Source organism: Streptomyces sp. NPDC002838, assembly GCF_040295365.1.
In the GTDB taxonomy this organism is placed as follows: domain Bacteria; phylum Actinomycetota; class Actinomycetes; order Streptomycetales; family Streptomycetaceae; genus Streptomyces.
On sequence record NZ_JBEOVF010000006.1, the window covers coordinates 111,845 to 168,280 of the forward strand.

Annotated in this window: 67 protein-coding genes (2 of these 67 only partly in view); 38 read left to right on the top strand and 29 right to left on the bottom strand. The window is 71.2% G+C overall.

The features are described 5' to 3' along the window. On the top strand, nt 1–478 hold the 3' portion of the coding sequence (locus ABT063_RS10560) for a hypothetical protein (RefSeq protein ID WP_351056841.1). 221 nt of this gene lie to the left of the window's left edge; only the last 478 of its 699 coding nucleotides appear in the window; the start codon falls outside the window, past its left edge; it ends in the stop codon at nt 476–478. A gap of 539 nt (nt 479–1,017) precedes the next feature. On the opposite strand, the gene ABT063_RS10565 is transcribed toward ABT063_RS10560, so the two are convergent. The 29 genes from ABT063_RS10565 to ABT063_RS10705 all read right to left on the bottom strand — a co-directional run bounded on the left by ABT063_RS10565 (nt 1,018) and on the right by ABT063_RS10705 (nt 25,960). Further along, nucleotides 1,018–1,836: an SPDY domain-containing protein gene (locus ABT063_RS10565; RefSeq protein WP_351056842.1), complete on the bottom strand. Its 819-nt coding sequence runs from the start codon at nt 1,834–1,836 to the stop codon at nt 1,018–1,020. A gap of 15 nt (nt 1,837–1,851) precedes the next feature. After that, a complete protein-coding gene (locus tag ABT063_RS10570) occupies nt 1,852–2,142 on the bottom strand; it encodes a hypothetical protein (RefSeq protein ID WP_351056843.1) in 291 nt (96 codons plus the stop codon). 85 nt (nt 2,143–2,227) lie between these two features. Continuing rightward, entirely contained in the window at nt 2,228–2,602 is a 375-nt protein-coding gene (locus tag ABT063_RS10575; RefSeq protein ID WP_351056844.1) for an SPDY domain-containing protein, read from the bottom strand. A 423-nt stretch (nt 2,603–3,025) separates the two neighbouring features. Beyond that, on the bottom strand, nt 3,026–3,562 hold the full coding sequence (locus ABT063_RS10580) for a hypothetical protein (protein ID WP_351056846.1): 537 nt from the start codon (nt 3,560–3,562) through the stop codon (nt 3,026–3,028). A gap of 353 nt (nt 3,563–3,915) precedes the next feature. Further along, entirely contained in the window at nt 3,916–6,306 is a 2,391-nt protein-coding gene (locus tag ABT063_RS10585) for a hypothetical protein (RefSeq protein WP_351056847.1), read from the bottom strand. 139 nt (nt 6,307–6,445) lie between these two features. Next, nucleotides 6,446–7,177, bottom strand: coding sequence for a hypothetical protein (locus ABT063_RS10590; protein WP_351056849.1), 732 nt, complete (start codon nt 7,175–7,177; stop codon nt 6,446–6,448). A gap of 9 nt (nt 7,178–7,186) precedes the next feature. Continuing rightward, the gene (locus ABT063_RS10595; RefSeq protein ID WP_351056850.1) at nt 7,187–7,717 is read right to left on the bottom strand and encodes a hypothetical protein; all 531 of its coding nucleotides are present in this window, start codon (nt 7,715–7,717) and stop codon (nt 7,187–7,189) included. A 319-nt stretch (nt 7,718–8,036) separates the two neighbouring features. Continuing rightward, nucleotides 8,037–9,062, bottom strand: a complete 1,026-nt coding sequence (locus ABT063_RS10600) for a SpaA isopeptide-forming pilin-related protein (protein ID WP_351056851.1) — start codon at nt 9,060–9,062, stop codon at nt 8,037–8,039. Between the two features lie 130 nt (nt 9,063–9,192). Beyond that, nucleotides 9,193–9,681 carry a hypothetical protein gene (locus ABT063_RS10605; protein ID WP_351056853.1) on the bottom strand — a complete coding sequence of 163 codons (489 nt, stop codon included), beginning with the start codon at nt 9,679–9,681 and terminating at the stop codon, nt 9,193–9,195. 33 nt (nt 9,682–9,714) lie between these two features. Then, the gene (locus ABT063_RS10610; RefSeq protein ID WP_351056854.1) at nt 9,715–10,575 is read right to left on the bottom strand and encodes an SPDY domain-containing protein; all 861 of its coding nucleotides are present in this window, start codon (nt 10,573–10,575) and stop codon (nt 9,715–9,717) included. 46 nt (nt 10,576–10,621) lie between these two features. Continuing rightward, nucleotides 10,622–11,275: an HAD family hydrolase gene (locus ABT063_RS10615; protein ID WP_351056855.1), complete on the bottom strand. Its 654-nt coding sequence runs from the start codon at nt 11,273–11,275 to the stop codon at nt 10,622–10,624. Further along, complete coding sequence (locus tag ABT063_RS10620) at nt 11,272–12,435, bottom strand: MFS transporter (protein ID WP_351056856.1); 1,164 nt, start codon at nt 12,433–12,435, stop codon at nt 11,272–11,274. The genes ABT063_RS10615 and ABT063_RS10620 overlap by 4 nt, the downstream gene beginning before the upstream one ends. Then, nucleotides 12,432–13,697 carry an ATP-grasp domain-containing protein gene (locus ABT063_RS10625; RefSeq protein ID WP_351057042.1) on the bottom strand — a complete coding sequence of 422 codons (1,266 nt, stop codon included), beginning with the start codon at nt 13,695–13,697 and terminating at the stop codon, nt 12,432–12,434. The genes ABT063_RS10620 and ABT063_RS10625 overlap by 4 nt, the downstream gene beginning before the upstream one ends. A gap of 187 nt (nt 13,698–13,884) precedes the next feature. Beyond that, nucleotides 13,885–15,684, bottom strand: coding sequence for a vWA domain-containing protein (locus ABT063_RS10630; protein WP_351056857.1), 1,800 nt, complete (start codon nt 15,682–15,684; stop codon nt 13,885–13,887). Further along, on the bottom strand, nt 15,681–16,823 hold the full coding sequence (locus ABT063_RS10635; protein ID WP_351057043.1) for an AAA family ATPase: 1,143 nt from the start codon (nt 16,821–16,823) through the stop codon (nt 15,681–15,683). The genes ABT063_RS10630 and ABT063_RS10635 overlap by 4 nt, the downstream gene beginning before the upstream one ends. Before the next feature lie 194 nt (nt 16,824–17,017). Then, nucleotides 17,018–17,239, bottom strand: coding sequence for a hypothetical protein (locus ABT063_RS10640; protein ID WP_016572176.1), 222 nt, complete (start codon nt 17,237–17,239; stop codon nt 17,018–17,020). A 300-nt stretch (nt 17,240–17,539) separates the two neighbouring features. Then, nucleotides 17,540–17,842 carry a hypothetical protein gene (locus ABT063_RS10645; protein WP_351056858.1) on the bottom strand — a complete coding sequence of 101 codons (303 nt, stop codon included), beginning with the start codon at nt 17,840–17,842 and terminating at the stop codon, nt 17,540–17,542. Nucleotides 17,843–17,875: 33 nt separating this feature from the next. Next, complete coding sequence (locus ABT063_RS10650) at nt 17,876–19,096, bottom strand: MFS transporter (RefSeq protein ID WP_502990794.1); 1,221 nt, start codon at nt 19,094–19,096, stop codon at nt 17,876–17,878. Nucleotides 19,097–19,107: 11 nt separating this feature from the next. Next, entirely contained in the window at nt 19,108–19,626 is a 519-nt protein-coding gene (locus ABT063_RS10655) for a regulator (protein WP_351056860.1), read from the bottom strand. Continuing rightward, complete coding sequence (locus tag ABT063_RS10660) at nt 19,623–20,465, bottom strand: winged helix-turn-helix transcriptional regulator (RefSeq protein WP_351056861.1); 843 nt, start codon at nt 20,463–20,465, stop codon at nt 19,623–19,625. Before ABT063_RS10660 ends, ABT063_RS10655 begins: the two co-directional genes overlap by 4 nt. Before the next feature lie 41 nt (nt 20,466–20,506). After that, nucleotides 20,507–20,920: a hypothetical protein gene (locus tag ABT063_RS10665; protein ID WP_351056862.1), complete on the bottom strand. Its 414-nt coding sequence runs from the start codon at nt 20,918–20,920 to the stop codon at nt 20,507–20,509. Nucleotides 20,921–20,930: 10 nt separating this feature from the next. Continuing rightward, the gene (locus tag ABT063_RS10670) at nt 20,931–21,374 is read right to left on the bottom strand and encodes a hypothetical protein (RefSeq protein WP_351056863.1); all 444 of its coding nucleotides are present in this window, start codon (nt 21,372–21,374) and stop codon (nt 20,931–20,933) included. Continuing rightward, nucleotides 21,371–21,853, bottom strand: a complete 483-nt coding sequence (locus ABT063_RS10675; protein WP_351056864.1) for a hypothetical protein — start codon at nt 21,851–21,853, stop codon at nt 21,371–21,373. The genes ABT063_RS10670 and ABT063_RS10675 overlap by 4 nt, the downstream gene beginning before the upstream one ends. Before the next feature lie 97 nt (nt 21,854–21,950). Beyond that, nucleotides 21,951–22,274 (bottom strand): SH3 domain-containing protein, encoded by a 324-nt coding sequence (locus ABT063_RS10680; protein ID WP_351056866.1) that lies wholly within the window; start codon nt 22,272–22,274, stop codon nt 21,951–21,953. Between the two features lie 181 nt (nt 22,275–22,455). Next, the gene (locus tag ABT063_RS10685; RefSeq protein ID WP_351056867.1) at nt 22,456–23,205 is read right to left on the bottom strand and encodes a hypothetical protein; all 750 of its coding nucleotides are present in this window, start codon (nt 23,203–23,205) and stop codon (nt 22,456–22,458) included. A gap of 17 nt (nt 23,206–23,222) precedes the next feature. Then, nucleotides 23,223–23,921 carry a helix-turn-helix domain-containing protein gene (locus ABT063_RS10690; RefSeq protein WP_351056868.1) on the bottom strand — a complete coding sequence of 233 codons (699 nt, stop codon included), beginning with the start codon at nt 23,919–23,921 and terminating at the stop codon, nt 23,223–23,225. A gap of 18 nt (nt 23,922–23,939) precedes the next feature. Further along, a complete protein-coding gene (locus ABT063_RS10695; RefSeq protein ID WP_351056869.1) occupies nt 23,940–24,425 on the bottom strand; it encodes a hypothetical protein in 486 nt (161 codons plus the stop codon). Beyond that, the gene (locus tag ABT063_RS10700) at nt 24,422–24,964 is read right to left on the bottom strand and encodes a DUF4913 domain-containing protein (RefSeq protein ID WP_351056870.1); all 543 of its coding nucleotides are present in this window, start codon (nt 24,962–24,964) and stop codon (nt 24,422–24,424) included. The genes ABT063_RS10695 and ABT063_RS10700 overlap by 4 nt, the downstream gene beginning before the upstream one ends. A 240-nt stretch (nt 24,965–25,204) precedes the next feature. Then, complete coding sequence (locus ABT063_RS10705; protein ID WP_351056871.1) at nt 25,205–25,960, bottom strand: DNA-methyltransferase; 756 nt, start codon at nt 25,958–25,960, stop codon at nt 25,205–25,207. A 514-nt stretch (nt 25,961–26,474) separates the two neighbouring features. On the opposite strand from ABT063_RS10705, the gene ABT063_RS10710 reads away from it, so the two are divergent. The 37 genes from ABT063_RS10710 to ABT063_RS10890 form a co-directional block, all read left to right on the top strand. Further along, nucleotides 26,475–27,605: a C40 family peptidase gene (locus ABT063_RS10710; RefSeq protein ID WP_351056872.1), complete on the top strand. Its 1,131-nt coding sequence runs from the start codon at nt 26,475–26,477 to the stop codon at nt 27,603–27,605. Between the two features lie 134 nt (nt 27,606–27,739). Further along, nucleotides 27,740–28,054, top strand: a complete 315-nt coding sequence (locus ABT063_RS10715; protein WP_351056873.1) for a DUF6112 family protein — start codon at nt 27,740–27,742, stop codon at nt 28,052–28,054. Next, the gene (locus ABT063_RS10720) at nt 28,054–28,746 is read left to right on the top strand and encodes a hypothetical protein (RefSeq protein ID WP_351056874.1); all 693 of its coding nucleotides are present in this window, start codon (nt 28,054–28,056) and stop codon (nt 28,744–28,746) included. The genes ABT063_RS10715 and ABT063_RS10720 overlap by 1 nt, the downstream gene beginning before the upstream one ends. 36 nt (nt 28,747–28,782) lie before the next feature. Further along, nucleotides 28,783–30,159, top strand: coding sequence for an SCO6881 family protein (locus ABT063_RS10725; RefSeq protein ID WP_351056875.1), 1,377 nt, complete (start codon nt 28,783–28,785; stop codon nt 30,157–30,159). 81 nt (nt 30,160–30,240) lie between these two features. Next, nucleotides 30,241–31,713 carry an SCO6880 family protein gene (locus ABT063_RS10730; RefSeq protein ID WP_351056876.1) on the top strand — a complete coding sequence of 491 codons (1,473 nt, stop codon included), beginning with the start codon at nt 30,241–30,243 and terminating at the stop codon, nt 31,711–31,713. A gap of 224 nt (nt 31,714–31,937) precedes the next feature. Beyond that, nucleotides 31,938–32,363, top strand: coding sequence for a hypothetical protein (locus ABT063_RS10735; protein ID WP_351056878.1), 426 nt, complete (start codon nt 31,938–31,940; stop codon nt 32,361–32,363). Then, nucleotides 32,341–32,814: a DUF6238 family protein gene (locus ABT063_RS10740; protein WP_351056880.1), complete on the top strand. Its 474-nt coding sequence runs from the start codon at nt 32,341–32,343 to the stop codon at nt 32,812–32,814. The genes ABT063_RS10735 and ABT063_RS10740 overlap by 23 nt, the downstream gene beginning before the upstream one ends. A 23-nt stretch (nt 32,815–32,837) precedes the next feature. Continuing rightward, complete coding sequence (locus ABT063_RS10745) at nt 32,838–33,071, top strand: hypothetical protein (protein WP_351056881.1); 234 nt, start codon at nt 32,838–32,840, stop codon at nt 33,069–33,071. Between the two features lie 100 nt (nt 33,072–33,171). Continuing rightward, complete coding sequence (locus ABT063_RS10750; protein WP_351056882.1) at nt 33,172–33,375, top strand: hypothetical protein; 204 nt, start codon at nt 33,172–33,174, stop codon at nt 33,373–33,375. A gap of 46 nt (nt 33,376–33,421) precedes the next feature. Next, on the top strand, nt 33,422–34,936 hold the full coding sequence (locus tag ABT063_RS10755) for a putative type IV secretion/conjugal transfer ATPase (RefSeq protein WP_351056883.1): 1,515 nt from the start codon (nt 33,422–33,424) through the stop codon (nt 34,934–34,936). A gap of 14 nt (nt 34,937–34,950) precedes the next feature. Next, entirely contained in the window at nt 34,951–35,520 is a 570-nt protein-coding gene (locus tag ABT063_RS10760; protein ID WP_351056885.1) for a hypothetical protein, read from the top strand. Nucleotides 35,521–35,798: 278 nt separating this feature from the next. Continuing rightward, complete coding sequence (locus tag ABT063_RS10765; protein WP_351056886.1) at nt 35,799–36,749, top strand: hypothetical protein; 951 nt, start codon at nt 35,799–35,801, stop codon at nt 36,747–36,749. A 213-nt stretch (nt 36,750–36,962) separates the two neighbouring features. Further along, complete coding sequence (locus tag ABT063_RS10770; protein WP_351056887.1) at nt 36,963–37,730, top strand: hypothetical protein; 768 nt, start codon at nt 36,963–36,965, stop codon at nt 37,728–37,730. Nucleotides 37,731–37,955: 225 nt separating this feature from the next. Further along, nucleotides 37,956–38,828: a hypothetical protein gene (locus ABT063_RS10775; RefSeq protein WP_351056888.1), complete on the top strand. Its 873-nt coding sequence runs from the start codon at nt 37,956–37,958 to the stop codon at nt 38,826–38,828. Then, the gene (locus ABT063_RS10780) at nt 38,825–39,502 is read left to right on the top strand and encodes a hypothetical protein (protein ID WP_351056889.1); all 678 of its coding nucleotides are present in this window, start codon (nt 38,825–38,827) and stop codon (nt 39,500–39,502) included. Before ABT063_RS10775 ends, ABT063_RS10780 begins: the two co-directional genes overlap by 4 nt. A gap of 48 nt (nt 39,503–39,550) precedes the next feature. Beyond that, nucleotides 39,551–40,060, top strand: coding sequence for a hypothetical protein (locus ABT063_RS10785; protein ID WP_351056891.1), 510 nt, complete (start codon nt 39,551–39,553; stop codon nt 40,058–40,060). A gap of 184 nt (nt 40,061–40,244) precedes the next feature. Next, nucleotides 40,245–41,156 (top strand): DUF8094 domain-containing protein, encoded by a 912-nt coding sequence (locus tag ABT063_RS10790; protein WP_502990796.1) that lies wholly within the window; start codon nt 40,245–40,247, stop codon nt 41,154–41,156. Between the two features lie 99 nt (nt 41,157–41,255). Beyond that, entirely contained in the window at nt 41,256–41,828 is a 573-nt protein-coding gene (locus ABT063_RS10795) for a hypothetical protein (protein WP_502990797.1), read from the top strand. A gap of 49 nt (nt 41,829–41,877) precedes the next feature. After that, on the top strand, nt 41,878–42,621 hold the full coding sequence (locus ABT063_RS10800; RefSeq protein ID WP_351057045.1) for a glycosyltransferase family 2 protein: 744 nt from the start codon (nt 41,878–41,880) through the stop codon (nt 42,619–42,621). 521 nt (nt 42,622–43,142) lie between these two features. After that, nucleotides 43,143–43,712, top strand: coding sequence for a hypothetical protein (locus ABT063_RS10805; RefSeq protein ID WP_351056894.1), 570 nt, complete (start codon nt 43,143–43,145; stop codon nt 43,710–43,712). Between the two features lie 38 nt (nt 43,713–43,750). Then, the gene (locus tag ABT063_RS10810; RefSeq protein WP_351056895.1) at nt 43,751–44,209 is read left to right on the top strand and encodes a hypothetical protein; all 459 of its coding nucleotides are present in this window, start codon (nt 43,751–43,753) and stop codon (nt 44,207–44,209) included. Next, nucleotides 44,206–45,396: a hypothetical protein gene (locus ABT063_RS10815; protein WP_351056896.1), complete on the top strand. Its 1,191-nt coding sequence runs from the start codon at nt 44,206–44,208 to the stop codon at nt 45,394–45,396. Before ABT063_RS10810 ends, ABT063_RS10815 begins: the two co-directional genes overlap by 4 nt. A gap of 18 nt (nt 45,397–45,414) precedes the next feature. Further along, a complete protein-coding gene (locus ABT063_RS10820; RefSeq protein WP_351056897.1) occupies nt 45,415–46,683 on the top strand; it encodes an MFS transporter in 1,269 nt (422 codons plus the stop codon). Between the two features lie 48 nt (nt 46,684–46,731). Continuing rightward, nucleotides 46,732–47,229, top strand: a complete 498-nt coding sequence (locus tag ABT063_RS10825; RefSeq protein WP_351056898.1) for a hypothetical protein — start codon at nt 46,732–46,734, stop codon at nt 47,227–47,229. Between the two features lie 99 nt (nt 47,230–47,328). Next, nucleotides 47,329–47,754 carry a hypothetical protein gene (locus tag ABT063_RS10830; RefSeq protein WP_351056899.1) on the top strand — a complete coding sequence of 142 codons (426 nt, stop codon included), beginning with the start codon at nt 47,329–47,331 and terminating at the stop codon, nt 47,752–47,754. Further along, nucleotides 47,751–48,596, top strand: a complete 846-nt coding sequence (locus ABT063_RS10835; RefSeq protein WP_351056900.1) for a relaxase/mobilization nuclease — start codon at nt 47,751–47,753, stop codon at nt 48,594–48,596. The genes ABT063_RS10830 and ABT063_RS10835 overlap by 4 nt, the downstream gene beginning before the upstream one ends. A gap of 131 nt (nt 48,597–48,727) precedes the next feature. Further along, nucleotides 48,728–49,285, top strand: a complete 558-nt coding sequence (locus tag ABT063_RS10840) for a hypothetical protein (protein ID WP_351056901.1) — start codon at nt 48,728–48,730, stop codon at nt 49,283–49,285. A 23-nt stretch (nt 49,286–49,308) separates the two neighbouring features. Then, complete coding sequence (locus tag ABT063_RS10845; RefSeq protein WP_351056902.1) at nt 49,309–50,067, top strand: hypothetical protein; 759 nt, start codon at nt 49,309–49,311, stop codon at nt 50,065–50,067. After that, nucleotides 50,064–50,711, top strand: a complete 648-nt coding sequence (locus ABT063_RS10850; protein WP_351056903.1) for a hypothetical protein — start codon at nt 50,064–50,066, stop codon at nt 50,709–50,711. The genes ABT063_RS10845 and ABT063_RS10850 overlap by 4 nt, the downstream gene beginning before the upstream one ends. Before the next feature lie 16 nt (nt 50,712–50,727). Further along, a complete protein-coding gene (locus ABT063_RS10855; protein ID WP_351056904.1) occupies nt 50,728–51,135 on the top strand; it encodes a hypothetical protein in 408 nt (135 codons plus the stop codon). A 276-nt stretch (nt 51,136–51,411) separates the two neighbouring features. Next, on the top strand, nt 51,412–51,795 hold the full coding sequence (locus ABT063_RS10860) for a hypothetical protein (RefSeq protein WP_351056905.1): 384 nt from the start codon (nt 51,412–51,414) through the stop codon (nt 51,793–51,795). Continuing rightward, nucleotides 51,792–52,595 (top strand): SPDY domain-containing protein, encoded by an 804-nt coding sequence (locus tag ABT063_RS10865; protein ID WP_351056906.1) that lies wholly within the window; start codon nt 51,792–51,794, stop codon nt 52,593–52,595. The genes ABT063_RS10860 and ABT063_RS10865 overlap by 4 nt, the downstream gene beginning before the upstream one ends. A gap of 27 nt (nt 52,596–52,622) precedes the next feature. Continuing rightward, nucleotides 52,623–52,979 carry a hypothetical protein gene (locus ABT063_RS10870; RefSeq protein WP_351056907.1) on the top strand — a complete coding sequence of 119 codons (357 nt, stop codon included), beginning with the start codon at nt 52,623–52,625 and terminating at the stop codon, nt 52,977–52,979. Then, the gene (locus tag ABT063_RS10875; RefSeq protein WP_351056908.1) at nt 52,970–53,791 is read left to right on the top strand and encodes an SPDY domain-containing protein; all 822 of its coding nucleotides are present in this window, start codon (nt 52,970–52,972) and stop codon (nt 53,789–53,791) included. The genes ABT063_RS10870 and ABT063_RS10875 overlap by 10 nt, the downstream gene beginning before the upstream one ends. Before the next feature lie 169 nt (nt 53,792–53,960). Then, a complete protein-coding gene (locus ABT063_RS10880; RefSeq protein WP_351056909.1) occupies nt 53,961–54,377 on the top strand; it encodes a hypothetical protein in 417 nt (138 codons plus the stop codon). Between the two features lie 2 nt (nt 54,378–54,379). Next, nucleotides 54,380–55,156: an SPDY domain-containing protein gene (locus tag ABT063_RS10885; protein WP_351056910.1), complete on the top strand. Its 777-nt coding sequence runs from the start codon at nt 54,380–54,382 to the stop codon at nt 55,154–55,156. Between the two features lie 32 nt (nt 55,157–55,188). Further along, nucleotides 55,189–56,436, top strand: the 5' portion of a protein-coding gene (locus ABT063_RS10890; RefSeq protein ID WP_351056911.1) for a type IV secretory system conjugative DNA transfer family protein. 549 nt of this gene lie beyond the right edge of the window; the window shows 1,248 of its 1,797 coding nt (coding positions 1–1,248); its start codon is at nt 55,189–55,191; its stop codon lies off the right edge, out of view.

Here is a 56,436-nt window from a genome sequence, read left to right on the forward strand (position 1 = left end):
CAAGCCGGAGCACCCCACCCAGCACGACGACATCACCGTCATCGGCTGCCCCGCCCTGAGCGAGCTGGGCGGCGACGCGGCGACCGGCGGCACGCTCACCTTCCCGCACAAGGCAAAGGCCACCTTCACCTACGGCGGCAGCTCCTCAGAGCTCTCGGAGGAGCTGTACAGCGACAGCGCGACCAAGCTGTCCGACGGCATCGGCCGGATCTTCGACGCCATGACCGGATGCCCGACCTACCAGGTCGTCGCGGGCGGCACCCCGATCGACATGGCCTCGCAGAAGCTGCCGACACCCCACGGCCTCGGTGACGAGCAATGGAGCCAGCTCCTGACGTTCTCCACCGCAGGACGGAGCACCGTGGTCAAGCAGACCGCGATCCGCGACGGCAGCCTGCTGCTGATCGTCTCCGGCTCCCCGGCCCTCGTCGACCGCCACCTCGACAAGGCCCTCACCAAGGCCACGGCAGCCAGCTGACCGACCCCGACACACTGCTGCCCCCGACCAAGATGGTCGGGGGCAGCAGTGCTGTGCGACTCGCCCCGCTGCACAGTCCGGAAGGTTCTTAACAGGACATGAACCATGCTGCGAGTCCACTCCCACCGTTGTGACAAAGGCCGCCACCAGCCAGGGCGAGATGCGTTGAACGATGACGTGCACCCCACCGCACCGGAGTTCAAGGGCTGGCTGCTGCTTCTCTTCGGTTCGAGGCATATCGCTATTCAGCCGCACAGGAACGTGGCACCACTACGCCAAAACGTGGCCACTCTGCCCCGCTTGAGACGCTGGCGCTACCACGTGAGAAATCCCCACTGCTACACCGAGCAGACCCCACTTCGCCGCCTTGAGGCCGGCAGCGATCACCGATGCCGGGCAGGCCCGACACCTTGTACTCGTCGCCCGGGTCGCCCTCCTCCAACTCGCTGGCTCACCCGAGCCCGGAGGGAAATGCCAGAAGCCCGGCCTCCATTCGGCGGAGGACCGGGCTTCTTCCGTCTGGCTGAGGGGCGCCGTCGCTAGGCCGGCGCCCGCAGCAATCGATCCCGGGTGGCCTCGGGCAGCATCCGGCGAAGGACCGGTGCGGTCGAGCTGAGGGAGGCGGCGAAGGCTGCCACGAGGTCGTGCGGGACGCTGGAACCGAAGGAGGCCGCCCACAGGCAGGGTGCGCCGAGCGCGGGCTCGGCCCATGCCTGCCATCCGACCGGTCCCGCCTCGTCGGCCTCGGTCGTCAGGGCGCGCGGGTCGGCGTCCTGGATGAGGGGCGGTACCTCGCCGAGGCTGATGTGCGAGGTGAACGTCGGGTCCGTCGCTGCCACGTGGGGCTGGTCGATGTCGCGGAGCCAGCCGTGTGCGGCGACGGCGTCGAGGACCAGCTCGGGGCCAGCGAGCAGCACGGCGGGCTGGTCTCGGGCGTCGAGCGCAACGAGGAAGTCGGCCACGGCCTCGCCGGGGACATCGGGGGTGAAGTAGGCCGACCATTGAGCGAGCGGGGTACTCGTCTCGGCGCGGGCGGAGATCTGCCAGGCGATCGGCAAATCTCCCAGGTGGAACGGCTCGTCCGCCAGGCTCCACTGGGCCCATCGGAGGGTGTCGGGGCTGATGTGCAGGACGGTACTGCGCAGGACCTGGCGGTCCTCCGGCGCCTCGTCGAGCTCGTGCCGTCCGCGGACGATCGTCAGGCTCGTCCAGCCCAGGCCGGCGAGCGTGTCGGCGACGGTGTCGTAGAGGCGCCCATCGTCACCGGCCAGATGCCTGGGACCGACCCAGAACGCGGGCTGGCCTCCCGGCGGAGTGGACGGGGCGAGCGAGAAGTCGGGGTACAGGGGCGCCTCCAAGGGCTCGGTGCGGGTCTAGCTGCCGCCGGCACGGCGGCGGGGGCGGCGCGGGGGTGCCTGGACGGGGCCCTGCCAGGTCAGGGCGACGGCGACCTCGGGCGGCAGATGGCCGAGCTGTGCGTCCTCGTCCCGCCCCTCGGCGAGGTAGACGACGGTGCGGCCGGTCTCGTCCACGGACTGCACGACCTGCGTCAGGCGGTGCGCCATCGGAAAGAAGGGGTTCATGGCCTGGCGGACCGGAGCATCCCGGTCGCAGGCGGACAGCAGGTCGATGAGATCACCGACGGTCATCTCCGAGGACGTCACGAACAGCCTCCTGGGGTGAGGGGAAACGGTGAGCGATGAAGGGGCGGAAGCCCGACAGCCGACCGGCCGCCCGCCAGAGCGAGGGCTACTCGTGGGCGCCTGGCTGTCGTACGCGACGTGAGGTCTCCAGCACGCGCGCCACGGCGGCGGCGACGATGTCGGCCGGCGTCTCGGTGTCGAACGACAGGTGGTAGCCACGCACCTTGGCCGTGCCGGTGACGGCGATCTTCCATCCCTCGCCGTCTGTGCCGGGGCGGCCGAGCGGGAACCAGCCGAGGTAGAAGCGACCGTCCTTCGAGCTGACGTGCACGTCCGCGCGGTCGTCCACAATCAGGTGGAAGTCCTCTGCGGAGAACTGGTCCATGACGAGCGTGGGCTGGCCGGGGCCGAGTTGCCACTCGCGCAGCCGCAGGGCTTCGACGGTGGTAGAGAAACCGGGGCCCACGGGCGCTACGGTCACGGGCAATCACCTCTCTGACCTGGGGTTTCTTGCAAGGTCGTCTACGTTGACATGCCTCCGCCCGCGTTGGCCAGTCTTTCCGCGATCTTTCCTGTCTGCCCCCGGCGAACTTTTGTCCTTCGACATTGTGGGATCTCATTTCCCGTGTCATTTTCTCCGCCGCAGTCTCACGCCGATGTCATGTCGCAGGTCAGCGGCTTGCATCGAACAGGAGAGCTGAGGAAATGACACGAAAGCTGAGACGGATGGCGGATGACACGGCGTGAGACACCGAGCAAGGCCGCAGGTCACAGCGTCGGCACATGACACGCGGCCTGAGAACCTACACCATCCAGTCGAGGCGTTTTGACAGCGAACTCAGCCGTGTGAGGTGACCACGCTGAAGCCACCGCTCGTTACGGACCGAGACGTTTCCCGTCGCCTTCACCCCATGAGGGAGCCTACGAGGGCCAGCACGACTCCGGCGCCCACGCACCACAGGCCGATGGCTTCCTGAGCCAAGCCTTCCGCCTTGGATTCCTTGACCCTCCGGCGGGTCTTGGCCGCTTCCTCGCTGACCGCTGCGCCCAGCGTGGCGAAAGCTTCATGCCACTCACGGCTCTCTGTCGCCAGGCTCTCGTCGAGACGGCCGACTTCCGTCTGCAAAGCCATCACTTGTGTCATGAGGAAGTCCACACGTTGCTCTGTCGTCGCTTCCGGGCCGAGCCCGACTACTCCTCGGGCGTCGAAGGCGCGTGCGGAAGCGTCCGCTGACATGGCGCCCACCGTGGATTCCGCGACTGGCGCTTGGCGACGAAAGCCCCTGCCCAGGGAGCCAACCCACTTCTTGATCTGCCGCCAAGCCCCCAGCCGTTCCGGGGCGTACTGGACTCTGGTTCTGCGCACGCCATCGCCCGCGATGATCACTCCCAGCAGCTGCAAACCCCCACCAACGACAAGGAAGCTGGTGCCCACAGACATGGCTGCACGGTAGCGAGTCCTAGCCGATCGGCGAGAGCGCCACCGGGGATCGCTCCGCTGTCTCCACCCTTTTGGTCTCGTCGCAGTTGACGTTCCCCGAAACTCGGCTTCGAGATTGAGCGAGCTGACGCAGAAGCAAAGACGACTCGGTTCGGCGAGAACACGACTCGATTGCGCGAGACAGGACAGAACTGCTGTCCGCTGACATCGAACTCAGCCCGATCCAGTCGCTGCAGGCCACGGCGTGGGGGGGGTGCGCGAAACCGTGTCCGCGATTCCCCGTCGTACGGCCTCTGGACTTACGAGAGTGGAGGGGCTCTGCGTAGGCGTCCGATGCGCCTATCCGCACTTGGTCACTCGGGGCGGCCCTGCTGGTCCGGCGGCGGAACAGGCAGCGGCCAGTACGCCGTGTCTCGCTTGCCCTCCAGCGCGGCGAGCAGGACGTCCTCGGACAGTTGCAGGGCCGGGGCGCAGCGCAGGAGCTGGGAGGGTATGACGGGGGCACCGTCGAGCCAGGCGGTGACCAGGGGTTCGGGGAGGATGGCTTCCTCGGCGAGCTGGGCGCTGCTCATGCCAAGGTGGCGGGCGCGGTGGCGCAGCAGGCCGGCTGTGGTGAGGTCCCGTGCGAGTTCGCGCAGGCGAGCGGGCAGCACGTCGTAGAGGTGGTGGTCCAGGGGCGCGGTGGGCGTGCCGCCTCGAAGGAAGCCCATGGCGCTCTGCCCGTAGTTGGCCAGGATGTACTTGGCGCAGTCTTCAAGGAGGTCGACGGCCCACTGGCGTGCCTCGCGGTCCGTGCGGTCGGCGCTCAGGCGCCAGGTGCGGGTGTATCCCTGAAGGCAGAAGTCGTGGTCGACGAGCAGCAGCCCGGTCTTGACGGCGCTGGCGCGGGGGTTGAGCGGCCAGATGTGGAAGGGCACCACGGTGTCGGTGTCGAAGAGGCGAGTAAGTAGACGGTCCAGGCTTGCGGCCATCGCGATGGCGCAGGGCTCGTCGAAGAATCGGCGCTGGGCCAGGCCGGTGAAGTGCTCGAATTCGTCGCGGAGCCCGTCGGGCAGCACGGTGGCCGCGTCCGCCTCGGCGGACGGGATGGTGAGCTTGGCCAGGGCCGGGGTGCTGGCGAAGAAGACGTCGGGATCCGCTTCGGCGAGGCGAGCACGGTGCTGGTCGGTCAGGGGGCGAGGGGTGCGGGGGCGGATGTTGCCGAAGGGGTCGAACCATGCGCGGGGGCGCAGGTCTCCGGTGCCGGCTTGCTGGCTTACCGGGTGGTCGGGGTCGGCGGCGATGCCGGCGAGGGCCTGGTCGTAGTGGAGCAGGACGTCTTCGTCCTGCAGGAAGGCTTCCCGCCAATGGTCGAAGGTGCGGTGGCGGACGGTGAACCGGTCGCCGGTCGGCAGGCCCACGGCGTGGGCGTATTCATCGTCCTCGTCGAGGTAGTCCAGGATGGTCCGGGCCTCGGAAAGGATCAGGTGGAACGCGAGTTCCTCGGCGGTGCAGGTGGGCAGCGGGGCACGTCCGCAGCGCAGGTCGTCGGCCAGGTTCTCCACTGCGCGCACCATGGCCAGGCGCCAGGCGGCGGACTGGCCGTCGCACAGCGGCGGCAGCTGGAGGAGGAAGGACTCCTCCAGCTCCCAGGCGTCCTCCTCGTCGTCGGGGCGTGCGAAGACCCGGTCGCCGTGGGCGAGCAGGTCATGCCAGCCACGCTCGCCCACCTTCTCGGCGGCCACCGTCAGCAGCATGGCCGCCAGCGGAGTCAGCGTGTCCGCCATCGTCCGCACCCGAGGGCGCAGGACATCGCTCTCTGCCGCCTCCCATGGGTCGAAGTCATCGCCCAGGCCCAGCAGGTGCGCTGCCCGCTCGGTGCTGGCCAGTCCCGATGGTGCAGGGCTTTGCTCCGGAGTGTCGGACCAGCCCGGGTGGCCTCGCTCGGCGTTTCGGGAGCGGGTGATGCCGTAAGGGGAGAACCAGTAGGCGGGGGCGTCCCAGCCGCCCTCGGGCTCCGGAACCGCGTCGGCCTCCTCGGCACCGTCCGCTGTCTCCTCGGCGGGGGCAGGCGGTTGGGCCTCGGGGATGGTGTACTTCGCGTCCTCGATGACGAACGCCCAGGCTTCTTCTTCGAAGTACGGTGCCCGGTAGGAGGATTCGTCCGTGTCCGAGGGGATGGGCACGCCGAGCGCGGTCAGTTCCTCGTCGTCGGCGGCACACATTCGGGGCGCTGTGTCCAGCATGGTCTTCAGGGCCCAGGTCTCAGCCTGGCAGCGCGGTAGCGGGGCGCGCCCCGCCACGAGGTCGTCGGCCAGGTCCCAGAAGGCGCGCGCCACATCCCGGCGGAAGGCGTGTCCCTGGCCGTCGCACGTCTCGGGCAGCAGGTTCAGCACCGTGGCAGCGGCGTCTTTCTCGCCGCGGTCGAAGGGGCGGTCGGCGTAGTCGCCAGCGTCGCGGTAGGCGCAGACGGCCAGCATGCGGCCGGCCGCCATCAGCAGCCCGGCCTCGAACGGCCGGAGATACTCGTCAAGCTCGCCGTCGGGCAGCTCGTCGAAGAACTCGGCCTCTTCGGTGTAAGCGCCGAAGGGGCCAGCTGCCGTGATGCCCATCTGTCGTCCGTCCTGCCGTTCGCCCTGAGGTGGTGCGGACAAGTCTCGCAGGGCAGCAGCATGGACCGCGCTGGTACGGCAGGACTCCACCCGTACGGGACGGCGCCTGGGAACTTCCTCGGAGATGGCCACCAGCACAGGAGCTTCACGCATTCCCGTCAGGATGAAGCGGCGTTCCACAGCAACACGCTGCCCATTACCGAAGGCGCAGCCAGACCAGGATGAGGCGCCGGGCCGCTGCCATGGTTCGCGGTTTCCCTGGAGTGCCCGTCGCTCGCGGCGGCGAGGCCGGTCATGATGCGCCGATCCGCCAGGACGCACCGAGTTCCGCAAGGCGCCTCCGCAGTGCGCCGCGCTGCTCCTCCAAGTCCTGCGAGGCGGGCGACAGGAGATAGACGTTGTCGCGGTAGAGGCGGAACCCCAGACTCTCCCACCCCTGGGCGATCTTGGCGTTCACGCGGTCCCACTCGGACCTGTCCGTCAGACGTTGGCTGCTGAGGTCGGTGATGCCGGGCGAGCAGGCGACGGCCCGGCAGCCGGCCATGAGCCGGTGGATCGCCTCGCAGCCGAGTACGGCCGCCAGGCCGTGCCCGCGCCACAGGGGATCCAGGGTCACTCGGTCCATGACGAGCAGCGCGGAGCCGACGTACTCCAGCAGTTCGCTGACTTCGCTGGTGAAGGAGCCCGTTTCTGGATCGAGGAGGACCTGGGCGGTCTCGTACAGCTCCTCGGATACCTCTTCCATAGCCCAGTACGCATTCCGTCCGCGGTCGAGGTGCACCCGGTAGAACGTCATCGACCCCACGGTGGCGTCCTCGACCGTGCACGCGGGGCACTCCACGGTGACGCAGCTGCTCGTGGCCGCCGCCCCCTGGCCTCCGTCGTGCACAGGCCGACGGTGGAGGACGGACACGCTCCATCGCTCCAGCGTGTCGGCCTGCGGGGTGTCACAGAGTTCGTCGTCGTAGTAGATGCGCAGGTACAGGTCGGAGGGATCACCTGGAAGCTGAGGCCGCTTGCTCACCCGGTAAACCTAGACGTTCAGGTCCTGCACGATGGCCTCAAGGACCGCGTCCGAACCCTCGATCGACGTGGGCATCACGACACCGACCACCGTTCGGTGAACAGCACCGCCCGACAGCAGCGAGGGCTCGGGCTTCTTGGTCACGATCCGCAGGATCCCGTGTCCGGGAGCCCCCTCGATCCGGTAGCCGGGTGGGAGGCGAGAGAGCCACCCGTGGCCCACGGCCACCGCTGCGCCCCGTAGCGCGCCGATACGTAGGCCCCGGGTCACCCAGGCCGACCAGACAACCTCGCTCCAGTCCGAGCCGTCGGCCGGGTCCGGAATGACGTCTGAGAGGTCGGGGTGCTGCTCAGCCACCCAGCGCGAAGGCTGCGCTTTACGGAGGACCCACTGTCCGTCCCTGCCGACCTCGCCAGGGTCGAGCCCCGGGGTGAGGCGCATGTCGAGAGCGACGTGGCCGTCGGTGATCCGGTCACCGTGGACCCACACCTTGTCCTTATTGACGACCCAGTCGCAGAGCCGCTCCATTGACGCTGTCACTCGTTGTGCTCCCAGGAGAGATCGTTGCCCTTCCACAGTAGGGCGGGGAGCACGGAAAGCCTCTCTCAGACGACCTTTCCGCCTGCGGCCGACGCCATAGCCACGCTCCGGGCGAACAGCCCCGCGTGACCATCGCACGCGTAGAAGCGGCGGCCGTCATCGGGGCCGGCGCAGGGCTCGAACCACATCACGGCGGCATGTCGGCATGAGTGGTGGTCACAGTCGTGGGGGTCAGCTGGCCCCACGTAAGCGCCCACGACGAAGCCCCCGGAATCGAACGATCCGATTCCGGGGGCTTCGCGGAGTGAAGCGGGTGAGGTCAGCTCGTGGTGGAGCCGTCGTCGGTGGAGTTGTCCGGGCGTCGGCGACGGGCCGCGAAGAGGGCGCCTCCGCCAGCAGCGATCAGGACTCCAGCGCCGCCGATCAGCCACGGGGTGGCGTCGGAGCCGGTGTGGGCCAGGGAGCCCGTCGGTGCCTTCGGCGTGGAGTCGCCAGCCGGGGTCACGGCGGCGGTGGACGGAGAGTCGGCATCCGGTGTGCCGGTGCCCGGCGCGGAGGGCGTGGCCCGGCCGGTACCACTGCTCGGCTTGCCCGGGGCGGACGGGGTGTTGGTGGGCTTGTCCGTGGGCTTATCCGAGGAGTCGGGCTTCGGGTCGGTCGCGGTCTTGGCGTTGGTGACGGTCACGGTCACCGGGGCGCCGGGGCCCGCGGTGAACGTCTTGGACGGCTTGTAGAGGTCGTACCCGGCGGGGGCCTTGATCTCCTTGACCCAGAACTGCGTCTTCCGGCTCGTCACCGGCAGTTCTCCGGAGGCCGTGCCCTTGGCTCCGGTGGTCAGGGTGAGCAGCGTCGAGGTGCCGGTGCCGATGTTCACCGTGGCCCCGGGAAGGAGCTTGCCGGTCTTGTCGTCCTTGGCCTGCAGGAGAACCTTGGCGGCCTTGAACGGGTCGGTGACCGTCAGCCGTGTGGTCGCGCCCGGGGTGACGATGACGTCCTGGTCGGCGACGACCTCATGGAGCGGACTGCCGGACGCCGTCTCCTTGAGCCGGTAGACGCCCGGCGCGAGGTCGGCGAAGGTCAGCTTCCCCTGTGCGTCGGTCGTCCCGCGTCCGGCTTCTTCGCCGACGGAGTCGAGCAGCAGGAACGCGGCGCCGGAGAGCGCGTCGCCGGCCGTGTCCTTGGTGGTGATCTCGACGCTGCCCGCGTCCGGAGCCGGTGTCGCGGCGGGGGCGGCGGAGGGCGAGTGGGTCGGTTCGGAGGGCTGGGCGCTCGCGGCCGGCGCCCAGGTGAGGGTGCCGGTCACCGCGATGGCGACGGCGGCGGATCGGACGAAACGTGCGTGCACGAGGTGGAGGACTCCTTGGATCAGGTTGCGGGAAAGGTCATCGGGTTCGGCCTGAAACCGGGGCGGGAGGCGGCGGGGCAACAGATGTGGAAAAGTGCGGAACACGCAAAGTTGGCGGTGTAGGCGCGGCTCATCGGGCGCGGGTGCCGCTGCGGGCGACCGGCATGGCGGGAGCCGTGCGCGCGGTCCGGCCTGCGGCGCGGCTCGGCTCGGACGCGGTCCAGGCGCCGGGGAACCAGACGGCGGTGTACTGCTCGATGGCGTCGCGCAGCCCGGTGGTGACGGCCCCGTCCCACGGGGGTCGGCCGGGGCGGTGGTACGTGTCGAAGGTGCCGTACTGCTTGGTGTTCGGCTGGGTGTTGGTGGCTTCGTCGCGGCGGTGGAAAGTTCCGTGATCCACGAAGCTGAGCGCTACCGCGTCGATCTCGCCGCGTTCCGGGTGGACGATCGCCGCACGCAACCCGCCGTAGGTGTCCGCGTGGATGGTGCGGGTGAAATCGATGCGCAGCCGCAGCGGTACGCCGGGGACGGGGGCGGCGAAGTAGGTGTTGCCCACGACGGCGTGGTCGTGGAAGGGGAGGCACAGCTCCGCGAAGAACTCAGGGGCCTGCAGGGACAAGAGGGGTCTCCGGTAGGGGGGGGCGGGCTGGTCCTACCGGCGTGGGCCGGGCAGGGCCGGTCGGCTGGTGGTGCTCCAGCGCGGGACGCTGGCCGCGGGGAGCGCGGCCGGGCGGCGGGACGCGACGGCCCGCTGCACGTCGAGCGGGGTGGGGGCCGGCGGTCCGGGCGGAAGGATCGGGGTGAGCTGGGCCATGCCCTTGATGTAGCTGAAGGTCTCCTCGCGCCACCGGGGCAGCGGCGCCGGATCGGCAACGCTCCGGGTGACGGCGGTGAGCAGGGCGACGGGCGTGTCGGTGCTGGCCGTGGCGTACCAGACGGGCCGGTCGATGGACTTGCCCGCCCACAGCTGCCAGCGGGCGTCCCGCGTTGTCAGTTCGGCTTCCGGATCGAGGTCGCCGGTGGTGAACTCCATGCCGGCGTGTCCGTCCGGGGCCTGGACCGCGAAGACGCCCCAGCGCGGACGGTCGATCTCCCAGCCCTGTTTCAGGAGCGGGACCACGGCGAGGAAGGGGTCGTGCTCGTCGCTCCCGGAGACGGGCCGGGCGAGGTAGGTGTCCGGACCCTGCTCGTACGCCGTGGCGAGGACGGTGGTGAACGCCTGGACGAACTCGGTGGGGACGCGGTCGTTGAAACAGACGCCCCACGCCGGCGGGCCGAACGAGTCCTTGTAGGCGTTAATACGCCACAGCCCGTCGTCCTCACCCTCGGGCAGGTAGCCCAGGCGAACGCGCCGGTCGGGAGCGCTCAGGTACACGTTGGAGTCCTCGTCGTACCGAAGGTCCCAGCCGAGGCCGAGCAGCGGGGCGAGGGCGGGGTCGCCGGTCCCGGTGGTGGAGGCGAGGTGGCGCGGGGAGATGTAGACGTCGCCGTCGATCTCTTTGGTGTCGGGCACGAAAGTCCAGGGGGTCGGGGCGGTGGTGGGTGGCGCGGTATGAGTGTCAGGCGCAGAGGTTGTTGACCGGGGCGGGCAGCAACTGCTGTTCCAGATCCGTGGGTTGGCCGGTGTAGTGCAGGGTGCGCAGGCCCAGTTCGGCGGCGGCCCGGCAGTTGTCTTCGCGGTCGTCGACGAACAGCACACGGGCCGGGTCGGCGATGCCGGTAGCGACCAGGGCGTGTTCGTACGCGGCCGGATCGGGTTTGCACAGGCCCAGGCGGGCGGAGTACAGGGCGTCGTCCATCAGCTCGCGTCGCCAGTCGGTGGCGTCCAGGACGTTGCTGAGGTGGGCCGGGGCGTTGGAGAGCAGCACCATGGGCAGCCCCGCGGCCCGGGCGCGGTGCAGGATGTCGAGGACGCGCGGGTCGGTGCGGGTCCACATGGCGGTGTCGGCGGCGATCAGGGTGCGCAGCCAGCGCGGGCTGGGGTGGTGTCCGAGCATCTTGGCCCAGTAGGCCAGGTCGCTCAGTTCCCCTGCGTCGTACGCGTTGCGGGGAGCCCAGAAGGCGTCCTGGAAGGAGGGGAGATGCCGGTCGGGCCACTCGGCGAGGTCGGCGAGACGGGTCCACATGGCGGTGCTGGGTTGCATGCCGAGGACTCCGTTGTAGTCGAGGATCAGGGCGTCCACGCCGGTCGGGGAGGAGGAGGTGCGGGTCAAGGGGTGGTTCTCTCCAGGGCTTTGGGGGCGAGGGTGGCGACGGCTGCGGCGAGGAGGGCGGGCAGCAGCAGTGCAATCGGTAGAGCAGTGATGGTGGCGAGGGCGCCGATGAGGGCGGGGCCGGCGAGCAGGCCGACGTAGCCGGTGACCGCGACGGTGGCGACCGCGCGGGGTCCGCCGATGCCGGCGGCGGTGATCAGGCTGGGGATCGTGACGGACAGCCCCAGGCCGAAGGCCGTCCAGCCGAGCAGGGCGAAGGAGATGGTGGAGCCGGCCAAGCCGGTGGCGAAGCCGAGCGCGGCCAGCGCGGCACCAGTGCGGACGACGGCGAGAGCGCCGAAGCGGGCGGTGAGCCGGTCTCCGGCGAGACGGCCGGCGGCCATGGCGGCGCTGTAGAAGCCGTACGCCGCGGCGCTGGTCGCGGCCGTCGCGCCGAGGTCATGCAGGTGGACAGCCGCCCAGTCGGCAGCAGCTCCTTCACCCAGCAGCGTGGCAGCAGCAAGCGCACCCAGCAGCCACAATCGGCGCCGGGACAACCCCCTCTGCCCGTCCGAGCCCAGTGCAGCACCGTGGTGGACGGGCTCGAGTGCAGGGCTGGCGACGGTGCGGGTGAGCCGCGTGGTCGCGCCTGCCGCCGCAGCGGCGCAAGCTGCCACCGCGGCAAACAGAACGGCGTGTGAGGTGTGGGCGGTGGCCGCGGCCAGCGCGGCACCGAGGAGGGCGCCGAGGCTGTAACTCGCGTGCAGCCGGCCCATGATGGGGTGGCCGTGGGCGTCCTGGCAGCGGACCGCCGCGGCATTGGCCGCGACGTCAAGGACTCCGTGCGCGACGCCGAAGACGAACGCCGCCGCCAGGAGGCTCTCCAGACTGCGGCAGAACCCGAGGACGGCAAGACAGGCGGCCAGGGCAATGGCACCGCCGGTCAGCAGCACGGGCAGACGGGCCGGGCGGGCGAGGCGTCCGCCCGCCTGGAGTCCGCCGACCATGCCGAGGGCGGCGGCCAGCAGGACCAGGGCAAGCCCGGCGGTACTCACCTCGGCGGCGTTCTGAACTGCGGGCATGCGCGCGCCCCAGACGGCCATCACCACACCCAGGCCGGCGAAGTACCCGGTCAGCAGGCGGCGGCTGCGCACCAGCTCGGGCGCTGCGGTCTGCCTCACGCGGCGTGCTCCCCGGTAATCAGGGCCGCCGGCGGGACCGGGGCAACCTGGACGTCGAGGTTGCGGTACACCTCCTGGGCGCGGGCTTCGGCGACGGCGGTGGTCAGCCCGGTGGTGATCAGGAAGCCGATACGGGCGGTGTACAGATCGCCGCCGTCCTGTGGCAGTACGAGCCGGTCGCCGGTCTGTCGCTGGAAGCGCACGCGCTCCACTCCCCCGGTGGTCTTCGTGACACGGCGGGCGGTGAGGGTGCCGGAGTAGGCGGGGTAGATGAAGCGGATCGCTGCGGCCTGGTGGCGGGTGGGTGTCAGGTCGGGGGTGCGTCCGCAGGCGATGTCGGCGGCGGCCCGGGCGAGGTCGACGCCGGTGGCCAGGTGGACGAGGTGGCCGATCATGTCGCCGCCCAGGCGTGCGTTGACCTCGATCAGCCGGGGCCGGCCGCCGACCAGGCGTATCTCGACGTGCTGCACGCCGTCGGTGATTCCCAGGGCCTTGATGGCAGCAGCGGCGGTCGGTGCGACCTTTGCGAGGAGCGGATCGGCGGCGTCGACGGTGTGCCCGGTCTCGTCGAAGTAGGGTGCGGGGCCCAGGTTCTTGCGGGTCACGGAGACGGCGGTGGTGGTGCCGCGGTGGGTGACGCATTCGACGGAGACTTCGGGGCCGTCGAGGTACTCCTCCACCAGGACGCCCGTGTCCTCGCGGCTCCGGCTTGCGCCGACAGAGGCGAACTCGAAGGCTGCGGGCAGCTCTTCGGGCCGGTCGATGCGGATCACGCCGATGCTGCCGGCTGCTGCGGCGGGCTTGATGACGGCGGGAAAGCCGAGGGTCCGCGTCGCCAGTTCAGCCTCCCGCAGGGTCCGTGCCTTCATCGAGGCGGCCGACGGCACTCCGTGGCGGGCGAACAGCGTGCGGGCGGTGGCCTTGTTGCGGCAGGCCCGCATCACCTCGACGGAGTTCGCGGCCAGACCGAGCGCGCGGGCGAGGCGGGCGGTGGGGATGAGGTTCCATTCGTCCCAGGTGACGACGCCGGCAAGGTCGTGTCGCTGCGCCAGAGCCCGGCCGGCGGAGAGGAGTGCAGTGGTGTCGTTCAGATCGGCGACGGCGTGGTCGACGATGTGCGGCTTCTCCCACGAGGGCTCGGCGCCGGTCAGCAGGACGATGTCGTATGCGGCGGCGACCTGCTCAAGGCAGTAGCCGCGATCCGCCTCATCGCCCGGAGAGACGACGAGGACGAGGGGGACCCCCGGGGAATTCCGTTTGATGGGCGTTACGTTCGAGGTCGGGCTGCTGGTCTGGGGCTTCAAATCGAGTGCCCTTCGTTGGCGGTTGGGGTGGTGGCCTGCGTCGTTGCGGAGGGTCGTGCATCAGATGCACGATTCATGCGGCGAACGGAGGTGGTCTGGAGTGCTTGGCGGTGGTCTCGGGGACGCTTCCGCCTTCTGCGTCGTCTCAGCGTGTCCTGCGGATGGCGTCTGTGGCCGCCGTGGCGATGGCGACAGGAGCGCTGGAGGGCTGGGGCAGGTGCAGCAAGGTGGTCCCCGGCAAGTGGCGGGACTCCGCGGTGAGGGTGAGCTGGAGTACGGCGCAGCCGGCGGTCGTGAGTTGCTTGACGCGGGTGACGGCTTGAGCGGTTTCGTCGCTGCCGTACCGGGCGTCGGTGACGATCACGAGGAGGCGGCCGGCGCCGGGGCGGCTGAGTTCGAGGCCGTGGTCGAGTGCGTCGATGGCGTCGCCGAGGTTGTGGTGGCCGCCGTTGGCATCGAACGTCGTCACGCGCTCTGGTGCTCGGTGGGTGGGTCGGGTCAATGCGGTCAGGTGCCTGTCATAGGCGATGGTGGCGGTACGGGAGTCGTGGTCGGTCAGGGCTGCTGCGCGTGCCACGATCCAGGCAGCGGACGCGACGGGCGCGCAGGCGGCACGCATGGAGCCGGAGACGTCGACGGCGATACCCACACGCAGCGGTGGGGTGGGGGAGTTCCGGCGGCGGGTGTGGGTGAACGGTTCTGCGGTGGGGACCGACCCGGCCGCGCGCTGAGCGTCGCGGGCGAGGGCCGCGCGCATGTTGAGGCGGCCGGGCGGGGTGGGGCTGGTGGTCCGTTCCTCGGTCCGCTCGCGGTAGGCGGCGGCACGCAGGGCGCGGCTCAGGCGCGCGGCGGCACTCTGCTCGGCGGCGGTGGGCCTGCGGGTGCCGGTGACCGGGTTGCCGGAGGGCGCCGGTGTGCCGTCGGGGGTGACGGTGGTGCCACGGGCGTTGAAGACCGACTTGGCGGTGGCGGCGGCTTTGCGTCGCTGGCCGGCCCGCTGGGCGCGGTCCTGAGCCTGCGCCTTGGACTGCGCGGCCATGGCGTTGGTCGCTGCGGCCTGTGCCGCGAGGTCGGCGGCGTCGGTGGCTGCCGTGCTGTCCATGACGACCCCCACGGCGCCGGACAGCAGATCGGTGAGGTTCTCTGGCACGGGCAGGGCGGGGGCCGCGGTGTCCAGAGCGTCGCACCATTCTTGAGCGTGCACGAGCATGGTCGTGGCGTCGTGGTCGGCGCACTGGTGGGCTGCGGTCCAGATGCGGGTGAGTGTGGCCAGCAGGTTTGCGCCCAGCACCTTTTCGCACAGATCGGCGACGGCCCGGGTCTCGCCGGCGTCCAGGATGCCGACGTCACGGCGGCCGAGGACCAGGGCCGCCACGGCGGCGGCGTGCTCGATGCCCTGGAGGGTGGGGTGGGCGATGTCGGGCATGACCAGGGTTCGGGCACTGGTGCGCAGGTACGTGCGGTCCGTGGGCCGCGTGATCAGGTGTGCGCCTTCGACGCGGCTCTCCTCCAGCAGGAGCGCGGCCTCGACGACACGGGGGTCCGCTCCGGCAGGCTGTGTCCAGACGGAGTGGGCCGCGTGCGCGGCCTCGTGGACGAACACTCCCCAGGCGGCGGGATACCGCTCCTCGTCGCCCACGATCCGCGGATTGATCTCGTGGGGCTGGAGCGGGGCGAACAGGCCGGCGTCGAACTCGACCTCGCCCAGAGTGGGGAAGAACGCGGCCGGTGCGCCGCTGCGCGTGCCGGGGCGGCAGGTGACGAGGAGGTCCTGGCGGCCGGAGAGGTCGACCAGCCGATCGCCGAGTTCGGCTCCCACGCGCAGCCACGCGTCCGGTGAGGAACGGGGTTGCGCGGGCGGGGCGCCGTCGTCGTCCCATCGCGCGAGGTCGGCGTCGTCGTCCGGCGTGGTGGCGGGGGACTGGACGTGGTGGTGGGCGCTCATCGCGAGCGGCCCCGGTGTGCGGAGCCGGTGCTGCCCGGGGGCTGCCGGGCGGCTGAGGCGGGGAGCTGCTTGCCGAGGGTGAGGGGCGCGATCTTCTTGACGCCGGCAGCCTTGATGACGGCGGCGGCGACGGCGTCGCGATCCTCCACAGGAGCGATGCCGACGAGGTTCGCGAGCGCGGCCTTGGTGCCGAGGACGGCCTCGGTCTTCTGGTAGCTGAGCAGTTCCCGCAGTTGGGGGGCCCAGCCCAGCTCGCCGAGTTCGACCTGGTGGGCGAGGTGTCGGGCGACCCGGACCACCCGGGCATCGATCCTCAAGGCCAGGGCGAGGTCATAGTCCGTGCCGATCTGGATTTGCACGCTGAACCGGCTCGCGAGCGCCTCCGTCAACACCGCGCCGTGGACGCCGGGATTGTGGCCCGCCACCACGTAGAAGCCCGGCTCGGCCTTGATGGTCTCGCCCTTGTGGGCCTTGACCTGGATCTGCCTGCGCCCGTCCATCGCGGGATACAGCGCCGCCAGGACCTTCGGTGAGATCAAGGTGGCATCGTCGATCAGCAGGGCGCGGCCCTCGGTCATCGCGGTGACCAGCGGACCGTACTGGAAGACGTAGGCTCCCGCGTCGTCCTGTGTGTACTCGCCGATCAAGTCGCCGACCGTGGTGTCGCCGTCGCCGGCGACGGTGAGCAGGTCCGGGAACGCCGCCTCGACCAGACTCGTCTTGCCGGTGCCCGGAGGGCCGTAGAGCAGCACCGGCACGTCGGCGTCGCGCAGGCGATTCAGCGCCTCGACGTCGGGCAGATCGGCCAGCTCCCGGGGGTGGTAGAGCTGGCCCCCCGCGCGGCGGATCGGGCCGGTCTGCTTCGGCGTGGTTGCGGCGGGAATGGTCGTGCGGGCCGTGGCCGCCTGGGCGCGGGGAGAGTGGGTGCCCGGTGGGCTGATCACAGCGGTCTGCGCGGCTGCGGCGGTTTTCGCGTTCGCGCGGAACTCCGGTTGTCCGGTTCCGCCTTGGTCAGCCTCGCCGCGTCGCACCAGGGTGAGGGCGGCGTTGCGGACGGCGCCGTGGGAGTGGCCCAGCTGCCTGGCCATGTCCCCGATGGTGAGCGTGTCCGCAGGCCGGTCGGCCAGCAGTCGGGCCACCTTGGCCCGTAGTTCGCCGCCCTTGGTGCGCGCTGGACTGGTAGGCGGTCCGGGTGTGGTCAAAACGAGGACCCTTCAACAGGTGCGGATGCGAGCGGGGTTGGCGATGCGCTGGAGAGGCTGGCCGCTCTCGGAGCGGATCACGGACTGTGCCGACATCGGCGACCGGGCCAACCGGGGCGTACCGTCGGCGCTCACCGGCCGACCGAGGGCTCGGTCCAGGTGCAGGGGATGGCCGGCGACGAGCAGCTCGCTGGCTGCCGAGCAGGCCCGTGCGTCCGCTCCGTACCGGGTTCCGTCGCTCGGCAGGCGCAGCCTGGCGTCTCTTCGAAGCCGGCCTGGAGCAGGATCCGCCGGGCGGCGGCGTTGTAGCCGGTGGTGGTGATCTCGCCGGTGATGGTGTGCCGGATCGTCATAAACGGCTCTGCTGGTGCTTCGGGCAAGGCGGATCTCCTATCGGTGGTGGCGGGAATGCGGTGGGGTGTTGGGCGAAGGCGAGGCGGGCCCGGAGCTTCCAGCACATCAACGGTGCGTGGCTGGACCACGAACGATGGGCAATGACTGCCGACATGCTCCAGGGCGGGCCTCACCGCCCCGCAGCTACCTGACTCGCCTTTCCGCACGTTCTGATAGCCGGGTGTACCAACACGAGCGGACAAGAAGGGGTTCTCCGAGTCGGTAGGCGGCAGGACGAGGGAAGAAAAAAGGGGGGTGTCTCAGGCGGCGCGGCGGCGGCGCAGCTCGAACACGCCGGCCCAGTGGGGGTGGTCCTCGATCAGGCGGCGGGCGTAGAGGGCGGTGAAGTTGTTGTTCAGCCCGGCGACGCCATAGGGGAGTTGGCGTCGCAGGTCTTCGAAGAGGTCCTTGAGGCTGACCCGTGTCGCGCCGGCGGCCAGGCGGCGGGCGGCCCTGCGTTCCAGGGCGCGGTAGACGTGCGGGTTGTGTGCGTCGAAGGCGTGGAACTGTTCGGTGATGGTGCGACCGCTCGCGCGGTTCGTCCCGAGGGCGGCGGTGGGCATGAAGGTTCTCCACAGGCTGGGGGCGCAGCAGGGTCAGGTGCGCAGGGCGGGATCGGTGCGCAGGCGGGCGAAGGCGCAGAACAGGCCGAGGGCCTGCAGGGCGGCGCACACGGTGATGACGTGGCCCAGCGCGTCGGGCGGGGTGAACGCGGTGAGCACGCCGGCGACGGGGAAGGGCAGCAGGAGGATGAGGATGGTCGCCGACAGGGTGCTGCCGAACTTCTCCGGAGGGATCAGGCGGGAGCGCAGAGTGCGCAGGACCACCGTCATGCCGCCGTCTGCCGCCATGAGGACCGCGACCAGGACCAGGTAGGACAGGTAGTCGGGGGCCTGGGCGGCGGCGAGACAGGCGAGCGAGGCGAGGGCCGCGCAGGCGGCGCCGACCGGCCACAGGCCCAGGCGGTCGAGCGCGAACCGGCAGATGGTGACGGCCACGAGGGTGGCCGCCGCGGCTGCGGACCAGACCAGGCCGACGGCAGTGGTGGACTGCCCGAAGTGCTTAACAACGATCACCGGACCAGCCGCCTGGAGGAGCCCGGTGGCCAGGTTGGACAGGGTCAGCCCGGTCACCAGCCAGCCGAGCGCGGGAAGAGCGCGGATGGTGCGCCACCCAGTGAGGAGTCCGGCGCCGGACCGCGCCTTCGGCGCGCGGGCCGGGGCGACGGGCGAGGGGGGTGTGCGCAGGGCGAGCAGCGCGGCGAGCAGCGAGAGCACGGTGATCACCGCGAGCATCGGCGGCGGACCGGCGAGCAGGAGTACCCCTGCGAGCGCCGGGCCGGCCAGGGTCGAGGTCTGGTCGATGCCGAGCAGCACGGCCTGGACGCGGTGGGCCCGCCTTCCCGCCCGGCGGCCGGCGGCAGCGCCCGCCGTCTCGGCCGCGATGTAACTGAACTCGGTGAGCACGCCGGTCGTAGCCGCAAGCACCATCACCGTTGCGCTCGCCACGGTGCCGGACGGGTGGAGGTGGAGCAGGACCGCACCGACGGCGAGGGCCAGCGCGCGTCCCAGGGAGGCGAGATGGAAGACGACGGCCGCCCCGCGCCGGTCGACGATCGATCCGGCCCACCCAAACGCCGCCAGCCGCGGGAGCCACTCCAGGGCGAACGCGGCGCCCGTCAGCGCGGCGGAGCGCGTGGTGGCCAGGACCAGCAGCGGGATGCCGTAGGTGGACATCGCGAACGCGAGAGCGTCCGCCGTGCGCGGCAGGTAGATGCTGCGCATCAGCCCGGCGGTGTGGCGTGCATGCCGGGGCATGACAGCAGCGCTCACGCGACCGGCTCGGGCTCGGAAACCCGGGTGACCTGCGGGTTGTCGCTCAGCCACTGGATCAGAAGAGCGCGGGGACGGGCAAGGTCCGCCTCGGCCTCGTCGCTGGGCAGCCGCGCGGCGGACGGCCGCGAGAGGCCGTCGGCGGGCTCGGTGGCGAGCGATGGCGCCAGGAGGTCGAGGACGTGGCGGATGCGACTGCTGAACTCGCAGACCGGTGCCGGGAAGGCGTGGCGTCGGGCCCAGCGCGCAGCCGCGTCGTACAGGTCAGCCAACTCCGAGCCCGACTCGGTGAGTTCCAAACCGGCGCCGGGCGCGGTCCGGACGAAACCGTGGGCGCGGGCCGCTTCGGTAGTGCGACGCAGCTGGTGCGAGGAGAGGTCGGGAAGGGTACCGGCCAGCCGCCGCGGCGGTATCGCCCCGTTGTCGTCGATCTCGGTGACCAGGCGGATCAAGGAACGCGACGCCAGCAGCTCGACCGCGTTGCATACTTCGGCCGTGGTGTAGAGGGTGGTCATCGGCGAGGGCCTCCCACCTGGACGGCTGCCTTCGGGCGGGCGGTCGTGGCGTGGGAGAAGAGATCGCGGTTGTGCCACGCCGGAGAGGACCCGGCTGCCCGAGCGGGTGGGAGCGCCGCGGGGGCCGGCCGGGACTGGCTGCTGACCCACGGCCTCGGCGCGGGCTTCGCCTGCGGGTGCCCCCAGACGGGGTGGTGGGCCGCCTGGTTGAGGGGCTGTCCGGCGGACCAGGCGGACAGGGCGCCGAGAACGGGGCTCAGGCCGTCGCCCGCTGCGGACAGCCGGTAGGGCCGGCCGATGCCCTCGGTATCGACCAGGCCGTCGGCGACGAGCTGCCTCAGCGGCGGGTACACGTTGGTCCAGTCGCTGCTGGGCATCACGATCCGGGCCAGGGCCCGCCCGCTGACCTCCTCGCGGGACTTGAGCACCCACAGGATGGCGGCGGCGTGCCGCCGGGTGAGCAGGGTGAGGCTGTCCTCGATCTGCTCGATCGCGGGCAGCGGACGGTCCGCCTTCTCCAGATGTTCCTCGGCCCAGGTGACGATCATCGGCAGGACCGGCAGCAGGGCCACCCCACGCTCGGTGTGGCCGTAGGTCACATGCCGTGCGGTGTGTTCGGTGCGCTCGACAAGACCGGCGTCGCACAGCGACTTGAGCTTGGGGTGGAGCTGGCCGTTCTGCAGCCAGGACACCTTGGCCGCCAGCTCGCTGTAACGCAGCGGCGGGCCGGAGAGTGCCAGCAGGATCCGGACGTTCCAGCGCGGGGTGATCATGGCGAGGGCCTCGGTGACCCGGGCGATGTCGGCGTCGGTGTCAGGGGGCAGAGCGGTGATGGCCAAGGGAGGAACTCCTGGGTGAATGAAGGGGGATCGCCTGCGGGTCAGCGGCTGGGTGCCGTGCTCTGGGCCGGAAGAGGCGGAGCCGGAACGGGCAGCGAGGGAGCCGGCGGGGACGGCGCTGGGGCCGGGACGCGGGCCAGGCTCTGCAGAACGGCCAGGACCGACTTGGCCTGGACGTCGCGGACGGCGACGGCCTCGGCGAGCCGGCGGGAGCCGTCGAGAAGGTGGGAGACCTCGTGCCGGCCGATCTGCCGCTCGGGGTGGATGAGCCGGGCGAGGTGGTCGCGGTGGAAGGCGATGCTGCGCTCGGCGAGAGCGAGGTCGTCGTGCATGCCGAGCAGGGCGGCGAGCAGGCCGGGCGGCTGGTCCTGGGCGTGGGCTTCGAGGTCGGCGAGCGGCGCGCCGTACAGGTCCTCGATCCCTCCGGCTATCTCGGTGGACGTGAGGTGGGGCAATCGGGGGCTTTCAGGATTGGCGGGCCCGGGCCGCCCCGGCACGCTGGGGTGCCGGGGCGGCGGACGGGGGCAGGGTTGCGGTGGCCCTGAGTTGTGCCGTGCGGATGGGACGGGCCCGCTGGTCGGGCGGAGGCATGGTGCGCAGCAGCTCACCGAGGGCGGCGCGGTAGCTATCGCGGGCTTTCAGTGCCGCGTCCAGCCACTGCGCGTCGAAGCGGAGCTTGTCCGCCGACAACTCGCCCATGTCGCGGTTCGGATCCATGTCCGCGTGCACGCGGTCGCGGACGCGGGCGACCTGCTCCTCGGTCAGGGCCAGGAAGGAGCGCAGTTCCAGGGCGCGGGCGAGGGCGGGAGAGGCATCGTGGCCGGCAGCCGTCTCGTACAGCTCGGGAACCGGGTTCCCGAAGACCTTCTGCAGGTCGCCGTCCATGGTGCTGGCCTTGTCCCGGCTCATCGGGCGGGCCTTCCCGCCCGCCAGGCCGACGCCGGCGCGGGTGTACCCGCGGGTCGGTGGGGAGCGCTGGTCTGCACCGCTGGCCCGGTTCGGGGGCGAAGGCGGGCGAGCCGTTCGGCGGCGAGGTCCTTCTTGCCCGGAGCGTCCGGGTCGAGGAGCCACCGCACGACCATGGCCCGGCCGTCGCGTGCGGTGACGGCCGCGTTCACGCGGTGGGCGAGGCCCATCGTCGGGTCGTCGACCTCGCTGGGCTGGGTTTCCAGCGCGGCGAGGAGGTCGTCCTCCGCGCGGTCGAGCGCGGACTGGGCCTGGACGAGAAGGCCGTGCCACTTGACGACGTCGGTGGCGTCAGGGTTCGCGGTCGGCGCGGCGGCGACCGCGGCCTTCAACTGGTCCATGTCCATGGCGAAGCGCGCTTCGATCCGTTCGGTGAGCACGCCCACGACATCCTCAGCGTCATCGGATATGCCGTCGGACAAAAGGGAAACTCCTGTTCTGGAAAGACCGGTGCCGGGGAATGTGAGGGGCGGTCGTACCCGGCGGGTCAGTCGCTTACGGGCACCTGCTGAATACCTGTCAGTCCAGGCACATGCGGGTGTCGCGGTAGACGTACGTGCCGGACACCCAGCCCTTGACGCCGGTCGACTTATCCGTGATGTAGAGCCAGTTGCCGCTCTTCTTGTGGACGGTGAACTTGTGGCTCTTGTAGAGCACGCCGACCGCGGTGGACTTCGTGGTGGCCTTGGACCGGATGGTCACTGCCGACGCGTGGACCTTGTACGGCAGCGGCGGGAGGTCCGGGCAGGGCGTAACAATGCTCGTGGCCGTCGAGGCAGCAGCGGCGGGGGCCGCACTCGCGGGCGTAGTAGACAGCATCGGCAGAGCGATTGCTCCGAGCATCGCCGCAGATATGGCAATTCGGGTGGAGCGCATGCGGAAGAAACCTCCGTGAAGGCATAGGGATTGCGTGGAATGGCGCCGCGGGAGTTGTCCCGGCGGCTGTATAAGAGTCCGGAGAATCGCCGGTTTGGCTAACCGGCGATCGTCGGCTATGTTTCGCCGCCCGCGTCGGCCTTGGCGCTCAGCGCGAGCGCCCGGGCGGGCGCGGAACAGGGGCCTTCGGCACACCGGCCGGGCGGCTGGCTGCGGCTGCCAGGCGGACCGGTGGGAGAGGACCGGCCTCTCCGGTAAGCCGGTCGTCGCACCACTGCAGGGCCTCGCCCACCGTGTCGAAGCCGCCCTCGCGCAAGGTGTGCGTCCACGCGTCGGTGTCGACCTCCTCGACCACAACGCGGAACGGGCTGGGGGCTCGCTCGTCCAGGGCGCGCAGTGCCACGACCGTGACCATGTCGTCCGGGTCGTCGCAGGTGTAGGAGTAGCCCATGGCGTAGTGGTCGCCGTCGCCCGCGAGGCGTCGCTCCAGCGCACGAGTCGCCTCGTCCGCCGGCGGTGGGCCCAACTCGGCGTTGAGGCCGATGGCATCGTGCGGGCACCCGCGGTGGATGAGCCAGGACTGCGCCATCGCGGGCAGCGGCAGCAGGGCCTGCTCGAAGTCGAACGTCTCCTTCTCCCGGTCCCGCTTCAGGTGAACGGCGACGTAGTGCGGCATGCCCGGTCGCCCAAGGGTGGCGGTGCGGTCGAAGAGGACGTAGTAGCTGTGCGCGCCGTTGGGGGTGTGGTGTTCGGCGAGGGGGACGAGCATGTCCTCACGGACGGCGACCTGGCGGTAGAAGTCGAGGTACATCTCCTCGTCGGCATCGAAGTCGTCCAATGCGAAGTCGACTTGGGGGATGGACTTCCGAGCCGGCGCCGGTTCGGTGGGAGACAACAAGGGCCTTTCGATGGAGTTCAGCGCCGCTGCGCCGGGGTGGACGGCGATGTGCCGGGTCGAGCCGGGACCTTCGGCGCCTGGGTCGTGGGCTTCCGTCGGGCGGCGAACAGCACGGCGCGTCCGGCGTCGGTGAGTGAGACCGGCTGGCCGGCGTGCACGGGGTGGCCGGTGTCCCGGACGACCAGGCCGGCGTCCTCCAGCCGCTGCAGCGTGGCGTGAGGGATACGGGTGCCGGAGGCGGCTGTGACGGACATCCGGCCGGTCAGCAGGTGTTCGTAGAGCTTGGCGCCGCCGGCGATGGCGAGCAGCGCCGCCTGGTCGTCCGTCGAGAGCGGCTTCGCGTCGGGCGCCAAGGCCGCTGCGGCGGCCTCGATGGGCTCCAGGGCGGCGAGCACCTTCCGGGCAGCGGCGTCCCGCGCGTCGGTGGCCTCCTCCAGCTGGTCCACGGTGCGGTCGATACGCGTGAACAGGGCGTCATCGACGTCGAACTCGCCGCTGGAAAGGCGGTTGAGGAGGCGGAGGTAGAAGGTGACGCCGGTCTGGGTCTTGGCCAGCTCGCGGTGCCGGTCGACCAGGCGGGCGTGCGGCTCGTCGAGGACGCCGCGGTCGCGGTAGGCCCACAGGGTGTCGATGTCGTGGCCGGTGACGGCTTCGAGGCGGTGGTCGAGCGGGTTGACCGCGCGCCGGGCTGGTGTCGGCGCGGGTTCAGGGGGCATGGGCGAGGCTCCGTGCGTTCAACGGGTGTGATGGTGCGCGGGGTTGTGTGCGGGACGGGGCAGACCGGGCAGTGCGGTGGGCGGCGGACCGGGCCGGGGCACGGGAGTGCGGGTGGTCAGCTGCGGGGAACGGGAGCGTGCTGCGTGGGTGCGGGCGCTCAGCGGCCGGCGGGTCATCCCCAGGCGGCGGCCGACCTCGTCGTAGACGTCGTTGCCCGCACGCGGCCGGACCGCGACGACGTGGATCTCCTTCGGGTGCGCGGACTCCGCGGGCGCCGGGCGGACGCCGTAGACGACGCGCCAGTCCTTGCGCGAGTCCACGAACAGCTTTCGATAACCCTCCAGGTCACCGTCGAGGCGTAGCCCGAAGCGCTGAGCGTTCACGACTTCCTGCAGGTAGGCGAGGGTGAGGTCGCGGATATCGCTGGGGGCCTGGAGGAGATCGGTCAGCGCGCGGGGGTCGAAGCTCAAGCCGAAGGCGGGCTGTCCCTGTCCCTCGGTCATGACGTCGGCTCGTCAGGCTCGGCGGCTTCCGCCGTGGCCGCCGTCTCCGTGCGCACGGACGGCGGCGGGCCAGGCAGAAGACGATGCGCGGGCCGGTCGGGAGAGGTCATACAGGCCGACAGCGGTCCGCCCGGCGCGCGGATCGCGGCGACGGCGTGGGTGAGGAAGTCCCGGTGCCACACGAACAGGCCGGAGAGTCCGGCTTCGGGGTCCTTGTGCTGCTGGTAGGCGAGCCACAGGGCGTGGAGCCAGGCCACGACGTCGTCGTGCTCCTGCCACTGCAGGCACCAGGGCGCCGCGGTGGTGACCTCCGCCCCGTAGACCGGGAGGAAGAAGTCGTCGACCCAGTCGGACAAGGCGTCGAGTTCGTCTTCCCTTTCCTCCCCGTCGAGTTCCAGGATCGGGCGGGGCTCCGGCGGCGCGGCGGCAGGCGGCCCGCCGAGCCCCGGCATGCCGAACGCGGCGAACGGCGATCCGCTCGGCTCCGGGGCGGACGCGAGGTGGTCCAGTTGCTGCGCCTGTTGCGCCGACTGCTCCATGAGCCGTCGGACGCTCGCCTCGATTCCCTCAAGCTGGCGATCGGGAATACGTACCGGCTCCAACTCCCCATCGTCAGATGGTTTTGTGGATTCGGGCATGAAAGGTTGGCCTCCTACGAGACGCGGAATGAGAGAAGGGCGAAAGCGGTGACACGCGGAGCGGCCAGCGAGTTACAAGTCCGCTTCGCCGGATTGCCGTTCTTGGGCGCCGGTCGCCTTGACGGGGAGCGCGCTCGCGGCTCAGGCGGTGAGAATCACGTCGTCTTGCGTGAGGGTCTCGCGGATCGTTTCGGTGAGCCGGTCGGCCGCGATCGACGCGTAGTGCTCGGTCTTCTCCACGCCGATGAAGTCCCTGCCTTCCAGCAGGGCGGCGACGCCCGTGGAGCCGGAGCCGGCACAGAAGTCGAGCACCGTGCCGCCCTCGGGGCTGATCTTGACCAGCTCGCGCATCACCTCGACGGGCTTCTGCGTGATGTGCTGGCGCTTCGCCCCCGAGGGCTGCGACGCGGAGTACATGCCCGGTAGATAGACCGGGTTCCGGGAGCCGTCGATCGGCCCCTTGCTGGCCCAGACGATGAACTCGCAGTTTTGCGTGAACCTCCCGCGCTGGGGCCTGGCCTGCGGCTTGTGCCAGGCCAGCACCCCACGCCACAGCCAGCCGGCCGCCTGGATCGCGTCCGTCGTGGTCGGCAGTTGGCGCCAGTCGGTGAACAGCAGCGCGGTCCCGCCGGTCTTGGTAAGGCGGTGGGCCTCGGTCATGATCTGCGTCAGCCAGAACGAGTAGGACCGCTGGTCCATGTTCTCGCCGGTGAAGTCGGCGAGGTCGTTCTTGGCGTCGGCGGAGGTGTACTTCTGCTTCGCGGAGCGGGTGGTGCGCTCCTTCGCGGTCCTACCGCCCGAGTTGTACGGCGGATCGGTGATGACGGAGTCGACGCAGTCGTCCGGAAGGCCGGCGAGAACGCTGAGGGCGTCGCCCTGGTGCAGAGAAAAAGGCAAAGAGGAACCCCTATTCGGGTGCGGAGTCGCGGAGGGAACTAACCGCCTCGCGCAGGAGTCCTCGCGGGCCGGGAGTGGGCATGCAGAAGCCCAGGGCCGCAGACCGAGGAGGGCGAGGGGGAGTCCAAAAACTGTAGAGGCGAAAGCGCCGACGACCAAGAAGTGCGTTGCTGAGGTGCCGGATTCCGGCACCTCACGCCGACTTTTTGGTCAACCGCCGATTCGCGCTTACTGTTTTTGAACCGCCCGGCGCACACCGCCGCTGGCTACTCCCCTGCCACACCTCACGGAGGTACCCCCTGCCCCGGCACACCTAGCTCACGGCCCGGCCACGCGGAGCGAGCGGCAACTCGCCCGCACCGGCCCGCCTCCGATCGCCCACCCCGGCCGCCGCGCCCTTCCATCACGCCTCGCGCACGCGGCACGCCGGACACCGCATCCCGAAGGACACGCTCATGACGTCTCGCTACCCACCCCTGCCCGAAAACGCTGACCTGCGAGCGGTCCGCTCCGGTTGAAGGCGCTCGCCGCCGGCATCGGCGTCGTCTTCCTCTCCCCGATCCTGATCGCCGGCACCGGCATGATGCTGGCCTCCGCCGCCGACGCTGTGCAGAGCAGCGGCTCCTTCAGCAGCTGCCTGACCTACATCGACACCGACAAGGTCGCCGAACAGGTCACCAAGATCCTCGACGGCGCGTCCGGCAAGAACGTCCACATCGAGGGCCTGGACCTGCCCGCCGAGCAGATCCCCAACGCGGCGACGATCGTGGCCGCCGGACTCTCGCTCGACGTCCCCAAGAAGGGACAGATCGTCGCGCTCGCCACGGCGATGCAGGAGAGCCGACTGCGCAACCTCAACTACGGCGACAGGGATTCCCTCGGCCTGTTCCAGCAGCGTCCCTCCCAGGGCTGGGGCAGCGCCCAGCAGATCCGCGACCCGGTCTACGCGAGCGAGCAGTTCTACAAGCACTTGCTCAAGGTGAGCGGCTGGCAGCAGATGACCATCACCCAGGCCGCCCAAGCCGTGCAGAAGTCCGGCCTTCCGGACGCGTATGCGCAGTGGGAGAACCTGGCCACCGCGCTGCAGGATGCCATCGCCAAGACCTTCCCCGGCGGCAACGACGCGGACGGCAAGGATGCAGACCAGGGCAAGAAGCCGTCGACCGGCACGAGCGGCTGCGTTCCGGGCCAGGACGGTTCCGGCTTCGGCCGCATCCCCGAGGGGAGCGTCCCGAAGGGCTACGCGATCCCCAGGGACGCCGATCCGAAGGCACGCAAGGCCATCGAGTGGGCGATGCACCAGCTCGGCACGCTCTACCAGTGGGGCGGCTCGTGCACGAACTCGCATGGGCCTGACCCCATGGGCCGCTGCGACTGCTCCAGCCTGATGCAGCAGGCGTACGCGCATGCCGGCGTCACACTCACCCGCACCACGTACACACAGGTCAACGAGGGTAAGGCGGTCTCGCCCGCCCAACTTGAGCCCGGTGACCTGATCTTCAGCCGTGGCACGGCCGCCCGGCCCGAGCACGTCGGCATGTACATGGGCGAGGGCCTCGTGATCGAGGCGCCGCGCACATCGAAGCCGGTCCGGATCACCCCGATCAAGGACTGGACGATTCTCGCCGCCCGCCGCGTCATCTGACGCCGCCCCCGCCCGGCACCGCTCCGGGCGGGCCGCCGCGGCCACTTCCGCGCCCCGAGCGCACCTCCCCCTCCGCTTCCCCCTTCCCGCGGGCCCTCGCCTGGCCCGCGTATGCAAGGAGCCCCGCCACCCCTATGTCCGTCCCTCTCGCAGACCGCGTCATCCAGCTCGCCTACGACCCAGGAATCTCGCCCAAGGGCGGCGGCCTGCCCGGCCTGAGTGTGCTGAAGAACGTCGTCAACTCGATCAACCTGTTCGGGATCATCGCCGTCGTCGGCGCCCTCGCCGTCTCGCTCGGCGTATGGGCCTGGGGCCACCACACCGGTGGTCACCAGGCCGAGGCCAACGGCAAGAAAGGCGCGGTCGTGGCCGCGGGCGCCGCCCTCGGTCTGGGTGCCGCGAACGGCATCGTCGCCTTCTTCTCAACCCTCGGGTCGCAGGTCCACTGATGCGGAAACGATCCCCCTCCTTTTCGCTGTCCTCGTACGGCGCAGGCTGGTCGGCCAACCGGCGCATCGCGATCGTCGCCTGCGTCGTCGCCGTCCTGCTCGCCATCGCCGGGATCGTCGCCCTGCTGACCGGCAGCGGGAACGGCCACCAAGCCCCGGACGCCGCCGTGCCCGCCCCGGCTCACAGCCCGTCCTCCTCCGAGGCCGCCCCGAAGCCTTCCTCCGGATCCGGGTCGGTGCCCAAGCCTCCGCAGATCGCCGAGCCGGTCGCCTACGCCACGGCGGTGGCCCAGATGCTGTGGTCCTACGACACCCGCGACACCAGCCGCGACCAGCAGCTCGCCGGCATGCGCGCCTGGATGACCACGGAGACCAAGTACGCCGACTGGGCCTCGGTCTCCGGCCAGGTTCCCGATCCGGTGCTGTGGTCGCGGATGGCCGACCAGGACCAGCACGCCACCGGCACGGTCACCGAGGGCCACTACCCCTCCGCGTTCAAGCAGGCCCTGGCCGACGACCCGTCCGCGATCACCGAGGCGTACATCTACGTCGTCACCGTCAACGGCAAGCAGCAGATCGCCTGGAAGAAGGGCGGCGGTGGGGCCGAGGAACGGGCCGTGACCCTCGCCGTGCAGTGCCGCCCGAATCACGACTGCACCTTGGCCGCCATCGCTCCGAGCGTCACGCAGTGACCCGCGCCTGACACAAGAATGGAGGAGTAACTCCCCGTGGGTTTCTGTGATTTTCCCCTGGCAGACAAGCTGTGCGCCGTCGGTGACGCGGTGGATTTCGCCTCGGACCCCGGCAAGGCCATCGGCGACTGGATGGCGAAGTCGGCAGGTGAACTGGCAGCTGCCGCAGCCGATCTGGCGGCCGAGGCGGTCAACACCACCACCAAGGTCGATCTGAACGCCGGCTGGTTCCGCGACAACTACGAGATGCTCTTGCCGCTGGGCCTGGTTCTGCTGGTCGCGACGTTCTGCGCGCAGCTGGTGCGGGCCGCCGTCAGACGCGACGGACAAGCCCTCACACAGGCATTCACCGGCACCATGTCGGGCGTTCTGTTCGCCTTCTGCGCCATCGCCCTGACCACGGTTGCCGTCGAGGTGGTCGACGCCGTCTCCGACGGCCTGTTCAAAGCCGCGAAGCTGGACATCGCGTCGGCGGTGCGCCGCATCGTGAAGGTGAACCAGATCGCCGGCCTGTCCGGACTGGGCTGGCTCGTTGCGGTCGTCGCCGGTCTCGGCGCCGCCATCGGCGCCTTCCTCTACTGGTGCGTGATGATGGTCCGCAAGGTCGGCATCCTCGTCATGGTCACCCTGGCCATCTTCGCTTCCGCCGGTGGCGGGTGGGAGGTCGCACGCCGCTGGCGCAAGGGCTGGATCGAAGCCACCGCCACCCTCGTCGTCTCCAAGCTCCTGATGACCGTGATCTTCGTACTCGGTATCGCCGCCATGGGCAAGACCGAGGCCAAGGACGGCATCGCCGCTCTGGCCGACGTCATGTCCGGCATCGTGATCATGATCCTGATCCTGCTGTGCCCGTACGCCGTCTTCAAGTTCGTGCACTGGGCGGCCGACGGCACCGACGGCGAGTCCATCCACCGGGCCGGTGGCGCTGGAGCCCAGATCGCCAAGGCCCACGCCGAGAAGGCCGCCCGCAAGGCCGCCGCCGCTGCGGCCACCGCCGGAACCGGTGGCGCTGCAGCCGGAGCAGGCGCCGCACCGCAGGGGCCCGACGCCGCTGGCGGGGGCGGTTTCCCCGGCGACGTCGCCGCCAACCCGACCGGTGGAAGCGGAGAAGGCAGGGAAGGTTCGCAGGGCGGCGGAACGGGCGTCTCGCCCGGTGGCGATGCCATCAAGTCCGGTCTGGAGAAGGCCGTCCAGCCCGCACCGACGAGCGTGTCGGACGACACCACCGGCCAGGTGGGCGGCAGCCCGGGTCCGGGAGGATCCGGCGCGAGCGCCGCGTCCGGCCAGGGCGGCGGATGGCAGTCCGCTCCGCCGACCACGACTCCGCCGCCGCAGGGCGCACCCCCGTCCTCCGGCTCACAGAACGCCACGTCCAGCGGGTCGGCCTCACCGCCGCCACCGACCGGCCTCTGATCCCCTGCCCGACTCCCGGGGGTGGGATGTGCACACCACCTCCCACCCCTGGGTTCCACCCGCGCCTCCAGGACCCACCCCTTGACTGATCTCTCCGTCGCCCCGGTCACGGTGAAGTTCCCGCACCGGTCCCGCCGCGGCATCCTCCTCGGCCTCTCCTTGCCCCAACTCGTCCTCGTGTCGTGCACGTTGGCGCTGCTGCTGATCACGGTGATCTCCACCGGACTGCTCGGCGCCGTCGCCCTGGCCCCGCTGTGGGCTGCGTCGGGGGCGCTCGTCACGATCCGCCGGCACGGCCGCTCCCTGATCGACTGGGCGCCGATCGTCGCCCGCTACGCGCAGCGCCGCCGCACCGGCCAGATGCTCTGGCTCGCCCGGCCCGTCACCCGGCCCCGGCAGGACGGCATCCTTCACCTGCCCGGCACCGCCGCCTCGCTCAAGGTCGTCACCCCCGGCGACTCCGCAAACGAGGCTGCCGCCGTTTACGATCCGCACCGCCAGACCCTGACCGCCGTAGCCCGCGTCACATCCCGAGCCTTCGCCCTGCTAGACCCGGCGACGCAGAACCACAACGTGAACGGCTGGGGGCGTGCGCTGGCGGGCATCGCCCGCACCGGGCACGTCGCCACCGTGCAGGTCCTGGAGCGCACGGTCCCCGACTCCGGCGACACCCTCGTCCGCCACTGGACTCAGCACGGCCAGCCCCAGACCCCGGTCGCCGGACAGATCTACTCCGAGCTGGTCGCATCCGCAGGCCCGGCCGCCGCCCCGCACGAGACGTACCTCGCCATCTCCCTCGATCTCAAGGCCGCCAAACGCCTGATCTCGCAGGCCGGTGGAGGGCTGCCGGGCGCGTTCACCGTTATGGAGCAGACCACCGCCTCCGTCGCCCAGGCCGCCCGCAACGCCGGACTGCTGGTCACCGGGTGGCTGAGCGCCCGGGAGATCGCCGCCGTGATCCGCACCGCCTACGACCCGAAGGCCCTCGCCGCGCTCCAGCAGTGGTCCGACACCGGCCGCGCCGAGGCGGACCCGGCAGCCGCCGGGCCCGTCGTCCAGGTCGAGGAGTACGACCGGCTCGCCACCGACACCGCCCGCCACGCCACGTACTGGGTGGAGAACTGGCCGCGGACCGAGATGGGGGCCGGGTTCCTGCACCAGATCATGTTCACCGCCGGGGTCCGCCGCAGCCTCTCCCTTATATACGTGCCGCAGCAGCTCGAGTCCGCGCTGCGGGACGTCCAGCGCAAGAAGGCGGCGATCATCGCCGACGCCAACGAGCGCGCCCGCCGCGGCCAGGTCGACAGCGAGGAAGACTCCGTCGAGTACGCCGACGTCAAACAGCGCGAGCGCCAGCTCATCGCCGGGCATGCCGACGTCGCCCTGACCGGCCTGGTCACCGTCACCGCCGACACCGATGCCCTCCTCGACGCGGCCTGCGCGCAGATCGAGACCGCCGCCGTCACCGCCGGCGTCGACCTGCGCCGCCTCAACTACCAGCAGCCGACGGCCTTCACCCTCGCCGCCCTGCCCCTCGCCCGCACCGCTCTGTAACGCCCTTCCAGACTCCGGGACATGCGCTGACATCCATCCACGACGACGAGCTGAGACGCGAACTGCGCGCCCTGCTCACCTCCTGCCAGGAACTGGCCGCCCGCCACCGCGCCACCCTCGATCAGTACCGCGACAGCGACGGCAACGTCACCGAGGGGAAGTACGCCGACTACGACGAGGCCAGGATCAATACCGCCCTTGAGGCCAGCGACCGATTCGACACGATGCTCGAACGCCTCGCCGACCTCGTAGGCCCGCCGACTCCCCGCGCGTTCACGCTCACCTTCGCCGGACGCGAGCGGCACGACGGCCAGGCCCCGACGAGCTTCGTCGTCAACGCCGCCAACCTCGACGACGCTGCCCGCGTACTGGCCGGCCTCCCGAGCTGGCACGAGTGGTACCAAGCCGACGCCGCCCGCGCCGAGGAAGGCGCGGACGTCATCTACATGCCGGAGCAGAGCCATGCCGGCCCGCCTTCCTCGGGCCACTTCGTCGACCTTCGCGGCGAACAGAGCCCGCGCCCGTCCCCGGCCAACGCCACAGCGCCCTCCGCCGCCCGTCACAACGCTCCCGCCACCGGTCCACGACCGGCCGCTGCCCCCGCCTCCCCGGCGGCAAGGACCCCCATTGACCCAACCCCGCACCACTGAACTCGACGCGCACCCCTACCTCCGCGCCGCCAGCGCCGGAGTCCGCCATCACACCCGGGCCCTGGCCCGGTCAGCGCCCCCCTCCCCAGCGCCGGTGGATCGCGTGCACCTCGACGTGGTGCACGCCCATCTGACCGCGCTGCATCACCTGCTCGACCAGCTCGCCGATTCCACCCGGCCCCCGCACCCCGCCGCCGGACGACACCTCGCCACCGCGCGCACCCGGCTGTTCCAGGCCGCCGCCGGCGTGCACGACGCCTTCCATCTCCTGCCCGTCGCGGACGAGACCCCGACGGACACGGGCTGCCACCCCGAGCGGCTGCCCGAGGGACCGCCCGTCCTGACCATCTGCCAGCGCCATCTGGCCGCAGGCCACGTCGTCCGCCGCAAGACCACCCCGAGCGACCTCAACACCCCGCTGCACGGCCACACCACCACCTGCAGCCAGTAACCCCCACCACCGAAAGGCCCTGAATGCGCGCCCTGAAGCGCTCCACCTCCGCTGCCGTCGTCCTCGCCGCACTCGCCGGCACCGCCGCCCTGGCCACCGCCACCCCGGCATCCGCCGCCAGCTACCACTGCAAGACCAGCAGCCAATCCGTCGACGACCCGTCCTACACCGGCCCCGACTCCGACAACTGGGACCTGGACGTCACGCTCTGCGCGATGAGGTCCGGCGGCTACATCTACACCACCGCCACCGTGTAGGGACGGCCCGTACACGGCCAAGAACCGCAACACCTACACCTTCAACAAGGCCAAGTTCCAGCTCCAGACCAAGCGCAGCGTCAGCGGCACGGACCCGGTCGTGAAGTCCGCCGCCTACACCGGACTTGAGTACGCGCTCGAACACAGCAGCCGCACCGGCAACGGCTCCTACTCGACCGGAACCCTCAAGTATGCGGCGGGATCCGGTCGTTACCTCGCCGACGGCTACATCCATCTGGACTGGTCGGGCGACGGCAAGAGCTACCGCAGCCCGATTCTGTTCACCGCCTCGCCGGTCGTCTGACCCCAGCACCGCGTCCAGACCGCCGTCACGTGAAAGTCGCCCCGCTATGAGCCATCGGCCCGCGCGCCGAGCCCGCCGCGCCAGCGCCAGCCCTCTGTTCACCCCGCACGGCACCGACCGCGCCTCCCGCAGGGCCGCCCGACGGCAGCTCGCCGAGGCCGCCGCGAAGGCCCGCGTCGAAGCCGCCGCCCACACCAGCGGCGTCGGCGTGGAGGAGCGGGAGATGCCGCCGCCTCTTTTCCCGCCCGCCGGGCGACCCGGCCCCGCGTCCTCCCGCAACAACAGGCTCAAGCTGCCCGCCCACCGCATGACCACCGCCACCGCGAGCGGGGCGTACCCGTTTCTCGCCGAAGGCGGCCTCGGCGCCGAGGGCATCTACATCGGTCGCGATGTCCACGCCGAAGCGAGCTTCGTCTTCGATCCGTTCGCGCTGTACGGCAAGGTCGAGGGCTTCACCAACCCCAACGTGCTTCTTGCCGGCGTGATCGGGCAGGGCAAGAGCGCGTTGGCCAAGAGCTTCGCGCTGCGGTCGATCGCCTTCGGATACCGGGTCTACGTCCCCTGTGACCCCAAGGGTGAATGGACTCCCGTGGCACGGGCGCTGGGCGGCACCTCGATCGCGCTCGGTCCCGGGCTGCCCGGCAAGCTCAATCCCCTGGACGCGGCGCCGCGGCCCAACAGCGTGTCCGAGGCGGACTGGGCGGGTGAGATCCGCAAGCGCCGTCTGCTGCTGCTCGGCTCGCTGGCCCGCACCGTGCTCGGGCGGGACCTGCTGCCGATGGAGCACACCGGTCTCGACGTCGCTCTGGACGCCGTCGTCACTCGCGCCGCCGAGAGCGGACGCACCCCGCTGCTGGGCGACATCGCCGCCACCCTGAACAACCCGGACGAACTCGACACGGCCGGCGGCCTGATGTCCGGCCGCCTCGGCGACGCCTCCCGCGACCTGGCCCACGCCATGCGCAGGCTGGTCCACGGCGACCTCGCCGGGATGTTCGACGCCCCGAGCACCGTGAGCTTCGATCCCAACTCGCCGATGCTGACCATCGACCTGTCCCGCCTGGGCGGCTCCGGTGACGACACCGCCCTCGTCCTCGCCATGACCTGCGCCTCGGCATGGATGGAGTCCGCGCTGTCCGACCCGAACGGCGGCCGGCGTTGGATCGTCTACGACGAAGCCTGGCGTCTGATGCGCCACCCCGGCCTGCTGCAGCGCATGCAGTCCCAGTGGAAGCTGAGCCGCGGCCTGGGCATCGCGAACCTGATGGTGATCCACCGGCTGTCCGACCTGCTCACCGCCGGCGACGCCGGATCCCGCGGACGCGCCCTGGCCGAAGGTCTGCTCGCCGACTGCTCCACCCGCATCATCTACCGGCAGGAGACCGACCAACTCCACGCCGCAGCCGCCCTGCTGGGCCTGACCTCGGTGGAGACCGACGCGATCTCCCACCTCAACCGGGGCCGGGGCTTGTGGAAAGTGGCCGGGCGCAGCTTCATCGTGCAGCACCTCCTGCACAGCCACGAGCTGGCGCTCTTCGACACCGACGCCCGCATGCACTGAAAAGCAAGAGGCTCATGAATTCCGATGCCCAGCGCGAGCTGATACCTCGCGACGCCGCCCTCCACCTTATCGGCGCGCTCGACGACATGAAGGTCAAACTCCTCGACGCCGCCGAGCAGTGGCAGCTGCTGGACGACACCGGCCGGGTGCCGGCCGCGCCGTCCTACGCCGATCTGCTCCAGCATGCCGCCAACGCGCAGGCTCTCTCCCGCGACATCGTCCAGCTGACTGCCGACTTCGCCCGGACCGCTCACAGCACCAACCGGGCCGGCAGCGCCGTACTCGCCCACCTCGCGACTGCGGCCACCCTGTCGAGCCACGCCGCACCACACTTCGCCGAGACCGCGGAGACCGCCCTATCCCTGTCCCGGTCCTCCGGCGTGACCGACCGGCACCACCGGGAAAACCGCATGGTCATCGACCACGCCACGGCGCGCGCCTATCTGCGGCGCACCTCGGAATCACTCCGCGACACGGCCAAGGAGCTCAACGCCCACCTCGACTTCCACCGCTTCTTCCCCACGCCTCCCCGACGGGAGAACCCGGTGCCCCCGCCGCCCAGGCCGAGCGCACGCCACCGCTAACCCGCACCGCAGCACCCACGCCGGCATCACCCTCTCAAGGAGTCCCCTGAACCGCCCCGCCCACTTCAGCGACGCCGACTGGGCCGAGTACCAGCAGTGCCAGGCAGAGCACGACGACCTCATGGCGCAGGTCGCCGAGCGCGAAGCCCAGTTGGAACACGGCTTGATCAACGCCTACGACGAGTACGAATTCGATTTCACCCCTCTTCCGGAGCCAAAGCCCAGTCCCACTCGCCGGACCCCGCCGCTGCGCCACGCACCCTCGCGCGGGAGAAGCCGTGGTCGCTGAGGACAAGAACACCCCGACCGCCTCCCACGCCGACGTCCGCCGCACGTCCGTCGACGCGTCTGCGCTCGCGCCGCTCCCCGACCACCTCAACGTGGACACCGCCTGGTGGCAGGAGCTGTGGCGCCGCCACGCGCGCATCACCACGCCGCTGCGGCAGCGCGGGCTGGAGTGCGACATCGAGTTCGGCCTCAGCGCGTACATCGTGCGCGTATCACTCCCCGACGACAGTTACCTGATCATCGGCCCGCCGCAGGAGCCCTCCTGCGACCGTCCGCCAGGGGACCCGCAGGGGTGGATCGTGACCCGCCAGCATCCCGACGACCAGGCGCTGTTCGAAGTGATCTACGACTCGGCTCCCTCCGCCGACGCCGGTGCCCCTGAGCGGCCCGAAGCCCGCCACGGCGGCAACGCCACGCAGCTGATCGAGGCGATCGACCAGCGGCTCATCCAGCTCGGGCTGCTGACTGCGGTCTCCTCGTCCACCGCAAGCGCGCTCGTGTCCGCAGCCACGCCGACGCTCCGCGCGCCCAAGACCCCGGCCGTCTCCGACAACGCGGACCGCACCTCCGTCTACGTCTACGGCGACGCGCTCCTCGCTCTCACCGACCGGCTCAACGCAACCGAGTCGCATGAGGACGCCGCCGCCCTGCTGCACCAGATCCTGGACCCCACCAGCGGCCTGCTGGAGCGGCTCGGCGAGTTCTTCGAAGCAGCCGGGGAGAAAGCCAAGGAAGCCGAACAGGACGACGGATTCGACCTCCACTACGACCTTGAGGACGCCGCAGCCACCGTGCGCAGTCTCGGTGAGGACCTGCACACCGCTGTCGACCGCATGCGTGCCCTGGCCCCCGCGCGCCAGACCACCAGCACTGCCCTCCCTTCGGGCCCAAGCCCGGGGCTGCCGACGCCGAAGATCCGCACGCCGGGTCGCACCCGGTGAACCAGGCACGCCCGACGCTCACCGTGCAGTCGTCTGACTCGACGACCTGGAACGTGTCGCCGTCCCGGGATGGTGAGGTCCACGAGCCGCGGGCCCGACGTCGTGGCCTCCCGCCTGGCCGGGGGGTGGCCCGGATGACGGTCCGCGTCGCCGCCGGGGAGGTGCATACTGCGCTACCTCGGCACTCCCTCGGGGCCTGAGATACGGGCCGCGATGAGCGCCGGACGCATCGGCTGCATGACCACCCCCGCGCAAGGCAGCCGGATCCCCGAGGGCGCGCTGTATGCCTGTGACAACTCCAAGTTCGGCAGCGATGGCAAGGGCCGCTACTGGCCCGGCGCCGAAGCGTGGTTCGCCTGGCTGTACCGGACCGTTGAACGGTACGGGCCGGATCGCTGTCTGTGGGCGCTCGCCCCGGACCAGCCGTTCGACGCCGCCGGCACCCTCACCGAGTCCCTGCCGTGGCTGGCCCGCATCCGCGAACTGGGCATCCCCGCGGCCTACGCGGCCCAGGACGGCTGCGATGCACCCGGGCTGCTGCCGTGGGACAGCTTCGACGTGTTGTTCCTGGCCGGATCGACCGAGTGGAAACTCGGGCCCGTCGCCGAACGGCTGGCCCCCCGCGGCAAGGGCGTGCACATGGGCCGCGTCAACTCCCGGACACGTCTGGGGATAGCCGAGTGGTTCGGCTGCGACAGCGCCGACGGCACCTACCTCGCGTACGGGCCCGACAAGAACCTGCCCAAGCTCCTCAACTGGCTCGCCGAACTCAACGGCCACCCCTCCCTCATCGGCGGCACACAACCCTTCGCCGTCCCCGACGCAACCTCGACGGCTCCGCCCCCGCAAGCAGACCTCCGACGACGCACACTGCCAGGTCACGAGGCTGCCATGAGATCGAAGAAACACCCGCCCACGGCGACAAGCGATGCAGCCCCCGCATTCCCGACACCACGAGGTCCACGTGCCAAAACTCGCTGAACAGCCGAAGGCCGCACCGGGTTGCAGCAGCTGTCCTCGAACCTCGCGGCGCCTCCGAGCCCCTCGGACTGCTCGACCACACCGGCCACGTCCCCGTCCCCTGCCCGTGCGCACGTCGCGGACACGGACGATGGCGGGTCGCCGGCCGGACCTTCATCGTCCACCATCAACTCCACCCGCACGGGCTGGCGTTGTCCGACACTGACGGCCCTACAGAAAAGCCCTATGCCCTCTATTAGCCTCGGCGATCACGACCAGACCGGTGTCATCGCCCTCGCCAGCAACGACGCTCCCGCGGCAGCCCACACGCTCCTTACCGACCACGGCTTCTGGCGCCCACGAGGCGTCTTCGGCTACATCCTGATCCACGACAGGTACGACCACGACGTTCCGGCCCGGCTCGAGCGGTTCCTTGCCGCTGCCGCCCGGCAGGGCATCGGCGTGGAATACCACCTGCCCCGCATCCTCCCGAACGCCGGCTCTCCCGCCGCGGGGAAGCGCGTCGAGGAACTATGGCGCGATAACCAGGAACGGGAGTACCGCCGTTCACAGCGCCAGGCCGCACGGATCGTCACCTCCGGCAGCAATCTGGAATCCCTTGCCCATGGCCTGTCTCGCCGCCTGCCCGGCGAATGGACGTTCCACGTAACCGACTTCGTCGATCCGGGCAGCCAGCTCGACTTCTTCGACGAGCTGTGGGACAACGCGTGCCTGGCCAGCGCCTGGATGCAATTCCGCATTCCCCGCGCCGCGATTCTCACCGGCCCCAGCCGCCTTGAGCTCGTCGTGATCGACCGCCCGCTGCACCACGAACAGGTCCTCGTCGGCGCGCTGTCCCTGCACGGCATCACCCACGACTACTTCGGCGACGACAACGCCCCGCACGCCATCGCGGTCCCCTCCGAGGCGGCCCGCGCCGCACACACGGTCACCCGACGGCTCCTGCCCCGCTACCACCAGGCCGCCCGCCGCCTCAGGAACCCATGCCCGCATCCCGCACAGCCCTGCCCGCCTTCGCAACCGCCCTCGCCCAACACCTGCCTGGACAGTGGTACCGCAAGTACGAAGGCTTCCCTCCTCCCCAAAACCACCAGTTGATCGCCGACCGCGTGTGGGACTGCGGTCCCGCCAATTCGGCCGTCCAGGACTTCCCCGACGCCCCCCTCCCGCTCCTCGAAGGGCCGGACGACGCACAGCTGTGTGTCATCGAACGACCCCGCTACCCCCGCCAGTACCTGGTCGCCCCGCTGGAGCCCGAGGGCTTCAAGCCACACCACTTCCGCATGGTGGACGAGCCGAACGGCATCGCCGTCCCCAACGATCCGGTCCGAGCCGCCGCCGCGGTCACTCGCCGCGTGCTGCCCCGCTACCGCCAAGCCATGGACGCGGTCCGTCACAACGCCCGCACCCAGCCCGAGCCCCCGCACCGGCTGCCCGCACCGGAGGTCGCCCAGACCCTCACGCTGATCTGGTACCCCGACGGGGTCGTGGGCGCACCGTATAAGTCGGTGCCCGAAGACGCCCGCATGGTGCTGTACGGCTGCTACTTCCAGTACAGCCCGCACGAGTCGGCGTTCGTCCTGCCCGCCTCCTACAGCACCAGCGACCGCGCCCTGCTCATCCAAAGCGCCGTCCGGCTCCTCACCGCCCAGGGCATCGGCGTCAACTTCCGCCACGCCACCCCCGCCTCCGCGTGCCCACCGACCCGCCCGCCCACAGCGGCGCTCGGCACGCAGCTTCCGGCGGGCGCGCCGTCCGCGGCACGGCGGTAGACGCCCCCACCCATCCTGGAGTTGCCGCTGTCCGATCCTGACCAGCGGATGCTGCTGCACGACGTGGCAGACCGGCTCAACACCGTGGCCGACCATCTCCCGCTCCCCGACCAGATCCAACCGGACCCGGCCCTGAGCGAGATCCTGGACGACGAAGTCCGCCGCCTGACCCGGCTGCTGACCTACCTCGCCGGCGAGACCGCCTTCCGCCACCGGGCCGCCGCCCGCTACCCGACCCGCGTCACGGCCACCGTGCGCCGCACCACGCTCGCGCTCGCCCAAGCGGCCGAGCCCACCGGTGCCGCGCTCGCCGCCCTCGGCGCCGCCGTCCACCACCTCGGCCTCCACGCCGACCTCAGCCACCAAGCGCCTAGTCCCGCCCGCACCCGGGCGATCGCCACCACGCACCAGGGTCTCGTGGACCGACTCGGTGAGAGCCGCACCTGCCTCGCCCGCGCCGCGAAGCACCTGCGTGCCGCCGCCGACACCCGGGCGACACCGGCCGTGACCGCGCCGTCCCCGCCAGCGGCATCCACAACCGCATCCCGTACCCGCTAACCCGCTATTTCCCCGGAGCCCCCTGATTCCCCTGCACACCTCCGCCCGCCGCACCGCCCTCCTGCTCACCGCCGTATCCGTCGCGCTGACCGCGTCCGCCTGCGCCACCTCCGGCAGCCCGCACGCCGACACCACAGCCACGGCCACCCGCATCGCCTCCCCCACGCCGACCGCCGAGCCGGCGCTGACGAAGAAGGAGGCCCTCACCCAGATCGCCCACTACTCCAAGATCAACAACGAGGCCAACGCCGACAACAACCGAAAGCTCCTCGACACCATCGAGGACGGCCCGCTGTACGCGATGTCGATCTCGGACTACGTAGAGACCGAGGGACTCCCCGCGGCGGGCCGCAGGCCGTACAAGCCTTGGTCCTACGACTCGGCGAACGCCAAGCTGTACATCCCGCGCCTGGGAGCCGGACAGGACCGCTGGTTCGCCGCCGCGCTCTCGAGCCAGAAGGGCAAGGCACCCTCGCGTCTGGCAGTGTTCGCCGAACGCCCCCAGCACAAGCGCTGGGAGATGGTCTCCGTCGTCGACCTCGACAGCCAGAAACTGCCGGACATCGCCCTCGACCGGGACGGGTACGCGACGGCCGTTCCCGCCGACGGCAACAAGCAGCTGGCAGCGGGCTCCGACCTGCTGCGCACAGCCGTGCTCGACAACTTCGCCACCGGAGGCGCGAACACCGGGACGAAGGTCTTCGCCCCGACCAAGGCGAGCAAGCGGCAGATCGAGGTCCACGACAAGACCGGCAGCCGCTTCGGGAAGCAGGGCACCACCGTCTTCGCCGGTACCGCCAACCGCTACAAGGATGCCTACGCGCTCAAGACCACCGACGGCGGGGCGTTGATCCTCTTCTCTCACACGCACACCCAGACCGACGCCGTCGCGCACTCCGGCCTGCAGATCAACCCCGGCAAGGAGGACCGGGCGTGGCTCCACGACGTGCCGCGCAGCTCCATCCAGTACACGTTCGTGTGCAATGACGCCGCCACCGTCCCCGCGAAGGCCGAACCGTCCCGACTGATCGGCTACACCTGCGCCCGCACCGACGCCTCCGGTCCCCCGGTCGCCTCCTGGTCGGGCCGCGCGTAGACGCACCACCCTGACGCGCCGCGCGCCACCTTGACGGCCGCCCAACGTCCCCCGCTTCCTTGCTCGATCTGGAGATCCCCCCTGTCCACACGTTCCTTCATCGCCCGCCCCACCACCGGCACGGGGTACAGCGGCATCCACGTCCAGCTCGACGGCGTACCCAGCCACCGCCTCCCGCTGCTCCTGGCCGCCTACCAGTACAAGTTCGGTCGCGACGTGGAGGCCATGTCCCGTCACCTCATCGACGACGTCGCCGTCGGCTGGGAGGAGCTGGGCACCGATCTCCTCGATGACGCCCCGCCCGCGCTCGTGGCCGTGCTGACCGGCGGCGAGCAGTGGCCCAGCCGTACTCTCGACCACCTGATCACCCCGGACGGCTCGCCGCCGGTCCGCATGTCGGTCACCGACACGACCGCTGACGAGCAGGACATGCAGTGGGGATACGTCCTGCACCAGCAGGGCATCGAGGTGATCAGCCTCCTCCATGAGGACATCGGCCCCGTCGTGGCCTGGGCCATCGACCCGCGCACCGCCTTCAACGACCACCCGGCGGCCTGGTCCTCCCTCGACCCCGCACCGGCTATCCGGGCATCGCGCAGCACGCCGCCCCCGAGCGCACCCGCCGCAGCCCCGGCGAAGGCCGGCACCACACACCCCGCCACGCGCCGCTAGTCCCCCTCTCGTCTCCCCGGAGCCTTCCCTGCCCCCGCACACCACGCCCCTGATCACCGTCGTCATCGCCAGCCGCCTGCGTGAAGACCGGCTCGACTACCTGACCGCCATGCACGCCAGCCTCACCCGGCAGTCCGTGCCGTGGGAGGCCGTGATCGCGCTCGACGGGGCCTCACCTGATCGCCTGCCGGCCCCGCTCGCGCAGGATTCCCGCGTCCGCACGCTGGTGCTGCCCCGTCCGGTCGGCGCCGCCTGCGCCCGAAATCTGGCCCTCGCCCACGTCCGCACCCGGTACACCAACTGGGCTGATGACGATGACGAGTTCACCGACGACGCCATGTCTGTGCGGCTGAACGCCCTGGAGTCCACCGGGGTCGGCTGGTGTGCGGGTTGGAGCGAGGACCAGCACCCCGACGGCTCGACCACCCTGTGGCGATGTCCCACACCGCCCGGCCGCCACGAGGCCGGCGACGTGTGGACGTACTGGAAGTCGCCGGCGGACACCATCCCCATCGGGCCGACCACGATTCTCGCCCGCACCGACCTCGTGCGCGCCGCGCCGATGGGTGGCCTCGTCCAGGGCGAGGACTACGTGGCGGCCCTCGGCGTGACCGCTCTCGCGCCCGGAATCCTGCTGCCGGTCCCCGTGTACAGGTATCGCAAATGGGACGGGCAGATGACGGCCCAGGTCGCATACGACCAGCTGGAGGCGGCGGCCCGGGAGCATGCTTGGGCCTACGGCCGCAGCCTGCGCTCCGTCGTGCGCCGCGGTGAGGACCTGGTCCATGGCTGAGGCGTAGATCATCCTGTCGCACAGCCGGGAGTCCGGGATCGTCGCCATCGCCTCGGGCGAGCAGTACCCGTGGGCGCACACCGCCCTCGCCGAGAGCGGATTCCGGCGGGACGACGAGGGCGTCTACCACCTGCCTGCGGACGGCACCGGGACCACCGTGGTCGACCTGGTCAAGTGCGCGAAACGGCACCGCACCAGCGTGCATACGAGCAGCCGGCGCTTCATCGGCGATGCCGCCCGCGACTTCGCGCGCCACCTGCCCGGCCAGTGGCACGCCTCGGTCGAGATCTACTCGCATCCCGCCTGGCAGGAAGACCTGGTGCCCTGGATCTGGGACAGCGGCGAACTCGGCCGTGCCCTGCAGAGCGAGCGGATTCCCTACGCCGCCATACTCACCGACATGGTGCAAGGCACCATGCTGCTGTTCGTCGAGCGCCCCGGCCGTCAACTCGACTATCTGGTCGGCGCCTTCGCTCCGGAAGGGCTCGAAGAGGGCTACGGCGATCCCGCGCAGTGTCGTCGTGCCGCCGTTCGCCGGACGGGCGGCCCAGGCCGTCGTCGACCGGTACCTGCCCTCCTACGAGCAGGCCGTCCACGCCCGCCGGACCGCGGCCATCGCCGCCGTACTCAGCGGCATCCGCTCCGAGCACGACACCTGGCAGACCATGGTCGCCTCCGGCCGCCACAGCGACGCCACTCCACTGAGCGCCGCCGCCCTCGGCGCCGCGACCGAGGAGTTCCTCGACCACTCCTGGCGCCGTTTCCTCACCGTCGTCGACCACGCCCCGACACTGATCGACCGGTGCCGTCCCGCCAGCAGCCCGTGGCCCGACGACGCCGCGACGCTGTCCCGCCTGGCCGACGCCGTGATTGATGCCGAAACCCTGTTGGACGACGTCGTCCAGGGCAGCCCCCTCGCCCCGCAGGAGCGCCGTGCCCGCGCGTGGCCAGCCATCGAGACCTGGCTCACCGACGGCGAGATCTTCTTGCGCCAAGCCCGCGTGAGCGCGCCCCACCGCCGACCGGCCCTCCCCGTCGCCGCGGCGGTCCGCCCCCTCGCTGCGGCACGCCCCGCGCACCGCAGCCACTGAGAGCTCCACCCCGACAACGTGAGGAGAACCCCGCCCCCTTGCAACCCGACACCCACTTCGTCTTCGGCGGCCACGACACGCACGGCTTCGTCGCCTCCTTCACCGCCTCCATGCCCGCGCACCTCGCCCACTGGTACCTGGAACGCGAGCAGTTCGAGCCCGTTCCCGAAGAACCCGGGCTGTACCGGCTCAGCGAGCCCGAGCGCGACGGCCCCCGCCGCACCCGCCAGGCCGTCCACGATCTGCGCCGCCAGGGCTACACCGTGCAGGCCGACATTCGCCTCGACCCGTCCCTCTCCGCCGGCCCACCACGCCCGGTCCGCCCGAACGGGCTCCAGGAGCGCCGCAGCCGTCTCGCCCAAGCCGCCGCCGGCCGGACGACGCAGCGCGCCACACCTCCCACCACTTCCCCGCCCTCGGCCCGGCCGATCCCGCCGAAGCCCACCTACGCACCGACCGTCCACCTGACGGCCTCGGGCAGTGGACGGTCCCGATGACGCCCGCGAGCAATCCGACCCCGGACGGCTCCGTCCCGGTGACACCGGAACTCACGGACAGTGCACGCAACTTCCGGCTGCGGATGGCGGTCATCGACCGCGAGAGCGAGGTCGCGCTCGACATGACATGCGACCGCTACGGCCGCACCGTCCACGCAGACGCCGCGGCAGCCGCTCGCGCCCACCGCAACAGGGCGGCGGTGGAGGCGTACACCACACACCTCGCCCCGCACGCCGACACTCTGCTCGACGCCGCCCGCCGTGCGCTCAACGAGCTGCCACCCGCCCGGCACCTGGCCGGGTGGCGGGCCGTGCTGGACGGCCTGGCCGCCTCCGCCGCCGAGATCCGCCGGGCCCTCGACCGGCCGGCCGCCCCCGGCTCCCCGGCCGAACGCGCTCAGCACTCGGCCCTGTGGCCTCACCTCACCGCCTGGGCGGATCACAGCTTCATCGCCAGCGACCTCGCCGACCAGAACAAGCACCACCACCACAAGGCCCCGCTGACCGACGAGGAACAGCAGATGTGGACCGAGATGGCCCAGGCCGCGCAGAGGCGAGGCGAGCTGGAACTGACCGAGTCGTGGTACGCCGCCGACGGGCAGCCGATCACCCTCGCCCACCTCATCGAGAACGATGACTCGACGCTGGTCGCGCTGCGAGGCGACCCGGACGCACCGGGCTGGCAGGTGATCGGGCACTACGCCCACGAATACGAGGCAGGAAAGGTGCTACCTGCCCCGGTCCCGCCTGGCGTGCTGCGCGCGGACGTCTCCCGGTTCAACCGCCCAGCGCCGGTCCCGGAGGTGTCGCTGCAGGAACTCATCCGCGACGTCGTCGAAGGCCAGACCGCAGGAGACGCCTCCGAAGCTCTCCTCGGCGCCGTCCAGCGCGGCTACCCCCCGGGCCCGATGGTCCGTCTCCAGGAACTTCTGGAGACGAGCAGCCAGTTCGCCAGCGCGCTGGAGAGCGTGCAGGGCCGCCAGATCGCCGCCCGCCTCTCGGCGCTGGGCCGGCAGATCGAGTTCCTCATCCGCGAAGTCGAGGAGGCGGCCGAGGACCTCGGCGCGACCGTCGCCGTCCTGCCGCCGCACCGCACCCCCGTGCTGCGCGTCCGCCCGCGTCCGGCCGTGGACACCGCACCACCCACGCAGCCGCCCCGCGCCAGCACGACCGCCCGCCACCGCTAAGCACCGAGAAAGCACCCGTTGTCCCTGACCGCATCCCCGGCCCCGGCACCGCGCATCTCCTACGGCGCGGTGCTGGGCAGCCCGTACGTCGCCCGCCTCCTCGGCGGCACCCTCACCGGCCGACTTCCCAACGGCATGGCGCCCATCGCCATCCTTCTGTGGGCCACCGCGAGCGGCAGCAGCATCGCCTTCGGCGGGCTGCTCAGCGCCCTGTACGGGCTGTCCTCCGCGCTGGCCCAGCCGGTCAAGGGACGCCTCATAGACCGCCACGGCCAGAGCGCGGTGCACCTTCCGGCCGCCCTGCTCAACTCGGCCCTCCTGGTGGCTCTGCCCCTGGCCGGACCGTACGGCGGACCGGGCCTCGCCACGGCCATCGTCGTCGGCGGCGGCCTGACCACGCCTCCCCTGGAGGCCGGACTCCGGGCGCTGTGGCCGAGCGTGCTGCCAGACCCTCGGCTGCGGCACGCCGCGCTCGCGCTCGACACCGGCACGCAGGGCCTGCTGTACATCGTCGGCCCCCTGCTCTCCGCCGCGCTCGCCTCCGCGTACAACCCCGCCGTCGCGCTCGCCGTCACTGCAGCCCTCGGCCTGGCCGGCACCGCCGCGGTCGCCCTCGCTCCGCCGTCGCGACGCTGGCGACCCGAACCGTTCGCGGGGCAGGACGCGGCCCCGGCTCGGCAGTTGGCCACCCCTGCCGCGTTGCTGCTGTTCGTTTCCCTCACCGGCATCGGGTTCGCGATCGGAGCCATGAACGTGTGGTCCATCTCCATGGCCGAGCACCACCACCAGGACATGCTCTCGGGCATCATCCCCGCCGCGTTCTCCACCGGCGCCTTCCTCGGCGGCCTCATCTACGGAAGCCGCACCTGGACCGGCACCACCACCAGGCGACTGATCATCGCCACAGCCGCGTTCCTGGCCGGGTGGCTCCCGCTCCTTGCCCTTCCGGCCCCGTATGCGGCCACCGCCGCGGTCACCGTGCCCGGTGCGTTCCTGACCATCGTGGTCGCCTGCGCCTACGTCACCACCGACGCCCTCACCCCCGCAGGCCGCACCAGCGAGGCGTACGCGTGGCTGATCCTCGCGATCGGCGCCGGGCAGTCCGCCGGCACCGCCCTCGCCGGACGCCTCGCCGAGCAGCCTCTCGCCAGCGCTGCGCTCCCCGCCGCCGGCGCGGCCTTCGCTCTCACCGTCCTTCTCGCCGCTCGCCGACGTCTCGGCCCCACCGGACACATGCAGTGCGGCCGGCACCGCCGCCCGCACCGAGGCCGGCACAAGACGCCCTGATCCGGGCGCAACACCCCCACTTTCCAACCCTTTTGAGGAGATCCATTTATGACCGTCCGTACGCATTGGACAGTGGAGCACGCGTGCTCCCACCAGGTGGTTCATGACCTGTCCAGCCGTCCTGCCGACAAGCGGGCAGGGTTCGCCCGCTGGCTCGCAGCCAAGGACTGCGCCGACTGCTGGAAGGCGGCGCGCGACGCCGACACCGAGTCCAAGGAGGAGTGGCTCGCGGCCAAGCGCGCCGCTGAGCAGGAGGCTGCCGTCGCGTGGGCGAAGCAGTTCGACATGCCGCAGTTGGAAGGCCCGGCCAAGGCCCTGGACTGGGGCGAGCGCTCCCGCCACCAGCTGATGACGGCCGCGCACACCGCGCTGGTCGTGGAAGGGACCTGGGACGAGGCGGACTGGGCGGAGCTGGAGGAGAAGGCCCGCGCCATCACCGCCGCCGGATGGTGGATTGACCAGCGCGACGCCGAAGGCACTGACCTGCTCGAACTCCTCGACGCTGCAGGCGAGAACGACCGCGGTACGGAGAACCCGTTCCGCTGACGGCGGGGGAACATAGCCGGGAAACGCCGGTTAGCCAAACCGGCGTTCCTCCGGACCATTGTTCCTCCCACCCCACCCGCCTCGTGTGGAAGGAACCGCATGTCCCAGCCCCCGCCCACTTCGGCCTTCGCGCCGACGCCTGACCCGCTCACCCCCGACCGGGACATCACGCACCAGCACTTCCAGGCCGGCGACACCGTCGTCGTCCTGAAGGGGGTGGCGGGCGGGGAACTGTGGGGAGACGCGATGCGCGTCGTCGCCCCGTCCTGGCACACCCCGACCGACGAGGACGGGTGGCGGCTGCGTGATGCGACCGGCGGCGCCCAGTCCTACGTCACCGCACACCCCCGCTACCTCGTGCACCTCTCGCGCCGCTGCCCGGACTGCCTGATCCACCTGCGAGCCATGGAAGCCGCCCTCCTGCCGCGGTACGCCGGCCGCAACGAGCTGATCGACTGCGGCTGGTACACCACCACCGCCCTCAACCAGTTGGTGCACATCGCCGACATCCGGGGCGGCCGGTGATTCCCCGCCTGCACGAGCGGACCCACACGCCGCACGACCCGCTCGCCGAGGCGCTGGGGCGGCCGGTCTCGCCGAACGAGGGCCTGACCAAGTACACGGTCGTCGCCCACTGGCCGGGCCTGGATTACTTCACCCTGGACGACGAGCAGAAGATCTGGACCTCCGTCCAGTGGGCCGAGCACCTCGAAGACCCGTACCTGGAGCACCCGTTCGCAGCCAGCCCGGACGATGACCGGCGGGCGATCCTCCACCTCGACATCCGGCTTCACCCGGACGACCGGGAGCTGACCGGACCAGAGTGGGCCGAAACAGCCCACCGGCTCGCCCGGGCCGCCGGCATCGAGATTCCCGGCAAGGAGCACGGCTGCCGGTGGATCGCCGTTCAGGCGCAGCCCGGACGCCTCGACCTGATCGCCAACCTGATCCACCTCGACGGCGCGTGGCACGCCCCGCCCGCAGAAATCCTGCGGCGCCTCTCGGACGAGGCACGCCGCATCGAGCAGGACCTCCACCTGATCCCCGGACGCACCGGACCCACGGCGCGGCCCGCCATCCGCACGGCACCCACGGCATCGGCCCAGCTCGCGAGCGTCCTCACGCAGCTCGCCGACGAGCAAGTCGGCCCGCTGGCCACGGTCCGCGGACTCGTCGAGCACACCGCGCACCGGATCGCCCGCCAGCCCGGCGCCGTCGGCACCCACACGGCGCACCGCCTGGAGCTGATCGCCCGCCGCCTCCACGCCATCCAGCAGGACCTGGACAGCACCGCCGCGCAGCTGGCCCAGCCCCGGATCGCCGCCGTACCGCCCGCCGCCCGGCACACCGCCCACCGATCGCCGTAGGAGAAACGTCTCCTTGCCCCGCACCGACCGCTTCCTGGACATCCGCCGTGACCCGCACTCCGACGAACTCCTCGCCCGCGGCGGGGACTCCGAGGCTCACAGCGTCCTGCAGCGCGCGGGTTTCATCGCCGTTGTCCGCGTCCACGAGACCTACCACCGCGCCCCCCACCGGCCTCACCGAGGACGACGAGTCCGATCTCGCCACCGACGCCGTCGCCCGCCTCCGGGCCGCCGGATACCACGTCGACTGCGACACGGACTTCGACACCGACTACCGCCCGGCCAGTTACCTGCCGCTGGGCTCCTCCGTCGCCCACCTCGCCGAGCGCATACGCGAAGCCACCACCACCGAAGAGGCGGCCGACGCCCTGACCGAGCTGACCGCCGCCCACGACGGCATCCTCGCCGCGCTGGAGGAAGTCCTCACCGCTACCGCCGACTTCCACGACGGGCTCGGCCAGGCGGCCGACCCCTACATCGCCCGGCGGCTGCGCTACCTCGCCGACGAGCACCTCCACATCATCCGCACCGACCTCGCCGACCGGCACGCCCCGCACCCCGGCCGCAGCACCTGCACCGGGGAGGTCCCCGCCACCGAACGCGAGCGCTCCGCCGTGTGCGCCTGCCCGCCCCCGCCACGCACGCTCCCGGCCCCGCCGCCACCGGTGGCCGCCGGACTGCGCCGCTGACCCCCACCTCGCCCAAGGACACCATGCACGACCACGACACCTCCGAGCGCCTCGCCTCGTACGCCGACGTCCTCGCCGGCGAACTCCCCGACACCTGGACCAGCACTCACCTCCCGCCGGACGCCAAGGACGACCTCACCGAACTCGCCGACCGCATCTGGGACCTGGACCTGGTCGCCGCCTCCCTCGCCGAGCACCCGCCTCGGCAGGCAGCCGTCCTGAGCCGCCCCGACGGCGCCCAGCTCGTCCTTCTGGACCGGCACGACGAACGCGACGGATTCCTCATCGCCGCCATCGCACCCCGCGCCCTGCCCGACGAGGCGTACCGCGCCGTCCCCGAGCCCAACGGCATCGCCCTGGCGGACGACCCGTTCCTGGGCGCCGAGCAGGTCGCCGGCGACCTGCTCGCCCGCTATGACAGCGCGCTCGCTCAGGTTCGGCACAACGCCCTGGGCGGCATCCAGCCCTCCCAGCCGGACCGCGTCGTCCTGACCTGGCAGCCGGACGGCAGCGTCGCCACCGCCCCCGTCGACGAGCGTGCCGGCGCGATCCTCATCGCCCACGGCTTCGTCCAGGACCCGCAGAGCGGCATCTACCGCCTCAGCGGCGACGACACCAGGGCGCAGGCGCACGCCCTGCGCGAGATCGGCCCGCAGCTCGACGCGCTCGGCATCGGCACCGCCCTCCAGCACCCCGCAGGCCGCACCGCGCCCACCTCCGCCCCAGCCTCCATGCCGCCCTCCCCGGCCGGCCCCCGCACGCCGGCCACCAGGGCTCGATGAAGCAGACGGAGCCCGACTTCTCGGTGCTGGAGTACATCACCATCACCAAGGACCTCCGCACCGGCCTGGTCGTCGCCATCGGCGGCACCGAGAAGGCGGCTTACATTCTCCAGCGAACCGGCGGCTTCCTCTCCGCTCCCGGACCGAGCGGGGACTACCACCGGCTTCCCCACGGCCTGCCCGTCGAGCACCAGCGCCTGAAGGCGACCGCCGCCTCGCACGCACTGCTCGCCGCCGGGCACAGCGTCCACCTCGACCCCGCCCTGAACGCGCTGACCGTGCCGGACAGCGAACACAACGCGGCCCTGCGCTTCCTCACCCAGCTCGCCGAGCGGGCCTCTGCCGCCAAGACCAGCAGTGCGGTGGCCGAGGTTCTGACCGAGATCGCCGCCCCGGTCAACGGGCTGCTGCCCCTCACCAGGGAAGTGGTCGTCCGGGCCTGGATCGCCGCCAGTGACCTCCAGGGGGCCGCCCCCGGCGAGGAACCCGAACCCCTCGCACGGCTCAGGGACACCGCGAACTCCATGAGCCAGGCCGCGGGCGTGATCCTCCACGCCCGCAACCACGCCGCCCGCGCTCCGCAACCGGCGGCCCCCACACCGCCGCCGAGCACCGCCCAGCCCTCGGCCTCCCGCCGCCGTTGAACCCGGAGAGAAACACATGGCCAACCTGGCCGACGAATACGGCACGGACGTCGAGATCTACATCAAGGCCCTGACGACCACCATCCACGCCGACACCCCCACCGGCGCCCCCGCCCAGCTCCACGACCTGCTGGAACAGCTCGGCCTCGAACGCCACGAATACCCCACGGGCGCGCCGCTGTACATCTGGCACACCGTGCCCGAACACCTCGGCGCCGACGAGCAGAAGCGCCTGGCGACCCGTGCCATCCCCGCCCTGCTCCTGGCCGGGTACGACGTCAACTGCACGCCCGACGTCTTCGACGAAGCCGCCTACCGACAAGCCGTGCATGACGCCCGCACCCGCGCAGCCCGCCCCGCCGCGCAGCATCCGGCACCGGCCGGCTCCCCCTCGCGCCCCGCACCGGCCCGGCGCACCCCGTAAGACCGCCCGGGCGGCCCCGGCACCCGGCGGGGGCCGCCCAACGCACCGCCCGATCCCCGGAGAAACCCGTAACAGCCCGCACACCCCCACCCATCAGCAACCGGCTCAAACCCCGACTCGCGACCGCCCTGTTCCGCCGCTACCTGCGCGCCTGCATCCCGACCGGCCCCGACCGCGCCTCCCCGCTGGCCGGCGCCCGCCCGGAGGCCGTCCTCGCCGAGACGCAGCGCGTCGGCCACCGCCACCACCACTGACCGCACCCCGCCCCGGAGGAGCATGTCCCACCCCGCCCCCTACCCGGTGAGACTGGCCGACGAGATCACCCGCCAGCTCGGCCAGCTCGCCGACCACCTCTCGCAGCTCCCCCCACCCCAGGCCGCGCAGGTCATCGCCCGCGTCCTCGACCCGGACGCCGGAGTCCTCGGCGGCGTCACCCACCTCGTCGCCACCGGCAGCGTGTTCGCCAAGGACCAGGCCGAACGAGGCGCCCTCCCGGCGGAAGTGTGGCTCGCCCTGGGCCGCGCCTCGAACGAACTGCACGACATCACCCTCGACCTGGACGAACACAAGGACACCCTGCAGCACGTCGGCACCCAGCCCGCCACCACCGCCGTGAAGCCCCCGGCACCCGCACCGCTCGTGGTCCGGCGGCACCGGTGAAGAAGAAGCAATGGCAGGGCTGGGGGTCAGGCGAGCAGGCCGAGCAGCACTACCTCGTCCAGCCCCGTGCCCTCGCCGGCGGCGGCGACGTCCGGCACGTCTCGGAGTTCCTGCGCGCCTCGGGCTGGCGGGACAAGTCCAAGACGGGCGGCCCTCTGCTCATGGAGAGCCCGGACCGCACCATCCGTGTCGCCTACGACCCCTACGTCCTTCCCGGCGGGTGGACCATCCACGGCCAAGCGGACGGCCCCAACGGCGAATGGGCGGCGCACCTGGGCCGGCAGACGCCGGTGGAGATCGTCGCCGGCCTGACCGACGCCCTCACCCGCCCCCGCTCCGCCCACGCCCCCAACGTCTGGGCACCGTTGCAGGAGCAGAACTGGCACACACGTTCCAAGGGCGAGCACTACACGGCGACCAGCCCCGACGGCACCGCGTGGATGCAGTACCACCACAGCCCCGACGGCACGGCGATGTGGTGGACCGGAGCGAAGGACCAGCAGGGAAACGGCTGGACGGCCAACTTCACGGCCAACACCCCGATGCACCTGGTACAAGCCCTCTCGGCCGAACTCGCCAATCCCGATCCCGTGATGCGCCCGCGCGGACGCGTCCCGCACAGCACACAGATCCGCACCTGGTCGGTCTCCGTCACACCCTCCCAGCTCAGTGCGTGGCAACAGGCCCGGATCACGGCCGCCCGCGCCGCCACCTGGGCCCAGGGCAGCGCCCGAAGCACCCGGCCACGCACCACCGCCCGTCCATATACCCACGCCGGCGGCGCCCGGACCCGCCGCTGACCCGCCGCCCCTGTCCCAAGGAGCCCGATGCCCGCACTCACCCCGGACACCATCCGCACCGCGACCGAGACCCTGTCGGACCTCACCGACTACCTGCGCGAGAACCCTGACCCCGTGGAAGCCCTCGTCCTCGTCGAACCCCTCCTCGACGAATACACGGGCCTGCCCGTCCAACTCGCCGACACCCTGCGCGCCCTCGCCCGCGCCGTACAGGACCACCCGGACACTCCGCGCACCGCGCAGGTCGATCTCCTGATCACCGAGTTGCGCACGGCCGCGTGGGAGCAGACCGACCAACACACCCTCCACTACGTGCTGGACGACCTCCGCGACCTGTATGGCAGCACCGCCGTGAACGGGCAGGGGGACGGCCGGTGCCCCTAAGCGAACGGCAGCTCGCCGCGTTCGCCGACAAGCACGCCGGGCAGGTCCCCTTCGACACCAGCCCCCGCCACCTCGCCGGCCCCGGGGATGCCCGCCACGTCACCCACGGCCTGGCCGCCGCCGGATGGAGCGCCGTCTCCGACCCTCTGAGTGCCGAGATCGTCCTGCGCAGCCCCGACCTGCGCCACCGCCTCCAGTTCGACCCGCAGTCCGCCACCTCCGCGTGGTGGCGGCTGCGGGCGGAGCCCACCGACACCGAGCCCGGCTGGTACGCCGAGTTCGGCGAACTCGTGCCCGCCGAGGTCCTCGCCGGCTTCACGGACGCCCTCATCGTCCCGCCGCCACAGCAGCCGGACCCGTGGCAACCAGTGACCTCGGCGGGGTGGCACCGCGACGCAGACGGCACAGCGCGCTCGCCAGACTCCATGTGTCACATCGAACTGCGCCCGTTGAGCGAATTCAGCGACCGGCCGTCCTGGCACGTCGAGACCCGTGAGCCCGGCCACGGAGAGTTCCACGGCCCGCGCATCTGGCACGCCTACTTCGACGAGCGCACTCCCGCCCATCTGGTCGGATCGTTCTTCACCGCACTGGCCGACCGTAGCCCGCTCCAGCGCGGCATGTACGACCGCACCGGCCACTACAGCGCCGTGCAGGAGCCCAGCCCACTGCGCCCACAGCAAGTGGTCGACGCCCACGCCACGCGCCTCAAGTCCCTCCGCGCACAGGCACGCTCCGCCCGCCGGCAGCAGACGAAACCCGCGACGACCCCGGCGAACGCCGGCCCAGCCCAGCCGGCCGCTCGCCGCTGAACCGACAGGACTCCACCTCATCTCCACCGACCACCACGCACACCGCGACTTCCTCCGTCACCTCGACGACTATCTGAGCGACAGCAGGAAGATCCTCGACGCCTGGGACGCCTACTCCGACGAGCACACCGACCTCGACGGCTGGCCCCACGACGACCACGCCTACGGCATGCGCGCGAGCCAGCGCGACGCCGACACCCACACCGCGTTCGAGCCGCTCCGCTACGGCGCCCGTCACCTGCTGGCCACCGCCGAGACACAGCTGGCCCAGCTGCCGGAGAACACGGTGCAGAGCCGCTGGGTCTACCAGTTGGGCGTCCTGCGCGACGCCCTCGACCGACTCGACGAACTGCACGAGCAGTGGCTGGCCACCCGAGACGCCCTCCCCGCCACCGCCAAACCCGGCACCGCCGACTTCGACGACGCCCTCGCCGAGCATCACGCCGAATCGTGGAGCTACCTCGATGACTGGGCCACTCACGGCAAGGCGCTCCGGGAGATCAACTCCGCCGCCCGCAAGGCCCGTTCGCCTCTGGCCCCCATACCGGTCACCGCAGCCGTCAGGCGGATTGCGGCACGGAAGTGAGCATGCCCCCGGCTCCCGAGACCGTCGAGGTCGACTTCATCGCACCGCGTCACCTCGCCGGCGGCGGTGATCCCGCCTGGATCACCGTCCCCCTCCACCGTGCCTGCGGCTGGAGTCACGGCAACGACCCCCTGATGCCGCGCGTCCTGCTCGCCAGCCCCGACCAGAAGGCCCTCCTGCGCCTGGAGCCCGACCCAGATGGACAGTGGTGGACCTTGAGCCACGCCGCGGAGCCGGACAGGCCCGCCTGGTACGCGAGCTTCGGCGCCCGTACCCCGGTCGAACTCATCGCCGCCGTCACCGACACCCTCACCGACCCCGCCTCAACAGCGAGCGCACCGTCCGACCCGTACGTACCGCTCCGGCAGATCGGCTGGTCCCCGTACGGCGACGACGGCCTCGTGTCGCCCGACAAGGCGGCGTACGTCGAGCGCCTGGGAACGCCGGATGATCCGGGAGCCTGGTTCGTCACCGTCACGCTCGGTCTGCATCAGAAGGTGTGGCAGGCCCGCTTCGGCGAGCACACTCCCGCGCGCCTGGTCACCGCGTTCACCGCCGCGCTCGCCGATCCGGCCCCCGTAGCGCGCACCGACAGCGTGCACAGTCTGCCGACCCACGACCCGAACGTCGTCACCCGCCGGACCACAGACGTGCTCGCCGTACTCGTAGCCGGGGCGCTGGAAGAACGCGTCCACACCCTCGCTGCCCGGCGCGCTGTACCGCCGCCCAAATCGATGCCCTCGGCGCCTTTGCCGGTCAAGAACGGCCGCAGCCGCTGATCCCTCCGTCCCCGCCCGGAAGCACGTAGCCCTTGCCCCCTTCCTCCTCCTCGAACAGTTCCACCGACGGGTACGACCTCGTTCTGCGCCTCCTCCTCGGCGTACTCGCGATCGTCGTCCCCCTCGCCCACCTCGCCTGGCTGTCGGGCAACATCACCGCCTACCTCACCGGAGCCGACTGGGCGCCGTACCAGCCGACCGCCGCCCTGCTCCACCCCGAGCAGGTCTGGCCCGGTACGGGAGAAACGTCCCTGCTGATCGGCGCCCGCATCGTGCCCGTCCTTCTGCTCCTGGCCCTCGGGGTGGCGGTCGGCGTCGTATGGGCCCGGCACAAGAGCCGCAGCGGCGGCCGGAAAAAGAAGATCACAGACATGGCCAAGGCTCGGGACATCGAGCCCTTGATGGCCAGGGCGATCACCGCCAAGGCCCGCTCCCTGCGGCCGAGTTTGCAGGGCACCAAGAACATCGATGCGAAGGACACCGGCATCCTCCTGGGCAACCTGCAGGGCACCAAGCACGAGGTGCGCATGGGGTTCGAGGACGTCGCCGTCGCGATCATGGCGCCCCGCTCCGGCAAGACGACCTCGCTCGCGATCCCCTCCATCCTGCACGCCCCCGGACCGGTGCTGCTCACTAGCAACAAGGCCGCCGGCGATGCCTTCACCACGGCCTACGAAGCGCGGGCGAAGGCGGGACAGGTGTGGACCATGGACCCGCAGCAGATCGCCCATGCTGCCCGCGAGATGTGGTGGAACCCCCTGGCCGGCGCGACCACCCTGGACGGCGCGAACCGGCTGGCCGGCCACTTCCTCGCCGCGAGCGTCGATGCGTCCCAGCAGGGCGACTTCTGGTCCAAGGCCGGCAGCAACATCCTGTCCCAGCTGCTCCTGGCCGCGGCTCTCGACGATCGGCCGATCACCGACATCATGCAGTGGCTCGCCTTCCCGGCCGACCGGACCCCGCTCGACATCCTCCGTGATCACGGTTTCGCCGCCGTCGCCGCACAGCTCAAGGGCACCGTCGAGGGACCGCCCGAGACCCGCGACGGCATCTACGAGACCGCCCGCCAGTACGCCGCCACGCTGCTCAACTCCGAGATCGCGGCCTGGGTGACGCCGCAGAAGGACGTCCCCGAATTCCAGCCGGCGCAGTTCGTCACCTCCACCGACACGCTCTTCCTGCTCAGCAAAGACGGAGGCGGCGGCGCCTCCGCGCTGATCGCGGCGTGCGCGGACTCGGTGATGCGCGCCGCGACCGCCCAGGCCGAGCGCGCCGGCGGA

Excerpts from the sequence above, each read along its gene's own strand:
- ABT063_RS10670 (WP_351056863.1), bottom strand. The coding sequence starts at position 21,374 with ATGAGCCGGGACAAGGCCAGCACCATGGACGGCGACCTGCAGAAGGTC.
- ABT063_RS10855 (WP_351056904.1), top strand. The coding sequence starts at position 50,728 with ATGGCCAACCTGGCCGACGAATACGGCACGGACGTCGAGATCTACATC.
- ABT063_RS10885 (WP_351056910.1), top strand. The coding sequence starts at position 54,380 with ATGCCCCCGGCTCCCGAGACCGTCGAGGTCGACTTCATCGCACCGCGT.
- ABT063_RS10700 (WP_351056870.1), bottom strand. The coding sequence starts at position 24,964 with ATGGAGCAGTCGGCGCAACAGGCGCAGCAACTGGACCACCTCGCGTCC.
- ABT063_RS10735 (WP_351056878.1), top strand. The coding sequence starts at position 31,938 with ATGCTCGAACGCCTCGCCGACCTCGTAGGCCCGCCGACTCCCCGCGCG.
- ABT063_RS10650 (WP_502990794.1), bottom strand. The coding sequence starts at position 19,096 with ATGCCCCGGCATGCACGCCACACCGCCGGGCTGATGCGCAGCATCTAC.
- ABT063_RS10815 (WP_351056896.1), top strand. The coding sequence starts at position 44,206 with ATGACGCCCGCGAGCAATCCGACCCCGGACGGCTCCGTCCCGGTGACA.
- ABT063_RS10880 (WP_351056909.1), top strand. The coding sequence starts at position 53,961 with ATGCGCGCGAGCCAGCGCGACGCCGACACCCACACCGCGTTCGAGCCG.
- ABT063_RS10585 (WP_351056847.1), bottom strand. The coding sequence starts at position 6,306 with ATGCGTGAAGCTCCTGTGCTGGTGGCCATCTCCGAGGAAGTTCCCAGG.
- ABT063_RS10720 (WP_351056874.1), top strand. The coding sequence starts at position 28,054 with ATGCGGAAACGATCCCCCTCCTTTTCGCTGTCCTCGTACGGCGCAGGC.
- ABT063_RS10755 (WP_351056883.1), top strand. The coding sequence starts at position 33,422 with ATGAGCCATCGGCCCGCGCGCCGAGCCCGCCGCGCCAGCGCCAGCCCT.
- ABT063_RS10655 (WP_351056860.1), bottom strand. The coding sequence starts at position 19,626 with ATGACCACCCTCTACACCACGGCCGAAGTATGCAACGCGGTCGAGCTG.
- ABT063_RS10830 (WP_351056899.1), top strand. The coding sequence starts at position 47,329 with ATGTCCCAGCCCCCGCCCACTTCGGCCTTCGCGCCGACGCCTGACCCG.
- ABT063_RS10715 (WP_351056873.1), top strand. The coding sequence starts at position 27,740 with ATGTCCGTCCCTCTCGCAGACCGCGTCATCCAGCTCGCCTACGACCCA.
- ABT063_RS10690 (WP_351056868.1), bottom strand. The coding sequence starts at position 23,921 with ATGCCCCCTGAACCCGCGCCGACACCAGCCCGGCGCGCGGTCAACCCG.
- ABT063_RS10825 (WP_351056898.1), top strand. The coding sequence starts at position 46,732 with ATGACCGTCCGTACGCATTGGACAGTGGAGCACGCGTGCTCCCACCAG.
- ABT063_RS10870 (WP_351056907.1), top strand. The coding sequence starts at position 52,623 with ATGCCCGCACTCACCCCGGACACCATCCGCACCGCGACCGAGACCCTG.
- ABT063_RS10760 (WP_351056885.1), top strand. The coding sequence starts at position 34,951 with ATGAATTCCGATGCCCAGCGCGAGCTGATACCTCGCGACGCCGCCCTC.
- ABT063_RS10775 (WP_351056888.1), top strand. The coding sequence starts at position 37,956 with ATGCCCTCTATTAGCCTCGGCGATCACGACCAGACCGGTGTCATCGCC.
- ABT063_RS10695 (WP_351056869.1), bottom strand. The coding sequence starts at position 24,425 with ATGACCGAGGGACAGGGACAGCCCGCCTTCGGCTTGAGCTTCGACCCC.
- ABT063_RS10845 (WP_351056902.1), top strand. The coding sequence starts at position 49,309 with ATGCACGACCACGACACCTCCGAGCGCCTCGCCTCGTACGCCGACGTC.
- ABT063_RS10770 (WP_351056887.1), top strand. The coding sequence starts at position 36,963 with ATGAGCGCCGGACGCATCGGCTGCATGACCACCCCCGCGCAAGGCAGC.
- ABT063_RS10640 (WP_016572176.1), bottom strand. The coding sequence starts at position 17,239 with ATGACGATCCGGCACACCATCACCGGCGAGATCACCACCACCGGCTAC.
- ABT063_RS10785 (WP_351056891.1), top strand. The coding sequence starts at position 39,551 with ATGCTGCTGCACGACGTGGCAGACCGGCTCAACACCGTGGCCGACCAT.
- ABT063_RS10850 (WP_351056903.1), top strand. The coding sequence starts at position 50,064 with ATGAAGCAGACGGAGCCCGACTTCTCGGTGCTGGAGTACATCACCATC.
- ABT063_RS10680 (WP_351056866.1), bottom strand. The coding sequence starts at position 22,274 with ATGCTCGGAGCAATCGCTCTGCCGATGCTGTCTACTACGCCCGCGAGT.
- ABT063_RS10630 (WP_351056857.1), bottom strand. The coding sequence starts at position 15,684 with ATGAGCGCCCACCACCACGTCCAGTCCCCCGCCACCACGCCGGACGAC.
- ABT063_RS10745 (WP_351056881.1), top strand. The coding sequence starts at position 32,838 with ATGCGCGCCCTGAAGCGCTCCACCTCCGCTGCCGTCGTCCTCGCCGCA.
- ABT063_RS10580 (WP_351056846.1), bottom strand. The coding sequence starts at position 3,562 with ATGTCTGTGGGCACCAGCTTCCTTGTCGTTGGTGGGGGTTTGCAGCTG.
- ABT063_RS10860 (WP_351056905.1), top strand. The coding sequence starts at position 51,412 with ATGTCCCACCCCGCCCCCTACCCGGTGAGACTGGCCGACGAGATCACC.
- ABT063_RS10645 (WP_351056858.1), bottom strand. The coding sequence starts at position 17,842 with ATGCCCACCGCCGCCCTCGGGACGAACCGCGCGAGCGGTCGCACCATC.